Annotated in this window: 51 protein-coding genes, 2 tRNA genes and 1 pseudogene; 36 read left to right on the top strand and 18 right to left on the bottom strand. The window is 63.1% G+C overall.

The window, feature by feature from the left end; all coding sequences use genetic code 11:
* Window positions 1–179: pseudogene (locus RTCK_RS07750) on the top strand (IS630 family transposase); the annotation flags it as partial.
* 531 nt (window positions 180–710) lie between these two features.
* Here the strand turns inward: RTCK_RS07750 and RTCK_RS21165 are convergent.
* Window positions 711–1,058: a nucleotidyltransferase domain-containing protein gene (locus RTCK_RS21165; RefSeq protein WP_142592381.1), complete on the bottom strand. Its 348-nt coding sequence runs from the start codon at window positions 1,056–1,058 to the stop codon at window positions 711–713.
* Window positions 1,059–1,706, bottom strand: a complete 648-nt coding sequence (locus RTCK_RS07740) for a 3'-5' exonuclease (RefSeq protein WP_142592380.1) — start codon at window positions 1,704–1,706, stop codon at window positions 1,059–1,061.
* Between the two features lie 241 nt (window positions 1,707–1,947).
* Here RTCK_RS07740 and RTCK_RS07735 point away from each other — a divergent pair, with 241 nt between their 5' ends.
* From RTCK_RS07735 to RTCK_RS07695, 9 genes are all read left to right on the top strand, one after another.
* Window positions 1,948–2,562: an SOS response-associated peptidase gene (locus RTCK_RS07735; RefSeq protein ID WP_142592429.1), complete on the top strand. Its 615-nt coding sequence runs from the start codon at window positions 1,948–1,950 to the stop codon at window positions 2,560–2,562.
* Window positions 2,563–3,342: 780 nt separating this feature from the next.
* Complete coding sequence (locus RTCK_RS07730) at window positions 3,343–3,759, top strand: hypothetical protein (RefSeq protein WP_142592379.1); 417 nt, start codon at window positions 3,343–3,345, stop codon at window positions 3,757–3,759.
* A 201-nt stretch (window positions 3,760–3,960) separates the two neighbouring features.
* Window positions 3,961–4,704, top strand: coding sequence for a FadR/GntR family transcriptional regulator (locus RTCK_RS07725; RefSeq protein ID WP_142592378.1), 744 nt, complete (start codon window positions 3,961–3,963; stop codon window positions 4,702–4,704).
* 33 nt (window positions 4,705–4,737) lie between these two features.
* Window positions 4,738–5,715, top strand: a complete 978-nt coding sequence (locus RTCK_RS07720; RefSeq protein ID WP_142592377.1) for a sialic acid TRAP transporter substrate-binding protein SiaP — start codon at window positions 4,738–4,740, stop codon at window positions 5,713–5,715.
* Window positions 5,716–5,788: 73 nt separating this feature from the next.
* Complete coding sequence (locus RTCK_RS07715) at window positions 5,789–6,361, top strand: TRAP transporter small permease (RefSeq protein ID WP_142521895.1); 573 nt, start codon at window positions 5,789–5,791, stop codon at window positions 6,359–6,361.
* Between the two features lie 3 nt (window positions 6,362–6,364).
* Window positions 6,365–7,771: a TRAP transporter large permease gene (locus tag RTCK_RS07710; RefSeq protein ID WP_142592376.1), complete on the top strand. Its 1,407-nt coding sequence runs from the start codon at window positions 6,365–6,367 to the stop codon at window positions 7,769–7,771.
* A 9-nt stretch (window positions 7,772–7,780) separates the two neighbouring features.
* Entirely contained in the window at window positions 7,781–8,824 is a 1,044-nt protein-coding gene (locus RTCK_RS07705) for an L-idonate 5-dehydrogenase (protein WP_142592375.1), read from the top strand.
* Window positions 8,825–8,833: 9 nt separating this feature from the next.
* A complete protein-coding gene (gene uxuA, locus RTCK_RS07700) occupies window positions 8,834–10,030 on the top strand; it encodes a mannonate dehydratase (RefSeq protein WP_142592374.1) in 1,197 nt (398 codons plus the stop codon).
* A gap of 2 nt (window positions 10,031–10,032) precedes the next feature.
* A complete protein-coding gene (locus tag RTCK_RS07695; RefSeq protein WP_142592373.1) occupies window positions 10,033–11,448 on the top strand; it encodes a mannitol dehydrogenase family protein in 1,416 nt (471 codons plus the stop codon).
* Window positions 11,449–11,523: 75 nt separating this feature from the next.
* Here the strand turns inward: RTCK_RS07695 and RTCK_RS07690 are convergent, their stop codons facing one another.
* From RTCK_RS07690 to RTCK_RS07650, 9 genes are all read right to left on the bottom strand, one after another.
* Entirely contained in the window at window positions 11,524–12,801 is a 1,278-nt protein-coding gene (locus tag RTCK_RS07690) for an L-fuconate dehydratase (RefSeq protein WP_142592372.1), read from the bottom strand.
* Window positions 12,802–12,827: 26 nt separating this feature from the next.
* Complete coding sequence (locus RTCK_RS07685; RefSeq protein ID WP_142592371.1) at window positions 12,828–13,562, bottom strand: SDR family oxidoreductase; 735 nt, start codon at window positions 13,560–13,562, stop codon at window positions 12,828–12,830.
* Window positions 13,563–13,592: 30 nt separating this feature from the next.
* Window positions 13,593–13,922 (bottom strand): L-rhamnose mutarotase, encoded by a 330-nt coding sequence (locus tag RTCK_RS07680; RefSeq protein WP_142521888.1) that lies wholly within the window; start codon window positions 13,920–13,922, stop codon window positions 13,593–13,595.
* Between the two features lie 10 nt (window positions 13,923–13,932).
* Window positions 13,933–14,940 carry a zinc-binding alcohol dehydrogenase family protein gene (locus tag RTCK_RS07675; RefSeq protein WP_142592370.1) on the bottom strand — a complete coding sequence of 336 codons (1,008 nt, stop codon included), beginning with the start codon at window positions 14,938–14,940 and terminating at the stop codon, window positions 13,933–13,935.
* Window positions 14,941–14,950: 10 nt separating this feature from the next.
* On the bottom strand, window positions 14,951–15,787 hold the full coding sequence (locus tag RTCK_RS07670) for an amidohydrolase family protein (RefSeq protein WP_142592369.1): 837 nt from the start codon (window positions 15,785–15,787) through the stop codon (window positions 14,951–14,953).
* Window positions 15,788–15,792: 5 nt separating this feature from the next.
* Window positions 15,793–16,806 (bottom strand): aldo/keto reductase, encoded by a 1,014-nt coding sequence (locus RTCK_RS07665; protein WP_142592368.1) that lies wholly within the window; start codon window positions 16,804–16,806, stop codon window positions 15,793–15,795.
* A gap of 56 nt (window positions 16,807–16,862) precedes the next feature.
* Window positions 16,863–17,804 (bottom strand): ABC transporter substrate-binding protein, encoded by a 942-nt coding sequence (locus RTCK_RS07660; protein ID WP_142592367.1) that lies wholly within the window; start codon window positions 17,802–17,804, stop codon window positions 16,863–16,865.
* A 91-nt stretch (window positions 17,805–17,895) separates the two neighbouring features.
* Window positions 17,896–18,915, bottom strand: coding sequence for an ABC transporter permease (locus tag RTCK_RS07655; protein ID WP_142592366.1), 1,020 nt, complete (start codon window positions 18,913–18,915; stop codon window positions 17,896–17,898).
* Window positions 18,916–18,923: 8 nt separating this feature from the next.
* The gene (locus RTCK_RS07650; RefSeq protein WP_142592365.1) at window positions 18,924–20,471 is read right to left on the bottom strand and encodes a sugar ABC transporter ATP-binding protein; all 1,548 of its coding nucleotides are present in this window, start codon (window positions 20,469–20,471) and stop codon (window positions 18,924–18,926) included.
* A 232-nt stretch (window positions 20,472–20,703) separates the two neighbouring features.
* Here RTCK_RS07650 and RTCK_RS07645 point away from each other — a divergent pair, with 232 nt between their 5' ends.
* Together RTCK_RS07645 and RTCK_RS07640 are read left to right on the top strand one after the other, a co-directional pair.
* A complete protein-coding gene (locus tag RTCK_RS07645; RefSeq protein WP_142592364.1) occupies window positions 20,704–21,405 on the top strand; it encodes a FadR/GntR family transcriptional regulator in 702 nt (233 codons plus the stop codon).
* 51 nt (window positions 21,406–21,456) lie between these two features.
* Window positions 21,457–22,989, top strand: coding sequence for a UxaA family hydrolase (locus RTCK_RS07640; protein ID WP_142592363.1), 1,533 nt, complete (start codon window positions 21,457–21,459; stop codon window positions 22,987–22,989).
* An 18-nt stretch (window positions 22,990–23,007) separates the two neighbouring features.
* Here the strand turns inward: RTCK_RS07640 and RTCK_RS07635 are convergent, their stop codons facing one another.
* Together RTCK_RS07635 and RTCK_RS07630 are read right to left on the bottom strand one after the other, a co-directional pair.
* The gene (locus RTCK_RS07635; RefSeq protein ID WP_142592362.1) at window positions 23,008–24,216 is read right to left on the bottom strand and encodes an OpgC family protein; all 1,209 of its coding nucleotides are present in this window, start codon (window positions 24,214–24,216) and stop codon (window positions 23,008–23,010) included.
* Between the two features lie 174 nt (window positions 24,217–24,390).
* The gene (locus RTCK_RS07630) at window positions 24,391–27,900 is read right to left on the bottom strand and encodes a PAS domain-containing hybrid sensor histidine kinase/response regulator (protein WP_142592361.1); all 3,510 of its coding nucleotides are present in this window, start codon (window positions 27,898–27,900) and stop codon (window positions 24,391–24,393) included.
* A gap of 168 nt (window positions 27,901–28,068) precedes the next feature.
* Here RTCK_RS07630 and mscL point away from each other — a divergent pair, with 168 nt between their 5' ends.
* The 4 genes from mscL (at window position 28,069) to RTCK_RS07610 (ending at window position 32,230) form a co-directional block, all read left to right on the top strand.
* A complete protein-coding gene (mscL, locus tag RTCK_RS07625; RefSeq protein WP_142592360.1) occupies window positions 28,069–28,497 on the top strand; it encodes a large conductance mechanosensitive channel protein MscL in 429 nt (142 codons plus the stop codon).
* 94 nt (window positions 28,498–28,591) lie between these two features.
* Window positions 28,592–29,761 (top strand): pyridoxal phosphate-dependent aminotransferase, encoded by a 1,170-nt coding sequence (locus tag RTCK_RS07620; RefSeq protein ID WP_142521876.1) that lies wholly within the window; start codon window positions 28,592–28,594, stop codon window positions 29,759–29,761.
* 156 nt (window positions 29,762–29,917) lie between these two features.
* Window positions 29,918–30,952 carry a UDP-glucose 4-epimerase GalE gene (gene galE, locus RTCK_RS07615; protein WP_142592359.1) on the top strand — a complete coding sequence of 345 codons (1,035 nt, stop codon included), beginning with the start codon at window positions 29,918–29,920 and terminating at the stop codon, window positions 30,950–30,952.
* 111 nt (window positions 30,953–31,063) lie between these two features.
* A complete protein-coding gene (locus tag RTCK_RS07610) occupies window positions 31,064–32,230 on the top strand; it encodes a FecR domain-containing protein (RefSeq protein WP_142592358.1) in 1,167 nt (388 codons plus the stop codon).
* On the opposite strand, the gene RTCK_RS20990 is transcribed toward RTCK_RS07610, so the two are convergent.
* Window positions 32,227–32,355: a hypothetical protein gene (locus RTCK_RS20990; protein ID WP_268963123.1), complete on the bottom strand. Its 129-nt coding sequence runs from the start codon at window positions 32,353–32,355 to the stop codon at window positions 32,227–32,229. The two genes, RTCK_RS07610 and RTCK_RS20990, sit on opposite strands and share 4 nt — an antisense overlap.
* Here RTCK_RS20990 and RTCK_RS07605 point away from each other — a divergent pair.
* On the top strand, window positions 32,303–35,131 hold the full coding sequence (locus RTCK_RS07605) for an EAL domain-containing protein (RefSeq protein WP_268963122.1): 2,829 nt from the start codon (window positions 32,303–32,305) through the stop codon (window positions 35,129–35,131). The genes RTCK_RS20990 and RTCK_RS07605 overlap by 53 nt on opposite strands.
* A 6-nt stretch (window positions 35,132–35,137) precedes the next feature.
* On the opposite strand, the gene RTCK_RS07600 is transcribed toward RTCK_RS07605, so the two are convergent.
* On the bottom strand, window positions 35,138–35,362 hold the full coding sequence (locus tag RTCK_RS07600) for a hypothetical protein (protein ID WP_142592356.1): 225 nt from the start codon (window positions 35,360–35,362) through the stop codon (window positions 35,138–35,140).
* Between the two features lie 205 nt (window positions 35,363–35,567).
* Between RTCK_RS07600 and RTCK_RS07595 the strand changes: the two genes are divergently transcribed.
* Window positions 35,568–36,044: a hypothetical protein gene (locus tag RTCK_RS07595; RefSeq protein WP_142592355.1), complete on the top strand. Its 477-nt coding sequence runs from the start codon at window positions 35,568–35,570 to the stop codon at window positions 36,042–36,044.
* Here RTCK_RS07595 and RTCK_RS07590 read toward each other — a convergent pair.
* Window positions 36,017–36,751, bottom strand: coding sequence for a response regulator (locus tag RTCK_RS07590; RefSeq protein WP_142592354.1), 735 nt, complete (start codon window positions 36,749–36,751; stop codon window positions 36,017–36,019). The two genes, RTCK_RS07595 and RTCK_RS07590, sit on opposite strands and share 28 nt — an antisense overlap.
* Before the next feature lie 119 nt (window positions 36,752–36,870).
* Here RTCK_RS07590 and RTCK_RS07585 point away from each other — a divergent pair, with 119 nt between their 5' ends.
* The 3 genes from RTCK_RS07585 to RTCK_RS07575 all read left to right on the top strand — a co-directional run bounded on the left by RTCK_RS07585 (window position 36,871) and on the right by RTCK_RS07575 (window position 40,733).
* Window positions 36,871–37,617, top strand: a complete 747-nt coding sequence (locus RTCK_RS07585; protein WP_235988609.1) for a Crp/Fnr family transcriptional regulator — start codon at window positions 36,871–36,873, stop codon at window positions 37,615–37,617.
* 22 nt (window positions 37,618–37,639) lie between these two features.
* Window positions 37,640–39,556, top strand: a complete 1,917-nt coding sequence (locus RTCK_RS07580) for a hybrid sensor histidine kinase/response regulator (RefSeq protein ID WP_142592353.1) — start codon at window positions 37,640–37,642, stop codon at window positions 39,554–39,556.
* 283 nt (window positions 39,557–39,839) lie between these two features.
* The gene (locus RTCK_RS07575; RefSeq protein WP_142592352.1) at window positions 39,840–40,733 is read left to right on the top strand and encodes a helix-turn-helix domain-containing protein; all 894 of its coding nucleotides are present in this window, start codon (window positions 39,840–39,842) and stop codon (window positions 40,731–40,733) included.
* A gap of 46 nt (window positions 40,734–40,779) precedes the next feature.
* On the opposite strand, the gene RTCK_RS07570 is transcribed toward RTCK_RS07575, so the two are convergent.
* The gene (locus tag RTCK_RS07570; RefSeq protein WP_142592351.1) at window positions 40,780–42,954 is read right to left on the bottom strand and encodes a TonB-dependent siderophore receptor; all 2,175 of its coding nucleotides are present in this window, start codon (window positions 42,952–42,954) and stop codon (window positions 40,780–40,782) included.
* Between the two features lie 295 nt (window positions 42,955–43,249).
* Here RTCK_RS07570 and RTCK_RS07565 point away from each other — a divergent pair, with 295 nt between their 5' ends.
* The 5 genes from RTCK_RS07565 to RTCK_RS07545 are packed head-to-tail and all read left to right on the top strand — an operon-like array spanning window position 43,250 to window position 48,254.
* On the top strand, window positions 43,250–44,242 hold the full coding sequence (locus RTCK_RS07565; protein WP_142592350.1) for an iron-siderophore ABC transporter substrate-binding protein: 993 nt from the start codon (window positions 43,250–43,252) through the stop codon (window positions 44,240–44,242).
* A complete protein-coding gene (locus RTCK_RS07560) occupies window positions 44,239–45,282 on the top strand; it encodes a FecCD family ABC transporter permease (protein WP_142592349.1) in 1,044 nt (347 codons plus the stop codon). The genes RTCK_RS07565 and RTCK_RS07560 overlap by 4 nt, the downstream gene beginning before the upstream one ends.
* Window positions 45,282–46,319, top strand: a complete 1,038-nt coding sequence (locus tag RTCK_RS07555; RefSeq protein WP_142592348.1) for a FecCD family ABC transporter permease — start codon at window positions 45,282–45,284, stop codon at window positions 46,317–46,319. The genes RTCK_RS07560 and RTCK_RS07555 overlap by 1 nt, the downstream gene beginning before the upstream one ends.
* The gene (locus RTCK_RS07550) at window positions 46,316–47,170 is read left to right on the top strand and encodes an ABC transporter ATP-binding protein (protein WP_142592347.1); all 855 of its coding nucleotides are present in this window, start codon (window positions 46,316–46,318) and stop codon (window positions 47,168–47,170) included. Before RTCK_RS07555 ends, RTCK_RS07550 begins: the two co-directional genes overlap by 4 nt.
* Window positions 47,171–47,174: 4 nt before the next feature.
* The gene (locus RTCK_RS07545; protein ID WP_142592346.1) at window positions 47,175–48,254 is read left to right on the top strand and encodes a DUF2218 domain-containing protein; all 1,080 of its coding nucleotides are present in this window, start codon (window positions 47,175–47,177) and stop codon (window positions 48,252–48,254) included.
* Between the two features lie 686 nt (window positions 48,255–48,940).
* Here the strand turns inward: RTCK_RS07545 and RTCK_RS07540 are convergent.
* Window positions 48,941–49,015, bottom strand: a tRNA-Thr gene (locus RTCK_RS07540).
* A gap of 136 nt (window positions 49,016–49,151) precedes the next feature.
* On the opposite strand from RTCK_RS07540, the gene RTCK_RS07535 reads away from it, so the two are divergent.
* The 10 genes from RTCK_RS07535 to RTCK_RS07490 all read left to right on the top strand — a co-directional run bounded on the left by RTCK_RS07535 (window position 49,152) and on the right by RTCK_RS07490 (window position 55,050).
* A complete protein-coding gene (locus RTCK_RS07535) occupies window positions 49,152–49,385 on the top strand; it encodes a hypothetical protein (protein ID WP_408004511.1) in 234 nt (77 codons plus the stop codon).
* 116 nt (window positions 49,386–49,501) lie between these two features.
* Entirely contained in the window at window positions 49,502–50,794 is a 1,293-nt protein-coding gene (murA, locus tag RTCK_RS07530; RefSeq protein WP_142521859.1) for a UDP-N-acetylglucosamine 1-carboxyvinyltransferase, read from the top strand.
* 91 nt (window positions 50,795–50,885) lie between these two features.
* Entirely contained in the window at window positions 50,886–51,323 is a 438-nt protein-coding gene (locus RTCK_RS07525; protein ID WP_142592345.1) for a DUF2948 family protein, read from the top strand.
* A gap of 37 nt (window positions 51,324–51,360) precedes the next feature.
* Window positions 51,361–52,659, top strand: a complete 1,299-nt coding sequence (hisD, locus tag RTCK_RS07520; RefSeq protein WP_142592344.1) for a histidinol dehydrogenase — start codon at window positions 51,361–51,363, stop codon at window positions 52,657–52,659.
* A gap of 2 nt (window positions 52,660–52,661) precedes the next feature.
* A complete protein-coding gene (locus tag RTCK_RS07515) occupies window positions 52,662–53,135 on the top strand; it encodes a UPF0262 family protein (RefSeq protein ID WP_142592343.1) in 474 nt (157 codons plus the stop codon).
* A gap of 5 nt (window positions 53,136–53,140) precedes the next feature.
* Entirely contained in the window at window positions 53,141–53,620 is a 480-nt protein-coding gene (locus tag RTCK_RS07510) for an arsenate-mycothiol transferase ArsC (RefSeq protein ID WP_142592342.1), read from the top strand.
* A gap of 123 nt (window positions 53,621–53,743) precedes the next feature.
* Window positions 53,744–53,962, top strand: coding sequence for a translation initiation factor IF-1 (gene infA / locus RTCK_RS07505; RefSeq protein WP_004435948.1), 219 nt, complete (start codon window positions 53,744–53,746; stop codon window positions 53,960–53,962).
* 25 nt (window positions 53,963–53,987) lie between these two features.
* Window positions 53,988–54,608, top strand: coding sequence for a Maf-like protein (locus tag RTCK_RS07500; protein ID WP_142592341.1), 621 nt, complete (start codon window positions 53,988–53,990; stop codon window positions 54,606–54,608).
* 2 nt (window positions 54,609–54,610) lie between these two features.
* Window positions 54,611–54,817, top strand: a complete 207-nt coding sequence (gene yacG, locus RTCK_RS07495; protein ID WP_142592340.1) for a DNA gyrase inhibitor YacG — start codon at window positions 54,611–54,613, stop codon at window positions 54,815–54,817.
* A 157-nt stretch (window positions 54,818–54,974) separates the two neighbouring features.
* A tRNA-Phe gene (locus tag RTCK_RS07490) sits at window positions 54,975–55,050 on the top strand.
* The last annotated feature ends 8 nt before the right edge of the window (window positions 55,051–55,058 follow it).

Raw genomic sequence — 55,058 nt, 5'->3', positions numbered from 1 at the left:
CATACTCGCCGGACTTCAACCCCATCGAGATGGCTTTCTCCAAGCTCAAGGCTCTGCTCAGAAAGGTCGCTGCCAGAACCGTTGACGACCTCTGGTCAGCCGTCGCCGACTGTCTATCCGCCTTCACCCCCGAGGAATGCCGGAACTACTTCGAGGCCGCCGGATATGACCCGGACTAAGTCGAATCCGCTCTAGCTCTACCTCGCCGATCTTGGTAAGGGTAAGAAACTGATCGTATTGTTCGAGGAGCTTTGTGGCTTCCGAATGGGCGTCACTTGCTTCGGGCTGCTGTAACAGCCATTCCACGCGTTCAATGGGAGTGAGCTGAGTCATGGCGAAGCCGTCTTCTTCAGAAACCGTCCCATTACGTTTATAAATTGTGAGAAGATAAAGCAGTGCTGAGAAGCACGTGAGCATGCGGCTGTGCTTCAGCTTGTAGTTCTTGACTTTCCCTTTTGCTTTGTTGGGATCTGGCTTACGTTCTGTTCTAGCCTCATAATTCACGCAAAATGTGCGCCACAAGCGTAATATGTCATTCGTGAGATACGCAGGCATGAACTCATCTTTATGATCTTCGTAATCCCGCCAGTACGCTTTTATAACGGTACGGATAACATCCGCGTATACGTCATCGCCAAGTAGGGGCTTGCTCTCTAAGAGCATCAGGAGACGGCCGGTTAGTGTATTTGTTGCGTCGTCCTCTGGTGTTCCTAAGGTCTTTGTAAACTGCTCGGCCGAGTAGTGCGCGAGATACCGCCCATCGCCATCGAAGTCTTTAATCCCAAGCGCTTCGTTGCGTGGATAAGGTCCGCCTTTATGCAGATTTCATCTAAGTGGCGGAGACGGCTTCCTTTTGGCGATCCCTTGGAGGCGGGATCGGTCAATCCGACGATAAACAGATCTAGATCGCTATCTGTACGTGCTTCTAGGCGGCCATAAGAGCCCGTAGCGTAAACACACGCTTTTCCTTCCAGGAGTAGATCAGCTTCTCTTAGTTCCTTTCGTAGTGCGGTCAGTTGTTTGGAGGTGTATTCTCGGCGGTGTCCAATCTCATCCACTCAGCGCTCCCACTCAAAGACGTTGGCAAATATTTCCGCCTGTTCAATCGCATCATCGAGTGCGTGATGAGTATGTGGCCGACTGGGGATCAGGTTCGGCGGAAGTTTTGAGCGGCTCGACTGCGAGATCGGCAGAGATCCTTTTACAGCAACTGCCGTTTTTATATCAAAGCACTGCGAATACCCAAAGGGAGACCCCTTAGGGCAAAAGCGGGTGAAGTACCAGTAAAGCCACGTCCAGTCGAAACTCAGTGGATAAGCGACTAGTACGGGTTTATGTTTCCCCGTAATCTGTTGCACCCATTCATAGGCTGCAACCATCGCCTCTTTCGGATCTTTCCCACGAATTTTTAGATCTTCGCGATCTAGTCCGTTTATTGCAAGGGCCTCGTCCTGGTACTCCTCAGATATCGGTTTCACTTCGCGGTAGAATGTCTGGTTGTAGCTGTCAGGACGGCTAAAGGTCTTTCCGTCGAAATGTCCTGCGTAAACAATAGCGAACGACAAGATGGAGAACGGCCCGGGAATAGGGCCATCGGTCTCGACATCTGCTGAGAAATAAACGTCCACTTGATCTTCTATGTCCTGAAGTCCGAGCAAGCCTATGGAGGCGCTGAGCCTCCCAAGATCGGGGGATATATAGTTCATTTCACAAGCCCTCCACCGCTTTGTGCATTTTCTGACGTGCGACCCCATCTTGCAACGAATCAGCTCTCCTATGTTGTTGATTTCCCGCTCTAGGAGCCTCCTCATTTCCCAATCAGGAGAATGCGCCATTTTGGGCAAATAAGCAGCCCCCAATTTTTACGTGATGGAGTGCATTCAGGATGAGCGGGGAGAGCATGACGCACCCTCTCCCCACGCACCCCTCCCGCCCTACCTCACCCCCATGTGCAACGACTACGAACAACACATCCGCTACGCCAAATATCTCCGCGCGCTGGAGGAGCAGGGCCTTGCCGCGCTCGCCCACCAGAGCGAGGCGGACCTGCCGCAGGCGGATGACGTGCGGATCGGCGATCTCGGCCCGGTGATGCGGGCGGAAAGGGAGGGCGTGGTGGCGCTGTCGCCCATGCGCTTCGGCTTCCCGCCGCCGCCCGGCAAAAAAGGCGGGCCGGTGTTCAACTTCCGCTCCGAAGGCCGAAGCTTTGCGCAAAGCCGCCGCTGCCTCATCCCGGCCTCCGCCTTCTTCGAGTTCACCGGCACGAAATACCCCAAGGCCAAGCACCGCTTCACGCTGAAGGACGCCCCGTTCCTCTGCATCGCCGGGCTCTGGCGCGAGGCGGCAGGGGAGGGGGAGAAGAGCAACCAGCCGCCCGCCTTCACCATGCTCACCACCGCCCCCGGCCCCGACGTCGCCCCCATCCACGATCGCCAGGTCGTGGTGCTGCGGCCGGAGGACTGGCGCCACTGGCTCCATCTCACCAAACCCGAAGCCGAACTGCTGCGCCCGCTGCCGGCCGGATCGCTCAGCGTGGAAGAGGTGCGGTCGGGGAGTGACTGAGGCGGAAACGGCAGCCCTCACCCTGAGGTGCGCACCCGCAGGGTGCGCCTCGAAGGGCGAGGGCGGGCGGCAAGGTCCAGCCAGAGGATCCTTCGAGGGCCGCGCTTTGCGCGGCCGCCTCAGGATGAGGGTGTCGGCGCCTGCCGCCTCCCAAAACCGTGAACGCACCGCAGCCAAAAATTGCAGCACCCCCTCCTCGCCCCTTGTGGGAGAGGAAGCAACATCAGCATCTTAGCCAAAGGCTAAGTGCTGGATTTTGCAGGTGAGGGTATTTTTTCGTCCCCCATCATCCCCGCACCCAAAACTCATCCCCATAATACCCCCGCCTCCGTCGCCGGAGTGTTTCGCGAGACGGTCGCGGGCAGGCGGGGGCCGGCGCTTCCATTCAAGCCGTAACGTGCGGGGAGGGTGGAAGAGGTGAAAGCCATGGAGCGGGCTGATGAGGCAGCGCTCCTATCAAGTCTCCCCCGGGCAGCCATGTCCGGTTCGGGAAAGCCGTGCAGGTGGTGGAGTAACGCATGATCCCGAACCAAAGGACCGCGAAGCGAAAAGTGTGAAGCGGTTTTCGGACAAGATCATGCGGAGCAAAAACCACGCAGAGAGACGAGGCGATCACCTGTAGGGGCTGGACACCCCGAAAGAACGCCGAAGGCCACGCGGATGCGGAGCCACAGACTAAAACCATAGGTGAGGTTCCGCATCCGTGTGGGCTCTCCAGTCAATTCAGAAGACATGCAACCCGCGTGAACGCGAACCCGTGCCCGGAAAGGGGGATGAGCGATGGCAGAAAGCAAGGAAGAAAAACTCCGCCTCTGGCGGGAGTACGAGAACGAGCCCTACCTGCCCGGCTACACCCGCGGCGAGTTCAACAGGCTCCCCCCGCGCCAGCAGTCGCGCCAATTGCAGAAGCTCACCCAGCGCGTCACGAGCTATCTCGGCTACTGGAAGACCTGTGACGTCCCCGCCTGCCGCCGCGCCCGCGCCTGCCGCGGCTTCCTGTCGGAAAAGCAGTATAGCGGCGAGCCGCGCTGGCACGATGCCTTCCCGCCCTGCGTCGGCCCCAACGGCGCGCGCCAGCCGGAAGTGCTGGCCGCCTTTCCCGCCGCCCTAGGGTACCCGCCGGACGAGGATGACGGCCCGAAATACAACGGCCGCGCCTCCAATCGGCCGGCGGGGGATGGGGAGGCGACGTCGTGAACGGGCCAACCGGCTTCGGGAGACCTATGAGCTTCGCCGCCCTGCCGGCGCAGCCCGGCCGAACCTGCCCATTCTTCCGCACGCTCGAAATAACGTCTTCTGCATACCATTGACAGGTTGTCAGACATGATTGTATGAATCCTCCGACTGGTAAGGCCAGCTTACCAGTCACGCGTCGTGGAGGGCGCGTCGGGAGGATGGATGTTTTCGGTCATTGAATCGCGCCGCCTGTATCGCCAGGTTGCAGACCAGATGCGAAGCCTGATCGAGCGGGGTGATTTCGCCCCCGGTTCCAGGCTGCCGCCGGAGCGCGAACTGGCCGAACTTCTCGCCGTTTCCCGCCCCACCGTCCGCGAAGCACTGATTGTGCTGGAAGTCGAGGGCTTCGTTCACATCCGCATGGGCTCCGGTGTTTACGTCTCCGCCCGCTCGCCCGCAGAAGACGCCGCAGCCGCCGCCGAGGCGGAAGGTCCGTTCGAGCTCTTGCGGGCCCGCGCCGTGGTCGAATGCGCCATTGCCGAGGAAGCGGCGCGCGTGGTGCGGCCTGACCAGATTGAAGTCCTAGACAAGAACCTCGCCCGCATGGCGGCCTCCCTGGACGACCGGGCGCTGGCGCTCTCGCTCGACCGGCAATTCCACATCGCTGTCGCGGCGATCATCGGCAACGGCACCCTCAACCGCTTCGTCGGCGGCATTCACGACCTGCGCCTCACGCCCTATTTCGAGCGGCTGGCGAGCTATTTCGAGAACCCGCAAACCTGGCGCGCCGCCATGGAGGAGCACCGCGCCGTCCGCGACGCGATCGCCGCGGGCGATCCTCAGGGCGCGCGCGCCGCCATGCGCGCCCATCTCGACCAGTCCCAGATTCGCCTGTCGGAAAGCTTCGGCGAGGAGCCGTCCGACGGCGTGATACCCGCCGCCTGGAGAAGTGTCGGCGGCCAATAGCCAAACCCCATCAGTTCAACCGGGAGGAAAACCATGAAACTGAAACTCACCACTATCCTCGGCGCCACCGTCGCTGTACTGGCCTCGGCCTTCGCGGCCCAGGCGCAGACCGTCCTCAAATGGGCGCATGTCTACGAAACCTCCGAGCCCTTCCACACGGAATCGGTATGGGCCGCGGAAGAGATCGCCAAGCGCACCGACGGCCGCTACAAGATCGACGTCTTCCCGGCCTCGCAGCTCGGCAAGGAAGCCGACATCAACCAGGGCCTCAAGCTCGGCACCGTCGACATCATCATCTCCGGCTCCAGCTTCGCCTCGCGCGAATACCCGCCGATCGGCGTCACCTACTTCCCCTACATCTTCCGCGATCCGAGCCACCTGATCGCCTATACCAAGAGCGACGTCTTCAAGAAGCTCGCGCAGGGCTATGAGGAAGCATCTGGCGGCAACAAGATCACGGCCGTCACCTATTACGGCACCCGCCACACGACGGCCAACAAGCCGATCGAGAAGTGCGCCGACATGGCCGGCCTGAAGATCCGCGTTCCGGACGTTCCGGCCTATCTCGCCATGCCGCGCGCCTGCGGTGCCAACACCACGCCGATTGCGTTTGCGGAAGTCTACCTCGCCCTGCAGAACGGCACCGTCGAAGCCCAGGAGAACCCGCTGACGACGATCGAGGCGAAGAAGTTCTACGAAGTCCAGAAGAACATCGTGCTCACCGGCCACATCGTCGACCACCTGAACACGGTCGTATCACCGACTCTTTGGTCGAACCTTTCTGACGAGGACAAGCAGATCTTCAGTGAAGTCATGGCCGAGGCCGCTGAACGGGCCACGAAGATCGTCGAACAGCGCGAGCAGGAACTGGTCGAGAAGTTCAAGGCCGACGGCCTGACCGTGACGGAAGTCGACAAGGCCGACTTCGAGAAGACCGTCATGGAAAAGGTCACCCTGGAAGAGTTCGGCTACACCAAGGAAGACTGGGAAGCCATCCGCGCCATCCAGTAAGCGCGTCTGCGGCGCCTGGTGCGAGAGCATCGGGCGCCGTCTGCATCCCCATTAGAATCCGCGGAGTTCTCCGATGAACGAACAACAGCACGCTCCGGTTAGCGTTGATGAGATGGCGCATGCCTTCGAGGAAGAGGCCGGACCCGTCGACCTTTCGCCTTATGCGGTGGAAGACTGGGTAAACATGGCCATCTTCTGGACCATGGCTGCTTGCGTCTTCCTGCAGTTCTTCACGCGCTATGCTCTCAACAACAGCCTTGCCTGGACCGAGGAGATCGCGGCCAACTGCCTCGTGGTGCTTGTATTCCTGGGCTCCGTCATGTGTGTCCGGATGGCGCGACATATCTCTGTGGACATGCTCTACCGCTTCCTGCCGCACAGGATCGGACGGGCGCTCGAGCTACTGGTGGATTTCATCGTCATCGGCTTCTTTGCCTACACGACCTGGTTGATGTGGCGTTATATCGGCATCGTCGGCAATGAGCGCATGGTGACCGTCAACCTGCCGCGTGGCTACGTATTCTATACCGTCTTCGGAGCCTTCGCGCTGATGTTGGTGCGCTCCGTCCAGAACTTCATCAAAGACATGATCAACGAAAAAACCGTTCGCGAACAGGCGAGCGAAACCGGCGTGCAGGGGATCTGACGAATGCTGCTTCTGATCGGATCCTTTCTGCTCCTCATGATCATCGGCGCTCCGATCGCGGTGTCGCTTGGTGTCTCTTCTCTGCTTTACCTCGTCATCTACGGCGTGGCCCCCGACATCATCGCTGCCCAACGCATGATCGCCGGTGTCGAAAGCTTCCCGCTGATTGCGGTCCCCTTCTTCATCCTGGTCGGCAACCTGATGAATATCGCCGGCGTCACCGGCCGCATCTACCATTTCGCCCTTTCCCTCGTCGGTTGGATGAAGGGTGGTCTTGCGCAGGTCAACATCATCGGCTCGGTCGTCTTCTCCGGCATGTCAGGAACGGCACTCGCAGATGCCGCCGGCATCGGCACGATCGAGATCAAGGCGATGAAGGACCACGGCTATCCGGTCGAGGCCGCCGTTGGCGTGACCGCCGCCTCTGCCACGCTTGGCCCGATCTTCCCGCCGTCGCTGCCCTTCGTCATCTACGGCATGATGGCCAACGTTTCTATTGGGGCGCTCTTCATGGCCGGCATCCTGCCGGGCGTCGTGATGACGGTGCTGATGATGCTCACCGTCTTCATCTTTGCCTACCGCAAGGGCTGGGGATCCGATACGCCTTTCGAACTGAAAAGGCTCGCCAGCGCCTCGCTGGAGGTCTTCATCGTTCTCTGCTTCCCCGTTGCCGTGTACCTGCTGATCCTGGCCGGGCTCTCGATCAACGTGGCTGTCTTCATCGCATTGGTCGCCCTGATCGCGCTCGATTGGTACTATGACTTCTCGGCGGTGATGGCGCTGATGACGCCGGTTCTGTTGATCGGCGGAATGACCATGGGCTGGTTCACCCCAACGGAAGCCGCCGTCGCTGCCGTCATATGGTCGCTCTTCCTCGGGCTCGTGCGCTACCGCACCATGACGATCAGGACGCTTGCCAAGGCAAGCTTCGACACGATCGAGACGACGGCATCGGTCCTGTTCATCGTCACCACTGCCTCGATCTTTGCATGGCTTCTGACGGTCAGCCAGGCAGCCCAGCTGTTCTCCGACTTCATGTTCTCGCTGACGGACAACTGGTGGACCTTCCTGATCATCGTCAACATTCTGCTTCTGATCGTTGGTGCCTTTCTCGACACCATCGCCGCAATCAGCATCCTGGTCCCGATCCTGATGCCGATCGCAGCCCGCTATGGTGTGGACCCAGTCCATATGGGGATCATCTTCACACTGAACCTGATGATTGGTCTGCTGACCCCGCCTGTCGGCATGGTGTTGTTCGTGCTGTCGCGGATATCGAAGCTTTCAATCGAGCGGACAACGATGGCGATCCTGCCCTGGATGATCCCGCTCTTTGTCGCGCTGCTGCTGATCACCTTCATTCCGGCAATCACGCTGTGGCTGCCGACACAGCTTGGTTTGCTGCGGTAGAGCCCCGACATGCTGACACGGCTTGCGCGGCTCTACGGACAGCGGGACCTGAAGGTCGAGGAGGCGCCGGTGCCGGTGCCTCGGGCGGGTGAGGTGCTGCTCAAGATGGCGGCGGGCGGCATCTGCGGCTCGGATCTCCACTACTACCAGGACGGCGGCTTCGGCCCCGTCCGGGTGCGGGAGCCGATCGTCCTGGGGCATGAGGCATCCGGCTATGTCGAGACGCTCGGAGCCGGCGTCTCAAGCTTGTCGGTCAGGCAACTGGTTGCCGTCAATCCGAGCCAGCCCTGCGGCACGTGCCGGTTCTGCGGGGAAGGGCTGCCGATCCACTGCCTGAACATGCAGTTCATGGGCAGCGCGATGCGCCTTCCGCACGCCCATGGCATGTTCCGCGACCGGCTTGTAGTGCCGGCGATACAGTGCGTGCCGGTCGGCGAGACGGTAACGCCCGGCGAGGCAGCCTGCGCCGAGCCGCTCGCGGTCTGCCTGCACGCAGTCGCGCGTGCCGGAGATCTGACTGGAAAACGCGTGCTGGTGACCGGCGCTGGACCCATCGGCGTGCTGACGGTCGCCGCAGCCCGGCATGCCAGTGCCGGTGAAATCGTCGTGACCGATTTAACGGATGCGGCGCTGGAGCGCGCATCCGCCATGGGCGCGACGCGCACAATCAACGTGGCCACCAATGCCGCTGCACTATCATCCTACGAAGCGGAGAAGGGGCAGTTTGACGTCGCCTTCGAGTGCTCGGCTGCAGCGCCGGCGATCCGCACCGCCGTGGCGACCGTGAAGCCGCGCGGCGCGATCGTCCAGGTCGGCGTCACCGGCGACGTCGCGGTGCCGCTCAATGCGCTGGTCGGCAAGGAGTTGCACTGGATCGGCACGCAGCGCTTCGATAAGGAATTCGCACAGGCGGCGGATCTGATCGGGCGCCGGGAGATCGACGTGCGACCAATCATTTCCCACAGCTTTCCGATTTCAGATGCCGTGGCGGCATTCGAGCAGGCCGGCGACCGTACAGCCGCCTGCAAGGTTCAAATCACGTTTCTCTCCTGAGGAGTTTTCATGCGGCATACGTGGCGTTGGTTCGGCCCGATCGACAAGGTGAGCGTAGAGGATGCGGCCCAGGCCGGTGCCAAAGGCATCGTCAGCGCGCTTCACCATATTCCCACCGGTGAAGCCTGGCCGGTCGAGGAAATCAGGAAGCGGCACGAGGCGATCAAGGCGGGTGGCCTCTTCTGGGACGTGGTGGAAAGCGTACCGGTTTCCGAAAGCATCAAGACGCAGACCGGGGATTGGCGCCAGCATGTGGCGAACTGGCAGGAAACGCTGCGACGCCTTTCGGCAAGCGGCATCCGCACCGTCTGCTACAATTTCATGCCGGTGCTCGACTGGACGCGAACGGACCTGCGCTGGACGGCGCGCCACGGTGCCAAGGCCATGCGCTTCGATCTCATCGATTTCGTCGCCTTCGACATTCATCTGCTGGAGCGGCCGGGTGCGGCGGAGGACTATGACGAGCCTCTGCGCGACAAGGCGGCGAAACGCTTCGTCGAGATGCCTGAAGATCGCCGTCTGGCGCTGTCGAAGAACGTCGGCGCCGGCCTGCCGGGTTCGGCGGACGGATACACGCTGCCGCAACTGCGCGACCATCTCGCCACCTATCACGGCATCAGCCGCGAGAAGCTGCAGCAGCACCTCGTTGACTTCCTCACCGAAGTGACACCGGTTGCCGAACGCGCCGGCATCAATATCTGCGCCCATCCGGACGATCCGCCATGGGCTCTGCTCGGCCTGCCGCGCATCCTCTCGACGGAAGACGACTACGCCCACATGCTGAACGCAGTGGACAGCCGCGCGAACGGCGTCACCTTCTGCACCGGTTCGCTCGGCGCACGTGCCGCCAACGACCTGCCGGCCATGGTCAGGCGCTTTGCCTCCCGCATCCACTTCGTCCACCTGCGCAACGTGCATCGGGAAGAGGCCGGCACGCCCTGCTCCTTCTACGAGGACGAGCATCTGGAAGGTCACACCGACATGGTGGCCGTCGTTGCCGAGCTGCTGAAGGAAGAGAAGCGTCGCCGGGCGGAAGGGCGTGCGGATCACGAGATTCCCATGCGCCCCGACCACGGCCAGGAAATCCTCGACGACCTTACCCGCGGCGCCCAGCCCGGCTATCCCGCCATCGGCCGCCTCAAGGGGCTTGCCGAACTGCGCGGCATCGAACGCGCACTCTCCCACCCCGGATACGGATTGTCGTGACCATGGAAAGACTGTCAGCCTCGACCACGCTCGCCGATGCCGTCGTCAAGCCCGCCTTCGACCCGAAGGCGCTGAAGCCCGGCATCCTGCATATCGGCCTCGGCGCCTTCCACCGTGCCCACCAGGCCGTCTACAACGACCTTGCGCTGGCCGAGGAGCCGGGCGACTGGGGTATCGTCGGCGTCAGCCTCCGCTCGCTCGACATCGTCCGCGACCTGCGCGCGCAGGATCATCTCTATTCCGTCGTCACCCGCAGCGGTGCCGGCGAGAGCGCCCAGGTGGTCGGCTCCATCATCCGGGGTATATCGGCCGTGGAGGACCGTGAAGAACTGCTTGCGCTGCTGGTCGATCCGGCCATCAGGATCGTCACGATCACTGTGACGGAAAAGGCGTACGGTCTTGACCCGAGCACCGGCGGGCTTGACCGCAATCACCCGGCAGTGGCGGCAGACCTTGCCAATCCGACGGCGCCCGTCGGCGTCATCGGCTATATCGTGGAAGGCCTTGCCCGCCGTCATGCCGCGGGGCAGGAGCCTTTCACCGTGCTCTGCTGCGACAACCTGCCGACCAATGGCCGCATCGTCCGTCGCCTGGTGATCGAGATGGCGGGCGCCCGCGATCCGGCGCTGGCCAACTGGATCTCCGGCCATGGCGCCTTTCCCTCCAGCATGGTCGATCGCATCGTGCCTGCCGCGACCGACGAGGGCCGCGCACGGGCGGCGCAGATGCTGGGCGCGGAGGATGCGCTGTCGCTGGAAACCGAGCCTTTCATGCAATGGGTGATCGAGGATCATTTCGTTTCCGGCCATCCGGCTTGGGACAAGGCCGGCGCTCTCTTCGTCGACGATGTCGAGCCCTATGAGAAGATGAAGCTCCGCCTCCTCAACGGCGCCCACTCGATGATCGCCTATCTCGGTCAGATCAAGGGGCTGGAATATGTCCGTGATGTCATGGCCGTCCCGGAATACCGCGACCTTGCCCGCCGGCACATGCAGGCCGCCCGCAAGACCCTGGACCCGGTACCCGGCATCGACCTCGACAAGTACATCGACCAGTTGATCGAGCGCTTCGAGAACCCGACGATCGCCCACCGGACGAAGCAGATTGCCATGGATGGCAGCCAGAAGCTGCCGCAGCGGATTTTCGCCGGAACGGTCGAGGCGCTGGCGAAGGGCGATGAGGCCGACACGGCCGCACTGGCGACAGCCCTCTGGATAGCCTATGCCAAGCAAACGCCGGACATCGATGACCCGCGGCGGGAGGAACTGCGGGCCGCTGCAGCCCAGCCTGCCGGCGATGATGCCTCGGCACCCTTCTTCGCATTGCCGGGCCTCTTCCCGCAGGCGCTGATCGGCAACCGTGCCTGGCGCGACTTGGTCAACGCCAAACTGGCGGAAATCACGGCAGATCGGATCTGAGTCCATCGTCAGACCAACAACAAAAAGCCCCTCGCTCCAGTCGGACCGAGGGGCTTTTTCGTCAGCGGGAGCTTCTCACCCCCTGAACGTATACTCGGCAATCGACTCCGGCTTCATCTCGATGGAAAAGCCCGGCCGCGACGGCGGCATGTAGGCGGCGTCCTTGATGACGCAGGGATCGACGAAGTGCTCGTGCAGGTGGTCGACGTACTCGATCACGCGGCCTTCCTTGGTGCCGGAGACGGCGACATAGTCGATCATCGAGAGGTGCTGCACATACTCGCACAGCCCGACGCCGCCCGCATGCGGCCAGACCGGCAGGTTGTACTTCGCGGCGATCAGGAGCACCGCCAGCACTTCGTTCAGCCCGCCCATGCGGCAGGAATCGATCTGCACGATGTCGATCGCGCCCTCGGCGATGAACTGCTTGAACATGATGCGGTTCTGGCACATCTCGCCGGTCGCAACCTTCACCGGACCGATGGCCTGGCGGATCTTTCTGTGGCCGGCAACGTCGTCCGGGCTTGTCGGTTCTTCGATGAAGAAGGGGTTGGCGAAGGCGAGCTTCTTCACCCAGTCGATGGCCTGGTCCACTTCCCAGACCTGGTTGGCGTCGATCATCAGGTAGCGATCCGGCCCGATCACCTCGCGGGCGATGGTGAGGCGGCGGATGTCGTCCTCGAGATCGCGGCCGACCTTCATCTTGACGTGGTTGAAGCCGGCATCGACCGCCTCCTGGCAGAGGCGGCGCAGCTTGTCCTCGGGATAACCCAGCCAGCCGGCCGAGGTCGTGTAGCAGGCATAACCTTCCTGCTTCAGGGTGGCGATGCGCTCCGCCTTGCCGGCCTCCGCCTTCTTCAGGATCGCGACCGCCTCTTCCCGCGTCAGCACGTCGGTGAGATAGCGGAAGTCCACGATGTCGGCGATCTCTTCCGCGGAGAGTTCGGAGACCAACTGCCAGACCGGCTTGCCCTGCTGCTTGGCGAGAAGATCCCAGAAGGCATTGACGACCGCCCCCGTGGCAAGGTGCATGGCGCCCTTGTCTGGACCGATCCAACGGAGCTGGCTGTCGCTGGTCAGGTGCCGCCAGAACCTGCCGGGATTCTGGCGGAAGGTTTCGAGCTCCTGGCCCACCACGAGATGCCGCATCGCCTCGATCGCCATGCAGCATATGTCGTTGCCGCGGCCGATGGTGAAGGTGAGGCCGTGGCCGGCCAGCCCCTCGCTGTCGGTGTCGAGGATGACATAGGCTGCCGAGTAATCGGGATCCGGGTTCATCGCATCGGAGCCGTCCAGGCTTTGGGAGGTCGGAAAGCGCAGGTCGAAGACGCGAAGATCGGTAATGTGGGTCATGGCAATCTCTGTGGTGGGTGGGAGGATCAGATGGTCCAGCCGCCGTCGATGCAGAAGGCCTGGCCGGAGGTGTAGGTGGCGCCGGCGATATAGACGGCGAGGTCGGCGATCTCCTCCGGCGAGCCCAGGCGTCCCATGGGCTGGCGGGCGATGAAGGCGGCGCGCGCGGTCTCGTAGTCGCCCTGGGCGCGCATGCGATCCTGCAGCGACGGGCTTTCGACCGTGCCGGGGCAGATGCAGTTGCAGCGGATGCCCTGCGTCACGTAGTCGGCGGCAACGTGCTTGGTGAGCCCGATGACGGCTGCCTTGGTGGTGCCGTAGGCGAAGCGGTTCGGTACGCCCTTGATGCTGGAAGCGACGGAAGCCATGTTGATGATCGACCCGTCCTTGCGCTCCAGCATGCCGGGCAGGACGGCGCGGATGGTGCGGATCATCGCCTTGACGTTCAGGTCGAAGGCGAACTCGAGGTCGCTGTCCTTCATCTCCAGGATCGTGCCGCCGTGGACGACGCCGGCGCAGTTGAAGAGGATGTCGACCTGGCCGATCTTCTCGACCGCCGCCTTGACCGCCGCCTCGTCCAGCACGTCGAGCCTGGAGGCTTTCAGGTTCGGGAGCTTCGGCAGTTCGGCAAGCGCCTGATCGTTGATGTCCGTGGCATGGACCGTCGCGCCGGCTTCGGCAAAGGCGATGGCCGAGGCGCGGCCGATGCCCTGGCCGGCTGCGGTGATGAGAACGGTCTTTCCTTCAAGCGTCTTCGTCATGTCATTCCTCGATAAGTGCTGGCGGCGCGGTCAGTCGTGATGGAAGACCTCTTCCATCATCGCCCACCATTCCCCTTCCTTACGGCTTTCGAGCGGGTTTTGGCAGGGGATCGTGAAGGACCACCATTCCCGGTTCTTCGGATCGGCCGCCATCTTCGCCATGTCGGCCTCGAAGTCGGCCCCGTGATATTCCCAGGTGCCGAACAAGAGGTTCTCCGGCTCGCGCAGGAAGATCGTGTAGTTGCGGATGTTGCATCGGGAAATGAGGTCGAGGATTTCCGGCCAGACGGCGGCGTGCAGCCGCTTGTATTCCGCGATCATCTCCGGCTTGACGCCGATCACCATGCCCATGCGTTGCATGCCCGTCTCCTCAGATCTCGATCATGGCCTTGACGACACCGGCGGCGGGGTCTGTCAGCCCCGCAAAACGCTCCGGCACCTCCGCAAGCATCATGCGGTGCGTGATCAGCGCTTCCGGCACTTCGCCTGCGCGCATGGCCTCCATCACGCGTTCGAAATCCTCGACTGTCGCGTTGCGGCTGCCGAGCAGCGAGGTTTCGCGCTTGTGGAATTCCGGGTCAGAAAAGCTGATGTCGCTGGAGACGATCGAGACGAAGACATAGGTGCCGCCATGGCCGACGAAGCCGAAGCCCCGCTCCATGGCCTTCGGATTGCCGGTCGCGTCGAAGACGGCATCGAAGAAATCGCCGTTCGTGATCTCCGACAACGTCTGCTGATCACCGTCGCCGAGCAGCACGGTATGCGCGGCGCCAAGATGCGTTGCGGCAAAGTCCAGGCGGTCGGCGCGCCCGTCCAGGAACGTCACTTCGGCGCCATCGAGGCGTGCGAAGATCGCCACCGCCATGCCGATCGGGCCGGCGCCGACGACGAGGACTTTCTGGTCGGGCTGAACATTGGCGCGCGCAACGGCATGCGCGCCGATCGCCAGGAATTCGACCATGGCCGCCTGATCGACCGTCAATCCCTCCGCCTTCAGCACGAAGCGCTCGGGGAGGCTGAGATATTCTGTCATCCCGCCGTCGCGATGGACACCGAGCACGCCGATATTGCGGCAGCAGTTCGTCTTGCCCTTGCGGCAGGCACTGCAGTGACCGCAGGAGATGTAGGGGATGATCGAAACAGTGTCCCCCGGCGTGAGATGGCTGGCGACCGGCACCTCTTCGACGATGCCGGAAAGCTCATGGCCGATGACCCGCGGATAGGACAGATAAGGCTGATTGCCCGTGAAGATGTGCAGGTCGGTGCCGCAGACGCCGACGCGGCGCAGCCTCACGAGCACCTCCCCTTCGCCCCGTGTCGGCTTCGGCCGGTCGACGGTGGAAAGGGTTCCGGGGGAATCGCAGATGATCGTCAGCATGATAAGCCTGTCATGAGGAGCGGCGGCGCTCGCCGCCGAGATTGTAGAAACGGACCGCATTGTCGCCGAAGACGGGCTCATGGTGTTCGGCCGGCACGATATCGAGGCACTGGGCCAGCCACGCCCGGTAGTCGCCGGCGAGCCGGAGCACCGGCCAGTCGCTGCCCCAGATCACGCGCTCCGGCCCGAAGAGGTCGAGGACGGTTTCGGCATAGGGCCGTACCCCGGCAGGCTTCTGGTCGCCAGCCTCGGTCAGCAGGCCCGACAGCTTGCAATGCACATTGGGCAGTTCGGCGAGTGCCTTCATGCGGGCGTACCAGTCGACGAACCTGCCCTCGGCAATCAGGGGCTTTGCGCAATGATCGATAACGATCGGCAGCCGCGTCGAGCGGCGAGCGAAATCGAGAAGCGCGTCGAGCTGCCTCGGCAGGACGAGCGCGTCAAAGACGAGACCGTGATCGATCATTGCGCAAAGGGCAGGCTTCAGGGCTGGATCGTCGATCCAGCGGTCGTCCGCGATGTCCTGCAGCATCGGCCGGAAGCCCTTGAGCTTCGGGTGCTGCGCCAGCCGCGCGATCGCCGCGGGTGCATCCGGCGACTTCAAGTCCGTCCAGCCGACGACTCCGAGGATGAAGGGGGTGCAATCGGCCAACTCCAGCATGAACCGGGTGTCTGCCTCGTTCTCCATGGTCTGGACCAGCACCGTCCCGTCGACCTTGGCCTCGGCCAGGAGCGGCTGCAGGTCCTCCGGCATGAAATCCCGGTGGATCGCCGCAAGTTCGGCCGGCGGCCACTGTCCTGCCCGGTCGGCCAGGCGCCAGAAGTGCTGATGGGAATCGATCCGCATCGTGATTAGGCTCCATTCCGCGGAAGCGGGACGCCCTCAGCGATCAATCCGCGCTCGCGCAACCGCTGCCAGAAACTGCCGGGGATGGTTTCCGAGAACCAGGCGAGGTTCGATGTGATCTGCTCGGCCGTGCGGGCGCCGGACACGATGGTGACGGCCGCCGGGTGGAGGAGCGGGAATTGCAGAGCCGCCGCCTGCAGGCTGACCCCTTCCTCCTCGCAGGCCCTGCGAAGCGCGTCAACGCGCGCCAGAACCTCTGCCGGTGCATCGGTATAGTTGAACTTCCTGTTGCCGGCGAGGATGCCCGAGTTGAACGGCCCGGCGACGACGATGCCGACGCCGCGGCGCGCGCATTCGTCCATCAGCGGCAGGCTTTCCTGCTCCAGGAGCGTGTAGCGGCCGGCGAGCATGGAAACATCGATGTCGAAGACTTCCATTGCGTCGCGGATCGCCTCCCACTCGTTCACCCCGAGGCCGACGGCCTTCGTCGAACCCTCGTCCCGCAGCTTGCCAAGCGCCCGGAACCCGCCGCCGTCGGTCAACTGGCTCCAGTAGTGTTCGTGCTTGTCCCCGTGGGTCATGCGGCCGATGTCGTGCACGTAAAGGATGTCGGGCTTCAGGACGCCGAGGCGCTGCTGGCTGGCCTCGAAGGATCGCATGATGCCGTCATAGCTGTAGTCGTAGACCGGCCGGAAGGGCAGGGGCCGGACGTAGCCGTCCTCCTCCTCGCCCACGGTCTCATCCGGCGTCATCACCCTGCCGACCTTCGTGCTGAGCACGTAAGCGTCGCGCGGCAGGTCGGTCAGCATCGTGCCGAGCCGGCGTTCCGAGCGGGTATAACCGTAGAAGGGAGCGGTATCGAAATAGCGTATGCCCGCGTCCCAGGCTGCCTTGAACGCGCCGGCGGACTCTTCGTAGCTCGTCACGCGGTAGAGGTTGCCCATCTGGGCGCAGCCGAGGCCCACCAGGGTGACGTCCACATCGGCGCGAGGAAGTTTTCGGGTTTCGGCGGCGTTCATCAAGGCATTCCTTGGAAAAGGGCGCGCATCATTTGCGATGCGCGCCAGGGAGGAACTTAGTAGAGGACGTTCTGCGCTTCCGGCTTTTCGATGTTGTCCTTGGTGACAACGACGACGCCGGTGTCGACGAACTTCTCGACCTTCTCCTTGTTGATGACCTTGGTCACCGTCTGGATGCCGAGTTCGCCCATCTGGAAGGAGCCCTGAACGGCGATCGCAGCAAGCGTACCGTCCTTGACGAATTCCTGGAGGTCCTGGTTTCCGTCGAAGCCGACGGCGACGACCTGGCCGGCCTTGCCGGACTGCTTCAGTGCGCGGCCCATGCCGATGGCGGTCGGCTCATTGGCGCCGAACATGCCCTTGAGGTCGGAGTTTGCGGCGAGAACGTCGGTCGTCTGGTTCAGCGCGGTCGCCATCTGCGACTGCGAATAGAAGGGGCCGACGATCTCGAGCTTGGAGTTGGCCTTGATGTAGTCGGTGAAGCCGCCGACGCGGCCGATCTCGGAACCGGCGCCTGCCACGTAGGACATGACCGCGATCTTGCCTTCCGTGCCGACGCGTTCGATCAGCGCCTTGGCGGCAAGTTCGCCGGCCTTCTTGTTGTCGGTCGCGAGGAAGGACTGGTAGTATTGTTCGGCGCCCTCGGCCAGCATGGAGTCGATGATCACGACCGGGATGCGGGCTTCCCATGCCTTCTTCACCGCGGGAACCAGCGCGTCCGGATCGGACGGGGCAAGGACGATGCCTGCAACGCCGCGGTTGACTGCGTTCTCGACCATGTTGACCTGATCGGCGATCGCTGATTCCGCAGCCGGGCCCTGGAAGGTCATCGTGTGCTCCGACACGTCCTTCATGGCAGCGTCGGCGCCCTTCTGGACGTTCTGCCAGAAGGTAGAATTGACGGTCTTGACGATGACTGCGATCTCGCCGGCCTGGGCGGCCGAGAATGCGCCGAACGCCATGGCGGATGCGAGTAGTGCTGTAGCGAGTTTCTTCATGTCTTCCTCCAACTGATTGGCCGTCCGGCCGTTTGTCCGGGAGCTCCTCACTCCCTCGTGCATGTCGCGGATAAGGGTCCGCACCCGTTCTTCATCGGCGGTTGCGCAACTGGTCGATCCAGACGGTGCCCAGGATGACGAGGCCGATGATGATCTGCTGCGTGAAGGCGGAGACGCCGTTCATGTTGAGGCCGTTGCGCAGGATGCCGATGACGAAAGCGCCGATGCCGGTTCCGGAGATCGTGCCCACGCCGCCCATCAGGGAGGTGCCGCCGATGACCGCGCTTGCGATGGCGTCGAGTTCGTACATTACGCCTTCGTTCGGCTGTGCGGTAACGAGGCGGGACATCAGCACGCAGCCGGTGAGGCCGGCGAGCGTCCCGGACAGGACGTAGGTGAAGCTGACGACGCGAGTGACGTTGACACCGGAGAGGCGCGCCGCATCTGCATTGGAGCCCACCGCATAGATGTGGCGGCCGAGCACGGAGCGGTTCAGCATCAACGAGACGGCAATGGCGATCACCACCATCAGGATGACCGGGTAGGGGATGCCGGGGAAGACGACGGTCGGGAAGCCGTCATCGCCGATATTGACGATGCGGAACAGAGAGCCGTTGCCGAGGACGCCGAAGGACTCTCCGAGGCCGGAGACGGCCCGGGCCCCGGTGATCTGCAGTGCCACGCCACGTGCAATCAGCATCATGCCGAGCGTGGCGATGAAGGGGGGCAGCTTCATCTTGGTGACGAGGATGCCGTTGATCCAGCCGCAGAGCGAGCCGGTCAGGATGCCGATCAACATGGCGAAGGGTACGGGAATGCCCCAGTCCTTGACGGCCAGTGCAGCCACCACGCCGGCCAGCGCCAGCACCGAACCGACGGAAAGGTCGATGCCGCCGGTGATGATGACGCAGGTTGCACCGATCCCGAGAAGGGCGATGGAGGTGACCTGCAACGCGATGGTCATTGCATTGTTGACGGTGAAGAAGGCGCTGCTGGTGGCCGAGAATACGGCGATCAGGACGAAGAGGCTGCCGAGTGCCGCAAACTTCTGGATGATGTCCTTCTGCCGATCGTTGAGCCGCCGGGTCTTCTGTTCGCTTGCGTCCGCCATGGTTGCCCTCAGTGCGCCTTCGGGCCGTAGCCCGAGGCATATCGCATGATTTCTTCCTGATCGGTCTTCCGGGTTTCCAGAACACCGGTGATGCGCCCGCCGTGAAACACGGCCACGCGGTCTGTCATCCCGAGGACTTCCGGCAATTCGGAGCTGATCAGCACGACGCCGATCCCTTCCGCCGCGAGTTCGTCCATGATCTTGTAGATCGCGAATTTCGCGCCCACGTCGATGCCGCGCGTCGGCTCATCGAAGAACATCACCTTCGGCTTGCGGAACAGCCACTTGCCGATGATGATCTTCTGCTGGTTGCCGCCGGACAGGAGGCGGACCGGCTGCTTGATGGAGGGTGTGCGGATGTCGAGGAGGTCGACATATTCCTTCGCCACCCTGTTGTGCCGTGCGAAGTCGATGAGGCCGAACCCATTCGACAATTCCTCCATGTTGGCGAGCGTCATGTTGGCGTCGACGGGCATCTTGATAGCCAGCCCCTGTGCCTTCCGGTCTTCCGAGAGGTAGGCGATGCCTGCGGAAATCGCGTCGCGCGGCGACTGGATCTTCAGGGTGTCGCCGTGGAGGGTGATCGTGCCGGCATCCAGCGGGTCGGCGCCGAAGATGGCGCGCGCGACTTCCGTGCGTCCGGCGCCCATCAGCCCTGCAAAGCCGAGAATTTCTCCGCGCCGCAGCGAGAAGCCGACATCGGAGAACACGCCGGTTCGGGTGAGGCCGGAGACGCTGAAGATGATCTCCTCCGAAGGCACCGAGCTACGCTCCGGAAATTTTTCCTCCAGGGAACGTCCCACCATCTTGGCGACGATGTCGTTGACCGTCGTCTTGTCGAAGTCGTCGGTCGCGATGTAGCGGCCGTCGCGCAGTATGGTGACCCGGTCGACGATCTCCGCCATTTCGTCCAGGCGGTGCGAGATATAGACGATGCCGACGCCCGCAGCCTTCAGGTCACGGATCACCTTGAAGAGCAGCCGGGTCTCCTGTTCGGTAAGGGAGGAGGTCGGCTCGTCCATGATCAGCACTTCGGCGTCGAGGGAAAGCGCCTTTGCGATCTCCACCATCTGACATTGCGCCACCGACAGGTTGCGGACCGGCATGTTGGGGTCGATCGGGACGCCGAGCCGGTCAAGGCAACGCTTCGCGTCGGCGTTGAGCTTCCTGCGGTCGACAAAAGGGCCGCGCCGAGGTTCGCGGGCCAGATAGATGTTCTCCGCCACCGACAGGTGGGGGACGAGATTGAGCTCCTGGTGGATGATGGCGATGCCGGCCGCCTCGGATTGGAGAGGCGACGCGAACCGGCATGCATCTCCCTTGTAGACGATGGTGCCACGGGTCGGCTGGTAGACGCCGCTGATGATCTTCATCAGGGTCGATTTGCCCGCGCCGTTCTCGCCGCAAACGGCATGAACCTCTCCCCGTCGAAGGTCGAAGCTGACATCCGACAGGGCGAGGACGCCGGGGAATTCCTTGGTGATGCCTTCGAGGCGAAGCAAGGGTGCGCCGGAAAGGGCGGCTTCGCGATGTCCGTCCTGCGTCGATGTTTGCATTACGGCCTCCTCCTTGCCCGTTCCACCTGCTGGCCAAGCTCCACCCTGCCAAGGCCTATTGGTTAAACCCGGTTGACGAAACTGGTCAAGCCAATTTTTGAAGCTCTGTCAGGAGATTTGGGAGAATGCGCGGGAATTGCAGGGAAAGTTAGAGGTGGCGCTGCCCTGAACTTCCTTGCTCCCTGGCGCCGAAGTCGCTATGGTAAGGCCAGATAACATCATCGGCCGAGACATGAACGGACCCATCAAGGCAGCCGAGCCGCGCCGGCTATACCAGCAGATCGCAGACCAGATCCGGGCACTGATCCAGGGCGGCCACTTCGCCCCCGGGGCACGCCTGCCGGCGGAGCGCGATCTTGCCCAGCAGTTGGGGGTGTCGCGGCCGTCGCTCCGTGAGGCGTTGATCGCACTCGAGATCGAAGGCAGCGTCGAGATCCGTATGGGGTCCGGCATCTATATCGCGGCGGAGCCCGAGCGGCGTCCCTGGCAGACGGGTTCGATGGGGGAAAGTCCTGTCGAACTGATGGAGGCGAGGGCAGCGGTCGAAGGTACTGTCGCCCTCTCTGCCGCAGCCAGGATCACCGCCGAAGGCTTGACGGCTCTGCGCGAGGTGCTCGACGCGATGCGAGAGGAGATCGAGGCAGGAAGAAAGCCTCTCGACCAGGATCGCATGTTTCATCTGACGATCGCCGGCCAGAGCGGCAACTCGGTGCTGGCTCACATCGTCGGTGATCTGTTCGATGAGCGGCATAGCCCCCTTTCGGCGCAGATACGCACCCGCTTCGAGACGCCGGAGACCTGGCACCACGCTCTCCGGGAGCATGAGGCCATCTACGCCGCTCTCGAGGCACGGGACCCTCTCCTCGCACAGGCGATGATGCATGCGCATCTGGAAGAGTCGAAGCGCCGATGGATGGAAAACGAGCCTCGGTGAACACACCTATTTTACGGACAAGCAGGAGCCTCCCGGGAGGAGGAAACAGTTATGGATGCCATTGTAACACCCATCATCATTCTGAACGCCGATGACGACGTCGGGGTCGTGCGCCGCTCCGTGCAGCCGGGCGGGCTTGTCGGCCACGGCGATCTGGTGGCGCGTGAACTGATCGGCCGCGGCCACAAGGTAGCGCTCAAGCACATACCGTCCGGGGCGGAAGTGAAGAAATACGGCCAGGTGATTGGCGTTGCGACGCAGGATATCGAGCCCGGAAGCCATGTTCACCTGCACAACCTCGCCATGCTGCCGTCGGAGCACGAGCACCAGTTCAGCGTCGATGTGGAAGAGAAGGGCATGCTGCCGGAGAATGAGCGGCGCACCTTCATGGGCTATGACCGCGGCTTCGGCGGCGCCGGCACCCGCAACTATATCGGTATCATCTCGTCGGTAAACTGTTCCGCCACCGTCTCCCGTTACATCGCGGACTACTTCAACCGCATGGGCGGGCTCGACGGCTTCGACAACATCGACGGCGTGGTGGCGCTGACCCATGGCGGCGGCTGCGCGCTCAACAACAAGTCGGAAGGCTACCGTGTCCTGATCCGCACGATCCAGGGCTATGCCAAGCATCCGAATTTCGGCGGGATCCTGATGATCGGCCTCGGCTGCGAGACGAACCAGATCGGCCCGATCCTGGAACACTACAAGATGGAGGAGGGTACCCGGCTGCGGACGATGACGATCCAGCAGCACGGCGGTACCCGGAAAACCATCGATGCGGCTATCGAAATCATCAAGGAAATGCTGCCGGGCGTGAACGCCGCGGTGCGCACGCCGCAGCCGCTCTCCAGGCTCAAGGTCGCGCTCGAATGCGGCGGATCCGACGGCTATTCCGGCATTTCGGCCAATCCGGCTCTGGGCTATGCTTCGGACCTGATCGTCCGCAACGGCGGTACGACAGTTCTCTCGGAAACTCCGGAAATCTATGGCGCGGAGCATTTGCTGACGCGCCGGGCGGTGACGCCGGCGGTTGCGGAAAAGCTCTTGCAGCGGATTGATTGGTGGCGGGACTATACCGCCCGCAATGGCGACGAACTCAACAACAACCCCTCCCATGGCAACAAGCTCGGTGGCCTGACCACGATCCTCGAAAAGTCCCTGGGTGCCGTAGCGAAGGGCGGATCCATGCCGCTGAAGGCGGTCTATGAATTTGCCGAGACGGTGACGGAGCAGGGTTTCGTCTTCATGGATACGCCGGGTTACGATCCGGTGGCGGTCACGGGCCAGGTGGCCGGCGGCTGCAACGTCATCTGCTTCACGACCGGCCGCGGCTCCGTGTCCGGCTTCAAGCCGTCGCCCTGCATCAAGATCGCCACGAACTCCGAAATGTACGAGCACATGAAGGAGGACATGGACATCAACTGCGGCGGCATCGTCACCGGCGAGGAGACGATCGAGCAGTCCGGTCAGCGGATTTTTGAGGAGATCCTGGCCGTGGCATCGGGCAAGAAGACGCTGAGCGAAGTCTACGACTATGGCGATAACGAATTCGTGCCGTGGCAGATCGGGGCGGTGACCTGACGGCCACCACCCCCGTTCTCAACGGATCGACTTGGTTTGCGGCTTCATCACGGGAGCCGCTGTATTGCCGAAGAACTTCTCGCGTTCGCGCCACACGGCCGGCAGTGCCAGAAGCGCGATACCAACCAAGGCAATCGCAGTCTTGGTCAACTGGCTGAGTTCCGGAGAACGGCCGTCGAAATAGTAGACGGCATAGACGATCGCGACGTGCCATACGTAGACGTAGAGCGAATGGCGACCGATCAGTTGCAGGAACTTCAGCGAGAAGAGCCAGGTCAGCAATCCGGCGGCCTTCTGGACGAAGGTGGAGGGATGCTTCGGGCCCGCGACGAGCAGCCACGTGACCAGCGTAGCGACCGCCAGGAAGTTCAGGAGATAGACCGGACCGAAGTCTGCCCGGATCTCCATCGAGGCGAACTTGCCGAGCATGAAGTCCGGCATCAGCCCGTTTGCCGTCATGATCCTGAGCGGCAGGAAGAACAGCACCACGATGAGCGCCATCTTGGGGATGAACGTGTTCTCCGGCGTGAGGACCCGGCTCCAGTCGATCTTGTTCGTGGAGGTCATCGCGCCGAGCACGAGACCGGAATAGAAGACGATCTGCCAGCCGAGCAGGTTGAAGCTGACCCGGATGCCCTGGTCGTCAGGCCCCATCACCAACTGGTTCAGCGGCTCGGTGACGATGCGCTGCAGGCCGAGCTGGCCGGCCATCCAGAGGGTGAGCGAGCCCGCCAGGACGTAGTGCCACTTGTCCTCCAGCACGAGCTTCACGAGCAGGGGCGCAAACAGCATGTAGACGATGTACTGCGGCAGGATGTCCATGAAGGTGGGCTGGAACAGGAACGTCGCGATGGCCGCGAGGCGCAGCGGGTCGTCGAAGGTCGTGTAGCCGAGCCAGTTGTACCAGACGGTATAGGCTTCCGGCAGGATCATCTGCGCCGCCAGCACGGCGATGACGATGCCCATGGCATAGCGGTAGAGCTCGAAGGCGCGGGAATAGATGGCCTGCCGCCCTGCAGCATAACCGTTCTTCATCATCTTGCGGGCATAGACCATGCCGATGAGAAGGCCCGACAGGAACACGAAGCCCTGTGCGTCCTCCACGAAAGCAAGCTGGTTATGATTGATTTTGACGAGCCAGTAGCCGCCCGCAAAGATCAGGTGGTTGATCAGCATGAAGACGAGAAAATAGCCTCGCATACCGTCAATAAGGTCGAACCGTTTCATCGGTTGCGGTCTCCGTTCTACCGTCCCGATGCGCTTGGGTCGCCCGGTCCGTAAGGCCTCTGCGGGCCAGGATGTCACGCGCCTTAACGCGACCAAAAGGCGGAGGGTTCCGTCGGAGGCGTTCAGCCTGTGCATGGTAGGGGGCGCCGCATGACTGCGACATGAACGACAGGATTATTCGGCGGCAATCCGCTTGATGCCGGCTACCTGCGTCAGGTAGGCCCGCAGGGCTGCCGGCCGCACCGGCTTGTGCTGCAGGGCGATGTCGTGCCGTTCCGCCTCCGCCCGAACCTCGGCCGACCGATCTGCCGTAATGAGCAGCGCTGGGATATCGGAGCCGTAGGCTTCCCGCAGCCGGAGAACGGCCTCTGCGCCATTGCCGCTGTTCAGGTGGAAGTCCGCGACAATGACTTCCGGTGCAGGCTCCTTGGCCTTGATGATAGTCTCCACATCCTCGAGCGAGGCCGCCTGGCCGACGGCACATCCCCAGCCGGATATGAGCAGGGCCATGCCCTCCAGGATCTTCGGCTCGTTGTCGATGCACAGAACCCGCAGACCGTTGAGGGGCTGGGAACGCCGGCGCCGCTCCGGCCGCTCCGCGACGCGCGCCGATTGGGACGAACCCAGGTCGCGCGGCACGCGCACCCGGAAGATGGTGCCTCTGCCGGGGGTAGAGGAAAGTTCGACCGGATGGTTCAGGACGCGCGAGATGCGATCCACGATCGACAGTCCGAGGCCGAGGCCCGAGGCGGTGCGAGCCCCTTCGTCCAGGCGCGCGAATTCCTTGAAGACGGTGCGGAACTTGGTCGCCGGAATGCCGATCCCCGAATCCAGCACCTCGATGACGACATCGCTGCCGCGGCGCCGGGCGCCGATGAGGATCTTGCCGTCGATCGTGTACTTGATGGCGTTGGAGACGAGGTTCTGCACCAGCCTGCGCAGGAGGTTTACGTCCGACCGCACGCGCACCGAACTCGGCACGACGACGAACTTCAAGTTCCTTTCCCGTGCCATCGGAGCGAAATCCGTCTCGATGCGGCGCAGAAGCTCGTCCATCGGCACGGATGTGATGCGCGGCTTCATGGCGCCGGTGTCGAGCCGCGAGATGTCGAGAACGGCGCCGAGGATCGTTTCCACGGACTCCAGGGCCGAATCGATGTTGCGGACCAGGGCGCTGTTTTCGGAGGCCCCCAAGCGCTCCACCAGTGCGGAGGAATAGAGGCGGGCGGCGTTCAGCGGTTGCAGGATGTCGTGCCCCGCGGCTGCGAGGAACCGCGTCTTGCCGATATTCGCTTCTTCCGCGGCGGCGCGCGCTTCGGCCAGTTCGCGGTTGACGCGGGTCAGTTCCGCTGTCCGCTCCTCGACCCGTTGTTCCAGGTTCTCGTTCGCCTGCTTCAGGGCGCGATCGGCGGCGACGCGTTCGGTGATGTCGGTGAGCGTCGCGACAATCCCCTTGTCGGGCATGGCGTTCGACCTTACCTCGATGATCCGCCTGTCACCTGCCAAGACGAGGGAGAAGGGTGCATCGAGGGTCTGGAACTGACGGATGACGTCGCCCCGGTCCTCCGGCCGGATGTCGCCCCGCTCCGACAGCATCGCCACGATATCGGCAAGCGGGAAGCCGACCTGGCCTGCCTGCTCCGGCAGATCGAGCAGATTGCGGAAGCGCCTGTTCCAGATGGTCAGGCAGTAGGAGTTGTCGAAGACCGCGATTCCCTGGTCCATCTGCGACAGAGCGGTCTGCAGCATGTCCTGGTTGTACTGCAGCGCTTCGCTCGCCTGGTCCAGAAGCCAGGCCGTGTCGGCATTGGTATCCTCGGCCTTTTGGAGGATGAGCGACAGGACGAGCCGCGCGGAGGAAGAGCCGATGGCACTGCCCAGAAGCTGTTCGGAAAAGTGAACCAACGCCATGTCGGCCGGCTGGTCGTCTTCCAGCCGCCGCCCGCCCACCTGCGCATAGTTGGCAAAGGAGCGTTCCATGCGCTCCTCGCCGAGATAGCGGGCGATGGCGGTCTTCAGATCGCCCACGCTGACGCGTGTCTTCCATCCCCGCGTCGCAAACTGTGACCGGCGCCGGCGCTTCACGAAGATACCCGCCTGGATGCGCTCCACCGGGCTCGGGTTGCGAGACAGGGAGCCAAGGATAAAGGCGATGCAGTTGACGCCCAGGCTGAAAACGGTCGCCGTGACAAGAGGATCGATCTCGTCGCCGGAGAACAGCCCCGTGCCCGGGAGGAGGAAATCGAGGACGGCCGCGGCTATGTGGGAGTTGTTGGGGCCGCCGAGACTGGGAACGAACAGAAGATAGGCCCAGGCCAGGAAGCCGAGGGTCATTCCGAGGATTGCCCCTCGAGCGTTCGCACGGTGCCAGACGAGGCCGCCCAGGAGGCTGGGAGCCATCTGGGCAATGGCCGCGAAGGCCAGAAGTCCTATCGAGGCAAGCCCGGATTCGGTGTCCGCCGCCCCGTAATAGGCATAGCCCAGCATCAGGACCCCGATGATGGCCATGCGCCGGACCCGCAGCAGGGTCTGGGTGAAATCGGCCCGGTGGACGGACCGTCGCATCAGCTTGCGGCGCAGCAGGACAGGCATCACGATGTCGTTCGAAACCATGATCGACAGCGCCACCGAGGCGACGATCACCATGGCCGTGGCCGCCGAGAAGCCGCCGATGAAAGCGATCAGCGACACCACCGGCATCTCGTGCGCAAGCGGAAGGAGCAGGACGTAGAGATCGGCGTTCCCGGTCCCGCCGAACTGGATGATCCCGGCGATCGCGATCGGCAGGACGAAGATGTTGATGGCCACCAGATAGAGCGGGAGGAGGAAGCCCGCCGTCTTCAGTTCCCGCGCGGTCCTGTTTTCCACAACGGTGACGTGGAACTGCCGGGGCAGCATGATGATCGCGAAGGCGGATAGCAGGATCAACAGGATCCAGCGGCTCGCCGGCGTCTCGTAGGACAGTGCGGAGGCGACCAGCAGGTTGCTGGACGCCCGTTCCCACAGTTCGGCCGGACCGTCGAAGAGGAAGTAGACGACGGCGATCCCAACCGTGGCGAAGGCTACCAGTTTGACGACCGATTCCATCGCCACTGCGAGGATCAGCCCGTCCTGGTGTTCGGTCGCGTCGGTGTGGCGAGTTCCGAACACCACGGCGAAGCAGGCCATCAGCACCGTCACGATCAGCGCGAGGTCTATGAAGTAGAGGTTGCCGCTGCCGATCCCGTAGGCGGAAGCATCGACCATGGCCGCGACGGAGCTCGATACCGCCTTCAACTGGAGGGCGATGTAGGGAATGGCGCCGATCAGGGAGATAACGGCGACTATCATCGCCACGGCAGGATTCTTGCCGTAGCGCGCCGCCACGAAATCGGCGACCGAGGTCAGCTTCTCGGCCTTGGCCAGTTCGACGATCCGCCGGATGACCGGCATGCCGAGGGTGAACGCGAGGATCGGGCCGATATAGATTCCGGTGAATTCCAGGCCGCGTTGCGAGGCCAAGCCGACGCCGCCGAAATAGGTCCACGAGGTGCAATAGATGGCGAGGCTCAGGGCATAGACCGCCGGACGGCCCCCTTCCGGAACGCCCACCAGCCTGCTCCGGCGGTCACCGTAGCTTGCCACTGCGAACAGCAGCAGGATGTAGCCGAATGCCGACAGGAATATCAGCCAGGCTGGAAGCATGTCTTCTCCGCTCGGTGGCGTCTCACCAGGACCATAGGTCAAAACTGGAGGCTTGGAAATCAGGGCGATCTTGACATAAAGTCCAAGAGGCGGTCGGGCTCGTGGTCCTCCGGAAGGACAGCGGGGGCTGCATCATCGCGTGGTGCCGTCGGTCAGGAAAGGAAGGTCATGTCAGTAGTCTCCGAGTTTCGCTCTTTCATTGCCAAAGGCAACGTGATCGACTTGGCCGTGGGTATCATCATCGGCGGAGCGTTCACGGGTATTGTCAATTCACTGGTCAACGACATCATCATGCCGGTGGTGGGCGCCATCATCGGCGGCATTGATTTCTCCGACTACTTCATCCCCCTTTCATCCGGCGTAACGGCGCCCACCCTGGCGGCCGCGCGGGAACAGGGAGCGGTCTTCGCCTACGGCAGCTTCGTCACCGTTATCCTGAATTTCCTGATTCTCGCCTGGATCATCTTCCTGATGGTCAAGGCCGTGAACCGGATCCGGGTGGCGGAAGAGAAGAAGCCGGTCGAAGAAGCGCCTGCTCCACCGCCCGCCGACGTGCAACTGCTGACGGAGATCCGCGACCTCCTGAAGACCCGTTGATTCCATCACCCGAATCGATGCCAGCCTCACCGTTTGTCATGGGATTCGTGATCGCCTCTGGGCTATGAAGGGCGATCGAACGGAGAGTGATTTGATGTCGGTATTGGAGAGGCTCAGCCCGCGAGCGCTTGCCGCGCCCGAAAGCGGTATCGTGGAAGTGATCACCTATGCGCGCGGCCGGGAAGGGCTTATCCCGCTTTGGGCCGGCGAAGGGGACCTGCCTTCGCCGGACTTCGTCAATCAAGCCGCCAGCGAGGCGCTCCTGGCGGGCGAGACCTTCTATACCTGGCAGCGCGGTATTCCCGAACTGCGGGAGGCGTTGTCGCGCTATTACCGCCGGCACTTCTCGGTCTCGCTCCCCAGCGAACATTTCTATGTCACCGGCTCCGGCATGCACGCCATCATGCTCGCAGTCCAGGCGCTCACCTCGCCCGGAGACGAGCTCATCTACCTCTCGCCGGCCTGGCCGAACATCGTCGCGGCGGTCGAACTGGGCGGCGCCAAGGCGGTGGCGCTTCCGCTGGATTTCGCCAATGGCGGCTGGTCCCTCGATGTGGCAAAGCTGGAAGCGCTGGTGACGCCGAAGACGAGGGCGCTGTTCATCAATACCCCGTCAAATCCGACGGGCTGGACGGCAACGAGGGACGAACTCGCCGCTATTCTCGCTCTCGCCCGCAGGCACGGCATCTGGATCGTCGCCGACGAGATCTATGCGCTCTACTATTACGGCGACGGCGCGCGTGCGCCATCCTTCCTCGACATCATGGAGGAGGGAGACCGGATCATCTTCGCGAACTCGTTTTCCAAGAACTGGTCGATGACCGGCTGGCGGGTCGGCTGGCTGGTGGCGCCGCCGGAGATGGGGCAGGTCATCGAGAACCTGATCCAGTATTCCAATTCGGGCGTGGCGCAATTCCTGCAGCGGGGCTGCGTCCTGGCACTGGATCAGGGGGACGACTTCGTCCGGCAGAATGTCGAGCGCGCCCGCACGTCGCGCGACGTCCTGTGCGATAGGCTGATCGCCACCAACAGGGTCGAGACGCTCAAGCCCGAAGGCGCGCTCTACGCTTTCCTGAAGGTGGACGGCATCGCCGACAGTCGCCAGGCCGCTCTCGACATCGTCGACAAGGTCCAGGTGGCGCTGGCACCCGGCTCGGCCTTCGGCCCGGGCGGCGAACTCTTCCTGCGGGCCTGTTTTCTAAGGGACCGGCTGACAGTGGAGCGCGCCGCGGATCGCCTGGCGGGTTACATCCTCGGCCTTTGAACGTGCATCTGCCGGACCGTTAAAATTTTACGGAAGCCGCCAATTCGGCCTTATCCACGTCCGGAGATAAAGACCGGCTGATGCTGCTGCGGTAAGCAATGATGAAGGGCTGCAGTGTTTCGCTTCCTGCCAACGAACAAGGGCAGGGAGCTCGCGATGGCCGTTCTCGTCACCGGCGGTGCCGGCTATATCGGCAGTCATATGGCATGGGCGTTGCTGGATGCCGGCGAAGAGGTCGTGGTGGTCGACCGGCTTTCGACCGGCTTCCGCTGGGCGGTTCCCGCGCCGGCGCGTTTCTATCTCGGCGACATCGGCAACCAGAACCTCCTGGCGCAGATCTTCGCTGAAAACAGCATCGATGCGGTGATGCACTTCGCCGGCTCGATCGTGGTGCCGCAATCGGTGGCGCATCCGCTCGAATACTACGACAACAACACGAGCAAGACACGGCTGCTGGCCGCCGCCGCGATCGCGGCCGGGATTCGCCACTTCGTCTTTTCCTCGACAGCTGCGGTGTACGGTGAGCAGCAGGATGATACGCCGGTTCTGGAATCGGCGAACCTCCAGCCGAAGAACCCCTACGGCCAGTCGAAGCTCATGTCCGAGATGATGCTGCGCGATGCGGCGGCGGCCCATGACTTCCGCTACGTGGCGCTCCGCTACTTCAACGTCGCTGGTGCGGATCCCGAAGGCCGGACGGGACTGTCGACCCAGGGCGCTACCCACCTGATCAAGATCGCCGTCGAGGCGGCACTCGGACAGCGGCACGGCGTCGATGTCTTCGGCACCGACTACCCGACGCCGGACGGAACCGGTGTCCGCGACTACATCCATGTCAGCGACCTCGTCAGCGCGCATCTCCAGGCGCTCAGCTACCTTCGCCGGGGCGGCGAGGCTCTTGTCGCCAACTGCGGCTACGGCCGGGGCTACTCGGTTCTCGACGTATTGCAGGCCGTGGCGCGGATCAGCGGCCGGGAATTCGAGGTGCGCTACGGCCCCCGCCGGGCCGGAGACGCGGCAAACGTGGTCGCCAACGCGACACGGGCGCGTCGTCTCCTCGACTGGACGCCCCGCTACGACGACCTCGACGCGATCATCCGGACTGCCCTCGCCTGGGAGGAGCAGTTGATGGAGAGAAGGGTAGGCGACCTCAAGGAACTGCAGCAGCGATTGGCTTCGGCGATTTTCTGAACTCTGTGCGATCCTCGGCGAGAAAACCGCCGATCCGTCGAAACATCGCAGGTTCTTGAAGGAAATCTTAATTAGCTGGTGCTGTGCTGTGGCCAACGGGGGATTCCAGTCATGCTCACATTGCCACGCCACCTGATCGTTCTTGCGATGCTCTGTCTTTCGGCCGCTTCGGCCCTTGCAGAGGAATGGTTCGTCGAGAGATCGAGCCAGCAGGTTCAGTACACGATCGACAAGCACACATGGCAGCCTGTCAGCAAGGGAATGACCATTCCCAACAAGGCATGGATTGCCACAGGTCCGCGGGGGCGGGCCGTGCTGACTCGTGGCGTGGAGACGATTGCCATACAGCCGCAGACACTGGCGGCCATCATCACCACCGACGGGCTGTTCAGCCGCAAGACGGAAGTCGTCCAGCAGAAGGGCAAGCTGGCACTTGATATCGAGAAGCGCAGCAGGCCTCACACCTATGTCCACACGCCGTTCCTTGCTGCCGTGGTGAAGGGCACCAGCTTCAGCGTAACCGTGACCGACAAGGATGCTTCGGTTTCGGTCGAGCGGGGCCTGGTGCAGGTATCCTCCTTTACGGGAGGACAGAGTACGAATCTCGGCCCAGGGCAGAGCGCCCGCGTCGACCGGGCGCAGAACATGGACGTCGCCGGCATCACCGACGCACCGGGTGTGGTGTCCGTGGAACCGACGGCGGCCTCCGTGCCTGCAGTGGGCGCGTCCGCTCCGCTCGGTAGTACCCCTGCCTCCGGTAACTCCGACCGCGGCGACAACGGCAGCGGCGCTTCCGGCAACGGCTCCGGCAAATCCGACGGCAACAACGGAAACGGAGGCGGAAACGGCGGCGGCAATAACGGGAACGGGAACGGCGGCGGCAATAGCGGCAACGGAAACGGCGGCGGCAATAACGGCAACGGCAACGGAAACGGCGGCGGCAATAACGGCAACGGCAACGGGAACGGCGGCGGCAATAACGGCAACGGGAACGGTGGCGGCAATAACGGCAACGGCAACGGAAACGGCGGCGGCAATAACGGCAACGGTGGCGGCAATAGCGGCAACGGCAACGGCAACGGTAGCGGCAACAACGGCAACGGGAACGGGAATGGCGGCGGCAACGGCAACGGGAACGGTGGCGGCAACAACGGCAACGGCAACGGGAACGGCGGCGGCAATAACGGCAACGGGAACGGTGGCGGCAATAACGGAAACGGCAACGGGAACGGTGGCGGCAACAACGGCAATGGCAACGGCAACAATGGCAATCGCTAGAAGCGCGTCACCGCATCCCGTCTGATCACGATGAACCAGCAAAGCCTGGATCCGCGCCGGATGTTCAAGGTCTTGCCGACGCCAAGTCTCCAGAAGGGGTGGGTCACCCGGTTTCTGTGCGGCATACTGCTTTTATCCTTGCCGTTCTGGCTGCCGGAAACGCGCACGGTTGTGCGCATGGATCATCAACTGGTCGATTTCAGAGCCGCTTACGCTCCCCGAGCCGCGTCCGGCCGCTTCGTTTTTTTGGCCATCGACAAGCAAAGCCTCGACCAAGTTGGAACATGGCCCTGGCCGCGATCGGTTCATGCTGAAATCATCGACCGGCTCGTCGCGGCGGGCGCTGCCGACATCTTCCTCGATGTAGATTTCAGTACCCCGTCCACGCCCGCAGCCGACAAGCTGCTCTCCGAGGCGCTGATGCATGCCGGTGGAGGCGTAATCCTTCCGGTTTTTCAGCAGCATAGTCAGGTCGACGATCCCCACGGCGCGGTTCTGACGAAGCCGATCGGAAGCCTCTCCGACAACGCCTGGCTGGCGGCGGCAAATGTCGCGCTGACGGCTGAGGGACAGGTCCGCTCCTTCAATGCCTTCGAACTCATCGGCGGCGAGCGCTATGATTCTGTCGCTCTGACCCTGGCCGGGGTTTCGGACACGCGTCTGCCCGAAATCCTCTCCGTCGACTTCTCCATCAGGCCCGACACGGTCAGAACCCTATCGCTCGCCAGCCTTCTGAAAGGCGACATTGCGACCGAGGTCTTGGCGGGTCGATCGGTCGTGGTCGGCGCTTATGCGACGGAACTCAACGACCTGTTCCCGGTGCCGGTCTACGGCGTGCTGAGTGGCGCCATGCTTCACATAATGGCCGCAGAAACGCTGGTGCAGGAGAGAGTGCCGCGGCAGATAACCGCGTGGCCCGCCTACTTCTTCATGACACTGCTGGTGCTGGGAGCCGTCGCGTATCGCCGGCTTCCGTCCGTGAAGATCCTCGCCGCGGCTGGTTTAACGTTGGCAGCTTTGGCCGAACTGGCAGCTTACGCGCTGCAAAGGGAATGGTCGCTGGTGTTGCCGACGGTGACCCTCCACATCCTGCTCGTCGGCCTTGTCACGTTCATTCTGTGGGAGAAGCTCGGTCTCAGCACCCTTCTCGCGGAACTTGCGAGTGCGGAAAGAAGGAACCTCAGGCGGATCCTGAGACGTGTCATCAATGACAGTGTCGATGCCGTCTTCATCGTCGATGATCAGGGCAGGATCGTCGATCTCAGCCGGACCGCCGCTGCCTTCTCCTGCCCGAACTGGGAGCCGAAGCGCGGAAGCGACTTCTTCAAAGGGGCGCCGCCTGTACTGGCGGCGGCCGTCGGGCGAGGCGTGTCGGCCTTCATCGCCTCGGGTGGGTCCGCAGCGCCCGTGGTGAAGGATTTCGATCTGGTGTGCGGCGGCCGCAAGAAGCGGTTTGAGGCCGTGGTGACGCTGTCGGCGTTGGAGCATCCCAAGCTGAAGGACGGCGAACCCGACGGCAGGTCCCATGTCGCCTGCATAACCGTAAAGGATGTGACCGCCAGAAACGCCTATGAGGAAAAGCTGCGAAGGCTGTCGCAATTCGATGACCTGACGGGGGCGTTCAGCCGACGGGAACTGGTCCACCGCATCAAGGAATGCGCGAAGGGCGGCAGCCCGATGGCCGTCTTCGTCATCGACCTGCATCGCTTTTCCATGGTGAATGCCACCTTGGGGAGAAATACGGGCGATCTGGTCCTGAAGGCAGTATCCCGCCGGCTGATGGCTGAAACGCGGAGGATCGCGGATCATCCGGAGGGCGCGGTTGTCGGCAGGCTGGGGGGCGACGTCTTCTGTGTCGGGCTTGCCGTCTCCCCGACCCGGTCGTTGGCAGACTATGCCGAAGCCGTTCTGCGTATCTTTTCGAAAAGCGTGAGCTTCGGAAGATCGAGGATCGAGATCGGCGTGCGCGTGGGCGCGTGCCTGGGCAGCGACGTCGGCGGTGAACCGCTGTCATGGATCGAAGCAGCCGAGGCCGCGCTGGATCAGGCGAAGAAGGTCGGCGGAACCGGCTGGGCGCGCCACACACCTGTGGAGGCGGAGACGCTACAGCGGACGAGGCGACTGGAAAACGACATGCGCGGGGCGCTTGAAAGGGGTGAGTTCTTCCTTGTTTACCAGCCGCAGGTCGACCTCAAGACGGGCACCATCGTTGGAGCGGAGGCACTGCTTCGCTGGCAGCATCCGGAACTGGGGCTAGTCTCGCCGTTGGAGTTCATCGGCATCGCCGAAGCGAACGGCTTCATATGTGATCTCGGACGGTGGGTGTTGGAGGAAGCCTGCCGGGAGGCGGCGGACTGGCCGAGCCGCTATTCGATTGCAGTCAACGTGTCGGTCGCGCAGGTGGCGCGATCCACGATCACGCAAGACGTGCAATACGCTCTGCAGACTTCCGGACTGGCGCCGTCGAGGCTTCATGTAGAGATTACCGAATCGACCTTCGCGCTGGATACGGCAAGGCTGCTCCAGGACATGACGCAGTTGAAGACGCTCGGCGTGGTGATCGCTCTCGACGATTTCGGAACGGGCTATTCGTCCCTGAGCTATCTTGCCGACTTTCCGTTCGATGTCGTGAAGGTCGATCAGTCATTTGTGCGCAAGCTGAAGGACGACGCCGCTTCCAGGGCGATCGTGCATGCGGTTACCGGGCTGGCGACCCAACTGGGGATGACGGTCCTTTGCGAGGGGATCGAGGGCGAGATTGAATGGCGACTGTTGTCGGCGATCGGGTGCCAGCAGGGGCAAGGCTATTGTTTCGGACGTCCGCAGCCGGCCACGGCGTTCCGGGAAGCGATCGGTGTAACGCCTTCAGGAAAGGCGATTCCGGCACTCCGCAAGGGTTGATTCCCGCTACAGGCTCCTGGCCTGTCCTTGAATGGTTTCGTGGGCCGCAAGCCGGACATAGAAGGCTTCAGCGCGCCGCTCCTGCAGGTCGGTCAGCTTCTGCTCCAGCTGCAGGCGTGCGGCCTTGCCCAGAAAGTCGGCAAAGCTAGCCTTGTCCAGCCCGTCCGCTTGAAGCATCAGGCCGATCAACGGGTCCGAGAGGGCTTCCGCCAAGGTCAGGTCGGTGGGCATGATCGTTTCCTCCAGATGCTTCCTATAGCTGCCAAATGCGACAAAATTATCCCTGCCGGCCTGCCGTGTTCCTTTTGCTGTAAGAAATAATCATTAGCGAATACTGATATTGACTCGCGTCAATGCGTGTGGGACCCAAGCCGACCAAAATCGGCGGGTGTTTCGGCGCTCTTGGCGGCGAGATCCCTGGATTGGAGCCGAGGCGATGCTGACGAAATGGGAGATCGGGTTCCTTGGGGCCGGTGACGTGGCGAGAGCCTTCCCTATGCTCCAGATCGTTGCACCTGAACTCGATTTCGCCACATGGAAGCGTCTGACCGCAACCGAGGTGCTGAGACGAAAATGGGCGGTCGCGCGGGATGAAAGGGGCTACATCCGGGGGCTGGTCCGCATGCACACCGTGGAGCGGGCGAATGCCGGCAGGTTTCTGGACGTTCCGATCTTCGCCACCATCACGCTCCTGGATCAGGATGGAGTCAGCAGGGACTTGCTGAACTTTGCCAAGGCCTTTGCCTGGGAAGAGGGGTGCGATGCCATCCGGTTCCGGAATTCCGTGCCGGCCACGCCGGAGCAGCTCGAAACCGACAGCGGGCCCCCGGAAGGCTTTGGCGGAGTTCTTTACGACCTTCGGACGGACCGGCAGTGGCCGCAACCTTACGGTACGCGCCCGGTAAAAACGTAACCAATGCCCCGGACTGACTTCACCAGTTGCGGCCGTGCAGGATCGGCTTCGATCTTGCGTCGCAAGCGTACGATCTGGGCGTCGACAGCGCGGTCGAAGGCCTCGAGCGCACGGCCGCGCGTCATGTCCATCAACTGTTCGCGGGTGAGGACCCGTCCGGCATGGCGGACGAGCGCGACCAGCATGTCGAACTCTCCGGTGGTCAGGTCGACCTCCTGCCCGCCGGGGTCGCGCAACGATCGCCGGCTGACGTTGAGGGACCAGCCCTCGAAGGACAGGATCTGCTCTTCCTCAACCCGGAGTGCTTCCTTCGCAGCCGGTGCCGCGCCGCGCCTGCGCAGGATGGATTTCAGCCGGGCGTGAACCTCCCTGAGGTGGAAGGGCTTGGCGATGTAGTCGTCCGCGCCGATCTCAAGTCCGACGATGCGGTCGACGACATCGTCACGCCCGGTGAGCATCATGATGGGAACGTCCGACCGGCTGCGGATCTCCCGCGCGAGGTCGAGGCCATCCTGCCCCCCGGGAAGGGACAGGTCGAGCAGGACGGCGTCGAATCGGTTCTGCCGCATCTGCATGTGCATGTCGGCACCATCCGCAGCGCAGGTGACGGCATAGTCCTCCGCCTCGAAGTAGCGGGTCAGGAGGCTGCGGATTCTGGGGTCGTCGTCGACCACGAGCAGATGGGGAGGATTAGTTACGTCGGACATGATGCGCATCGATTAGCTTGTTACATACTGTTACACGATCCCACGCTTTGTCACACCCCCGGCATTCGGCAGTTACGTTGATCGTTTTTATTGTCACCATCACAAATGGAGACATGGCAATGTTTGTCGAGAGTGCGATCAACCCGGGAAGAGCAGTCCCCAGCCCCTTCGCGGTACAACCCGACAGCCTGCATGCCCTGTTTTCGAAATTGCCGGCCGAAAATCTCAGTGCGGGCAAGATCCTGTTTCTCGAAGGCGACGCGGCCACGTCCGTCTTCGAGGTGCTGGAGGGAAGCCTCAGGATCTTCCGCATTCTCGGCGACGGCCGCCGTGTCATCACCGGCTTCCTGAACGCTGGCGACATCCTCGGCCTCTCCTTCCGCAGCCACTATATCTACACGGCGGAAGCCATCACTCCGGTGACCGTTCGCCGGCTGTCCCGCAAGGTCTTCGAGGCCGAAGTCGCCAACTCCGCGGAGCTGCGCCCAGTCGTCTTCAACCAGATGTCCGATGAGATGGCGGCAGCCCAGGACCAGATGGTGCTGCTCTCCACGAAGAACGCGGAAGAACGGCTGTGCAGCTTCCTGTTGAAGGAACTGCAGCGCGCCCTCAAGGCCGGTGCCGTTCAGCCGCTGGTTCATCTGGCGATGACGAGGCTGGATATCGCGGACTATCTCGGCCTGACGATCGAAACCGTCTCCCGCACCATGACCAAGCTGAGCAGCAAGGGTGTCATCTCGACGTCCGGCCGCCATTCGGTGAAGGTTTTGAAGCGCGGCCTTCTTGCGCAACTGGCCGGAGACGGCGATGAATGCGAAGACGGGTGGCGTCCTGCGGTTGCTCATGGAGAGCGGCTCCGCCACTAGCATTGGGACGGGTGGCACAGGAATGGGTGAAGCAACTGCACTTGGCGAAGCAAGTCGGGAGGATCTCGATGCAGCGCTCCGGCTGTTGAACCACGCCAACGCGGTGGTGCACCGCCTCGATGGCACCGTGCTCCGCTGGACCACCGGCTGCGAGACCCTTTACGGCTGGACGCGGCAAGAAGCCCTCGGGCAGCCGCTGCATCGGTTGCTCGGGACGCGGTTTCCGTTGGCGCGCGAGGAGATTTGCCGGCAGGTCCTCGCCTCCGGCTTCTGGGAGGGAGAGGTCGTTCATCATCGCCGCAGCGGCGAGACGGTCTTCGTCGCGACGCGCTGGGTTGCCCTGCGGGTTGCCGACGAACCGGAGCCGGTCATCATTCAAACCAACAACGATGTGACGAGCATGAAGGTCGCAGAGAACAATCTGGCCGAGCGAGAGGCGCATCTGCGCTCGATCCTCGATACCGTGCCTGATTCGATGATCGTCATCGACGAAGCCGGCATCATAAGCTCCTTCAGCGCAGCGGCCGAACGGCTGTTCGGATATTCGGCCGACGAGGTCCGCGGGCGCAACGTCAAGATCCTGATGCCGTCCCCGGACCGGGAGCGGCACGACGGCTATCTCGACCGCTATGTCACGACCGGCGAACGCAGGATCATCGGCTACGGCCGCGTGGTGACCGGCCAGCGCAAGGACGGCACCCAGTTTCCGATGGAGCTGGCGGTCGGGGAGACCAGGGTGAACGGCAAGCGCATCTTCACCGGCTTCGTGCGCGACCTCACCAGCCGCCACAAGATCGAGGAGGAACTGCGGCAGGCGCAGAAGATGGAGGCGATCGGCCAACTGACCGGCGGCCTCGCCCACGACTTCAACAATCTTCTGACGGTCATCAGCGGCAATCTCGAGATGATCGAGAGCCGGCTGGAGGACGAGAAGCTGCTGACGATGCTGCACGAAGCACAGGGAGCCGCCGAAGACGGCGCCAAGCTTACCGGCCAGTTGCTGGCCTTCGGGCGCAAGCAGCCGCTGAACCCGAAGATCGTCGATGTCGGGCAGCTGATTTCCGGCTTTTCGGAGCTCCTGCGGCGTACGGTCGGCGAGACCATCGAACTGCGCACGGTCATCACCGGGGCCAGCAACGAGGCGCTGGTCGATGGCTCGCAGCTTCAGAACGCGATCCTCAACCTCACCCTCAATGCACGGGATGCCATGCCGCGCGGAGGCCGGCTCTCCATCGAGATCTCGCGCGTAAAGCTCGATGTCGACTACGCCCAGATGTACCCGCAGGTGCGCACGGGAGACTATGTGCTCGTCAGCGTCACGGACAACGGCTCGGGCATGTCGGCGGAGGTGAAGCAGCGTGCCTTCGAACCCTTCTTCACCACAAAGGGTGTGGGGTCCGGAACCGGGCTGGGACTGAGCATGGTCTATGGTTTTGCCAAGCAATCCGGTGGCCATATCCAGATCTACAGCGAGGAAGGGCAGGGGACGAGCGTCAGGATCTTCCTTCCTGCGGTGCAATATGCTGCGGACATGCCCGCCGCGGCGCCCGCCGTCGTCAAGAAGGCCCTTCCCGGCGGTTCGGAGAAGATACTGGCGGTCGAGGACGACGCGCGCGTTCGCCGCGTCACCATCTCGCGTCTCACCGATCTCGGCTATCAGGTCATCGAGGCGGAAAACGGCACCGTTGCCCTGGAGCGGTTGAAGGAGCATCCGGATATCGCACTTCTGTTTACCGACGTGGTGATGCCGGGCGGCATGACGGGCGACGAACTGGCGGACATCGTTCGTGCCGAGCGGCCGGAGATCAAGGTCCTCTTCACCTCGGGCTATGCCGAGCCGGAAATTGCCGGGCGCGAACTGGCCGCCTCGGGAAGCTGGCTGAAGAAGCCTTATACCGCCAAGGAACTCGCCATCCGGCTTCGCGAACTTCTGGATTGATGGCGATCGAAACGGATTGAACCGCCTCTGCAAGGGAGGCAAACTCTTCCCTCGCAAGGCGGCGTGTCCCGCCGTGACTTCGGCCCGCTGGGGGCTCGTGGCATGGCACGTTGCACCATTTCTTTTCTCCGCATAGATTTAACTCGATCAAACCGGTCATGTTCAGGCGGATGGTGCCGCGCCTGGCAGGTCGGCACCCCGAGCGTCACCTGTGCGATGAGATCCAGTCCATGATTTCGATACGCGAGCGCCCCGCCTATTCTCCAGTAGCAGGCGGTCGGCCTTGACCTACCTTCACTCCATGACCTGCTACACGGAGGGTATCCGCCCGCTGGTGCCGGCGAAGTGGCGCGGCCTCGACGGTTCGATGAGCGTGTATTGGGATGCGGAGGGGCAATCGGGCGCGCGGGGATACTACCTGTCGCCGGACCCTCGCTTCGTGATCTTCTTCAACGACGTCTCGCTCCATATCCGCATGGCCAACCGTGAGGAAGGCCTCGGCCGGCACGACCGGCCGATGACGCGGGCCGTCTATGTGCCGGCGGGCGTGCCGCTGTGGACGAGGTTCAACACCCCGCACCGCTTCTCGCATCTGGACCTGCATCTGCACCAGGACCGGCTGCTGCGGCTTCTCTCTCCTTCGGTCGGCGGTTCGGCGGCCCGCTCGATCCTGCGTAGGCCGGTCGAGATCCAGGAGGTCGGCCCGATCGAGAGTCTCGCCGTGCTGCTGGCCGACGAGGTGGCCACCCCTTCGAAACATGCGGTCTATGCCGAAAGCCTCGTCGGCAGCATCGCCACCGCCCTTCTCGACATTCCTCATGAAACCGGTGACGCGGCCAATGGCCGGCTCACGCAGGCCCAGATGAACAAGCTTATTTCCCGCCTCGATGCCCGCCGCGACGGCCGGCTGAGCGTGGCCGAGATGGCCGAGACGGTCGGGCTCTCGGAAAGCTGGTTCGCTAACGTCTTCAAGCAGACGACGGGCAAGACGCCGCTGCAGTGGCAGCTTTCCCGCCGGATCGAGCTTGCGCAGAAAATGCTGTCGGAGACCGACCTGACGGTTGCCGATATCGCGGCGCAGTTGGGTTTTTCGGATCAGGCGCACCTGACCAAGGCGTTCCGCCAGACGGCCGGCGCAACGCCGGCTGCCTGGCGGAGGATGCAGCAGTCCTGTTGAAATTGGCAGAACTCACCCGGAGCGCTCCGGGTGAGTTCGGGACGGTTTACCAGGTCTGGCGCAGCGTCGCGTAGATGGCGCGGCCGGGGTTGTAGTACCAAGCGCCTCCGTCGTCGTTGGCGATGTGCTTCTCATCGAACAGGTTGCTGACGTTCAGCTGGAACGTCGTGTTTTCTCGAAGCTGATAAGTGTAGGCAGCATCGAAGACGATGGCGCTGTCCGCCTTCAGCGTGTTAAGGTTGTTGGTATAATAAGATCCCGTGTACCGGGCGCCAAGACCAAAGGTCATATCACCGCGGCTCCTGTTTCCTTCCCATGTATAAGTACCCCAGACAGAGGCCATATGTTCCGGAACTTGGGCAAATCTATTCCCGTCCAGCCCCTTCGCGTTGCCGGGTTCATCAATCTCTGAGTCGATGTAGGAGTAACCGGCAATCAAGTTGATGTTGTTCGTGACCTCCATCTTTGCCTCCACGTCAAAGCCGCGGTGCCGAACTTTATCGACGGTCGACTCGAGATACGCCGGTGCTTCACGAGTGGAGATATTCTCCATCGTCAAGTCATAGACGGAAGCAGTGATCAAAGCTGGGAACGCATCCGGTCGGTATTTGATACCGACTTCGTACTGTGTGCCCGTCGTAGGCTCGATACCTGTGCTCGGGGGAGCAACGGACTCGGCATAACTTGTATATACCGCGAACTCGTCGGTGATCTTGTAGCTTAGCCCAAGACGCTTGCTCAGTTCGCTATATTCGCCTGCCTTTGTCGTGCCTGCGCGGAGGTCGGTTTCGTCGAGGTCGAGCCAGTCGTTGCGAAGTCCCACGCTTGCAGTCAACCTGTCAGAGAAAACAAGATCTTGCTGGAAATAAATTGCCTTTGCCGTCTGGTCGTTAGTTCTGCTCGCCGTAGTAGGAATTGTGACGGGCAACCCCGAAAATACCGGGTTCAGCCAATCGATGGGGGGTGCCGTTATCGGCGGGACGGGCGAATACCAGCTTGCGGGATACAAGCCATAGCTGTTGGTCTCTGAATCAACCTTTTTATAGTCGGTTCCAAAAAGCGTTCGGCTTTCCACCTGGTCGAAATTTGCTTCATAAAGCAGATGCGCGTCGACGACAAAATGCTCGTCCTTGCCGTCGCCGCCGAAGAAGACGCGGTCAACCATCGTATCCGCCGGATCATTGATTCCCAATGCATCATAGACATAGGCGTAGCCGAACCGGTTCCTCGACTTGCTATAGCGCGCGTTTGAATTGAAGGTGAGGCCGTTTCCGAAATCATGGTCGAACAAGACACTGTAAGTGTTCCTGTTCGTCTCATCATAGTTGTAGCCCGGTTCTCCGAAAAACTCACCTCTATCAAAATCACTGAACCGGGGATGTCCCCCGCCGCTGGGTGTGCCGTCGCGGTCCAGATGATCGAACACGAAGGAAAGGCTTGTCAAATCGGTAGGGCGCCACGTAATGCTCGCCATGATGAAGTTCTCGTCATCCTGCGAATAATCATATTCGGCATCCGAGCGCTGGAACTTCCCGGTGAGGCGATAGGACAGCGTATCATCTGCGGTGATGTTGTCGCCGAAGTCGAAGCCTGTTTCCTTGTGCGCAGATGAGCCAATCGTACCGTAGACCTCGCCGAAGCGCTCGGTCTTCGGTAGCTTTGTTACATAGTTTACCGAGCCTCCGGGGTCGGATACGCCGAAGCCCGTGGAGTTGGCACCTTTCAGCACCTCAACACGCTCGTAGCCGTAGGGCTCTTCGAGAATTCCACCCCAGCTCCGGCCGATGGCTAGGCCGTCGCGGTAGGTAAAGGGAGCAAAGCCGCGGATTTTGAAGTAGTCATAACGGTCGTCGGAGCCATAGTAGTCGGTATTGACCCCTGCGGTATATTGCACGACCTGCTCGATACTTTGTGCACCACGTTCCTTGATTTCCTTGGAGGTGATAACAGACACAGAGGCGGGCGCGACAAGGATGTCGGTCGGCATCCTGCCGACGGCCGTCGTTTCAGTCGCTACAATCGTTCGCGCATCGCCGGCACCGTTTCCGCCACCCTCGATGACGATCGTTTCGAGTTGCGTATCGGAGGCGGATGTCTGCGCATCCTGCGCCACGGCTGATGTGGCGGAAATGGCGGCCAATGCCGTGCAGCTCAGCAGGAGCGCCTGCCATCCCCTGGTGCCGATCCCCCTAGGATTGCCGCCGCGTCTATCGATCTTCATGGTGATAAAATCCGGAACTGACTGTTGCTGGAGGTCGGCATGCCGACCGGAGGGCGGACGCAGCTTCCGCCGTGCCTGAATGCGGGTTCCCCTCGAACACGCGCAGCAGGACATGAGCCCGCGCCCGGCATGTCATTAACTTGAGCATATTCATCCAGTATTGTAAATTCCTCCGGATTTGTAGGATTCTCCGGAAACTTCATCATCCTGCGCCAAGAAGTGGGTATCTCGCTTGACGTCGCCGGATGAACCTGAAACGGAAACTCCACTTAAAACGTGACGGAGGATCGTCCCAATGTTCCGGTACATTCGCTTTTGCGCGCTGTTTGTCGCCGTATGGTCGGCGCTCATCGCGAACGGATGGGCCGCCGGGGAGACAGCCTATCCGATCACCATCACGCATGCATTCGGAACGACGACCATCGAGAGGAAGCCGGAACGTGTCGCAACCGTTGCCTGGGCCAATCACGAGGTGCCCCTGGCGCTTGGCATCGTGCCCGTCGGCTTTGCCGCCGCCAATTTCGGCGATGACGACAATGACGGAATTCTCCCCTGGGTCGAGGAGAAGCTGGCGGAGCTCGGTGCAGAGCCTCCTTCGCTCTTCGACGAGGGGGATGGCATCGATTTCGAGGCGGTCGCCGCGGCGCAGCCCGATGTCATTCTCGCTGCCTATTCCGGTCTAAGCCGGGCCGACTATGACACCCTGAGCCAGATCGCGCCGGTCGTTGCCTATCCGCAAGCGCCCTGGTCGACCGACTGGCGGGACATGATCCGCCTCAACAGCGCCGGGCTCGGAATGGCTGCAGAGGGCGAGGCGCTGATTGCGCGAATCGATAAGGAGATCGCCGAGGTGGTCGGCGGTTATCCGGAACTCCAGGGTAAATCCGCGATGTTCGTGACCCATCTGGATGCGACGGATCTCAGCATCGTCAACTTCTACACGACGCAGGACACGCGGGTGAGGTTCTTCCAGGATCTCGGGCTGAAGTCACCGGAAAGCGTCGTGGAGGCCTCTGTTGCCGGGCGCTTCGCAGGCTCCATCAGCGCCGAGCGGGTCGATGCCTTCGATGACGTCGACATCCTCGTCACCTATGGCGGCCGCGAATTGCGCGACGCGCTGACTGCGAACCCGCTGCTAGCCCGCATACCTGCGGTGGCCCACGATTCCATGGTGCTGCTGGGCCGCGATCCGCTCGGAACCGCCGCAAACCCGACGCCGCTGTCGATCTCCTGGGTCCTGAAGGATTACGTGGCGTTGCTGGCGGAAGCTGCCAGAAGGACGGAATGATCCGGATCGGCCGACAGTCGCCGGCCCTGAGCACGTGGGCCGTCAGATCGAACCGCAGCCGCCGCCTGTGGCTGCTGGCGACGATCGTCCTGCTTGCGGGCTTGTGTGCGACGTCGGTGGCGGTCGGCACGCGGCAGGTGGTCTGGAGCGATGTCCTTTCGGCACTCGGCGGCCGGGTCGAGAGCATCGAGGAGGCGGCCGTCGCGGTGCGCATTCCCCGGACGCTCCTGGCTCTGCTGGCCGGTGCGGCTCTCGGTCTGGCCGGAGCGGTGATGCAGGGCGTGACCCGCAACCCGCTGGCTGATCCCGGCATCCTTGGTGTCAACATGGGCGCCTCGCTGGCCGTGGTGATCGGCGTCGCCTGGTTCGATATCGCATCCGCCTATGCCTATATTGGGGTTGCGATCTTCGGCGCGGGGAGCGCGGCAGTCTTCGTCTATGTGATCGGCTCGCTCGGCCGCGGCGGTCCCACCCCGCTGAAGCTGGCGCTTGCGGGCGCCGCCACCTCCGTCGCCTTCTCCTCCCTTGTCATTGCCGTGGTCCTGCCGCGCGGGGATATCGCCGGCGGCATCCGCTCCTGGCAGGTCGGCGGGGTCGGTGGAGCAACCTTCGACCGGCTCTGGCCGGTCTTGCCCTTTCTCCTGATGGGCTTTGCCGTCAGCCTGTTCTCCGCCCGCAAGCTGAACTCCCTGGCGCTCGGTGACGAGCTTGCCGCCGGGTTGGGAGAGCGCGTCGCTCTCGCCCGAGGAACCGCCGCCTTCGGCGCGGTCCTTCTCTGCGGGGCGACCACCGCGGTTTGCGGGCCGATCGCCTTTGTCGGGCTCGTGGTCCCCCATCTCTGCCGCCTGCTGGCCGGAGTCGACCACCGCTGGCTTCTGCCGTTCTCCGCCCTCGGCGGCGCCTGTCTTCTCATGGCCGCGGATGTGGTGGGTCGCATCGTCGTCAGGCCGTCGGAACTGGATGTCGGGATCGTCACCGCGCTGGTGGGGGCACCCTTCTTCATCTGGATCGTCAGGCGGCAAAGGGTTCGGGAGCTGTGATGGTCTCGTCCACCGCCATGGCCATCGTCGCCGGGAGCCGCCGCCGCCGCATGCGTCGGCACCGGCTGGTGGTCGGCCTGCTCTTGGCCCTTCTGGTGTTCCTGTTCCTGCTGACGCTCTCCCTCGGCCAGTCCTTCACGCCGCCGGGCGACCTCCTGCGGGTCCTGGGGGGTGAGGACGTTCCCGGCGTGAGCTTCACCCTCTGGCAGTTGCGCCTGCCGCGGGCACTCCTCGGCCTCCTTGCCGGGCTGAGTTTCGGCCTGGGCGGGGTGGCCTTCCAGGTGATGCTGCGCAACCCGCTCGCCAGCCCCGACATCATCGGCATCAGCTGGGGCGCGAGCGCGGCCGCCGTCTTCTGCATCGTCGTCCTCTCGCTCAGCGGTCCGGTCGTTTCGGTGGTCTCGGTCCTTGCCGGCCTCGGCGCCGCGGTTGCGGTCTATGCATTGTCCTTCCGGCACGGGGTCGTGGGGACGCGCTTCATCCTGATCGGCATCGGCGTCTCGGCAATGCTCGAAAGCTGCATCGCCTATATTCTGTCCGTCGCCCCGGCCTGGACGCTCCAGGAAGCCATGCGCTGGCTGACCGGCAGCCTCAACAGCGCCCAGCTTTCCCAGTCGCTCCCGCTGGCGGTCGTCCTGGCCTGTTTCGGCGGCCTTCTGCTGACGCGGACGCGGGACCTCGAGGCGTTGCGCATGGGCGACGACATGGCGGCGGCGCTTGGCGTACCGGTCGGCCGGGCACGGGCGATCATCATCATCGCGGCCGTCGGGATCATTGCCACGGCAACGGCGGTCACCGGGCCGATCGCCTTCGTCGCATTCCTGTCGGGGCCCATCGCGGCGAGGATCGCCGGGAACAGCGGCTCCTTGCTTCTTCCCTCCGCGCTCGTCGGGGCAATACTGGTGCTCATGGGAGATTACGTCGGCCAGTTCCTCCTGCCCGCCCGCTATCCCGTGGGCGTCGTCACCGGCGCGCTCGGTGCGCCGTACCTCATCTTCCTGATCGTCCGTCTCAACCGCTCCGGAGGTTCGCTTTGAGCGCCCACTCTCTCACGGTCGATGCTCTTTCGGCGGGATACGGCGATTCCGTCGTGCTGAGCGGTCTCGACCTGACCGTACCCGCGGGAAAGATCACGGTCATCGTCGGGGCCAATGCCTGCGGCAAGTCCACGCTGTTGCGCGCCATGTCGCGGCTGATCGCGCCTCGCCAGGGTCATGTTCTCCTCGACGGCAAGTCGATCCACCGGATGCGCTCGCGCGAACTGGCCCGGATCATGGGGCTCCTGCCCCAGTCGCCCGTCGCGCCCGAGGGCATCACCGTGGCCGATCTGGTTGGACGGGGCCGGCATCCGCACCAGGGTGCGTTTTCCGGCTGGACCCGCAAGGACGAGGAGGCCGTGGCCGACGCGCTGGCGGCGACCCGGACGGTGGAGCTTGCCGACCGGCCGGTGGACGAGCTTTCGGGAGGGCAGCGCCAGCGCGTCTGGATCGCCATGGCGCTGGCGCAGCAGACGCAGATCCTGCTGCTGGACGAGCCGACGACCTTCCTCGACATCAGCCATCAGGTGGAGGTGCTCGATCTCCTCATGGACCTCAACCAGCGGCAGGCCACGACCATCGTCATGGTCCTCCACGATCTGAACCTTGCCGCGCGCTATGCCGACAATCTCATCGCCATGGTGGGGGGCCGCCTGCATGTGGCGGGACGGCCTGAGGAGATCCTCACGGAGGAAACCGTAAGGCAGGTCTTCGGCCTCGAAAGCCGCATCATCGCCGATCCCACCTCGGGCAGACCGATCATGCTGCCGATCGGCCGACACCGGATGGACGGTCCGGCAGTCCACGATCAAGCCAATGCCGCCTCTTCAGTCAGCCGTTTTCAGGAGTGACATCATGAACGCAATGCAGAATTTCAAGCTCTCCGGCGTCGCGCTTCCGGCCAACGCTCCTGCCATGCTCGACGAGGTCTGCGAGCATTTCGTCGAGCATTCCGAGGTGGAACGAAGCGCCGACGCGGTGGTGCTCAGGAGCGAGATCGGCATTGCCGACATCCGCCTGACCGACAACCGGCTGACGATCGAACTCGCTTGCCCGTCGCAAGACGCGCTTCAACTGACGCGCAACATGATTGCCGAGCACCTTTTCTACTTCGCCGGCGAAGAGCCGTTCGAGCTGTCGTGGTCCGATCCGGCACCGGTGGCGCGCCTGCCCAACATGCACGAAGTCACCGTCGTTTCGGCGGAGGACGTCACGCCCCGTATGCGGCGGGTCAAATTCGCCTGCGCTGACGTGAAGCCGTTCATCGGCGGCAACATGCATGTCCGGCTGCTCGTTCCGCCGCGGGGCAGGCCGCCGGTCTGGCCGGGTCTCGGTGAGGATGGCCGCATCGCATGGCCCAAGGGGGAGGACGAGATCATGGTGCGCGTCTATACGATCCGCGCCGTGGATGAGGAGCGGGGCGAGCTCTGGATCGACTTCCTGCAGCATCCGGCTCCGGGCGTCCTGACGCCGGGCGCAGACTTCGCCCGCGATGCGCAGCCGGGAGACAGGGTTGCGCTGATCGGTCCGGGTGGAGGCGACCTGCCGGAGGCCGGCAGCATCCTGCTGGCCGGTGACGAATCGGCACTGCCTGCGATTGCCCGGATCGCCGCCGAGGTACCCGCAGGCACGCGGCTGAAGGCCATCATTGAAGTCGAGGATGAGGCGGAAGAACAGCCCCTGCCGACCGAAGGATCGATCGAGGTGCAGTGGCTGCACCGCATCAGCTACCCGGCCGGCGCAAGCGGCATCCTTGCGGGGGCGGTCAAGGACGCGATCGGCGCAGCCGATGACGGAGCCTTCCTGTGGGTCGCGTGCGAGAAGGAAGACATCCGGTCGATCCGCGCCTTCCTCAAGACGCAGGGTTACGGCCACCGGCGGAAATATGTCGCCTGGTACTGGGAACGGGATGCCGCAGCCCCCGGCGAACACTGACGGCCATCGTCGCGTCAACGCGCCGGCCGCCGCAGGAAGCAGCCGAGCGAATCGAGAGGCGACGGCAACGCCGGTAGGCGCGCCAGCGGCGGCGGGATGCGGGGGGTATCGGGGCAGGCCGCTGCGCTGCGACCTTGATCGTGGTGCCATTGGCCGGGTTTTGCGGCAAGATGTCGTCGCTACTGCCCAATTCAGGACTGCCGAAGGCGGTTCCTCCTCTAACGGCTTGGCGTTCGTCAGAAGAGGATGTTTAGGTCCACGGAGTAGTCGCCTTCGTCTCGTTCAACGAGGCGAGCCAGAGCTTCCAGTTCGGACACGCACATCGCCCGAGCAACAACCCGCCATACCTCGGTTCCGTAGGCGGCGGTGGTATTCCCCAAGGATCGGTATCTCTCGATCTGGGCCCCGTGAGCTCTTCCAGGGCAGCGTCGTGAGCTTTCCCGCGATGCCGGCTCTCAAGATAGAGCGACTCGTCGATCGGGCCCAATCGCCTCGCGCAGCTCTGTCTTGTTGTCCAGGAATGGGCGAAGCGAGCTTGGGACGACCAGGCATGCGAAGTATCGTCCGTTTCGGTTGAGCAGATAGCCTGGCTGACGAGCCAATCCTCCCGTTTGCAGCTAAGTTTGCAACGGAAGAATGTACGAAAGCCCCGGAGCAAGGACTTCAATGGAATAAGTGGGGAAAGATGGTGCTGCTAGAGAGATTTGAACTCTCGGCCTCTCCCTTACCAAGGGAGTGCTCTACCCCTGAGCTATAGCAGCTTAGGCCCGGTCTGGGGCCGTCCCTTTGGACGTCGTCGGGCGAGGGCCTATTGCCATAGCTTCGGAGGGAGCGCAAGACGCAAATTGCGGTTGCCCCGCGAGATGGGATAAAAGGCCTCTCGAAGTCGGAGCGATTTTGATCGGGACCCGGATGGCGGAAGACGAGAGCGAATACGGATCCGGCGAGGCGAGGGCCTCGGGCGGACGGAAGCGGGAGGCCGAAATCCGGGAGGAGCAGCGGCAGGCCCGCGCGGCGGCCAAGCTTCGGGAGAACCTGCTGCGCCGCAAGGCGCAGACGCGGGCGCGGCGTTCCGGGGCCGCAGACGAGGCAGACGGGCTGCCCGCCGCAAAAAAAGACGAATCACCCTGACACATGCCGCGCAACGGCACGCCCAAACCATTTGAAGCCCTCCGGCTTTTCCGGTAAGGACGCCATCTTTCGCGCTTGCACAAGAAAAAGGGCGGGACCCGCTCCCGTTGGACCTCATGGATCGCATCAGAATTCGCGGCGGCAACAAGCTCAACGGCGTCATTCCGATCTCGGGGGCGAAGAATGCGGCGCTTCCGCTGATGATCGCGTCGCTGCTCACCAGCGATACGCTCACGCTGGAAAACGTCCCGCATCTCGCCGACGTGGAGCAGCTCCTGCGCATCCTCGGCAATCACGGTGTCGATGTGATGGTGAACGGCCGGCGCGAAAGCCAGACGGAGAGCTATTCCCGCACCATCCAGTTCACCTGCAGGACGATCGTCGACACGACCGCTCCCTATGAGCTCGTTTCCAAGATGCGGGCCAGCTTCTGGGTCATCGGTCCGCTTCTCGCGCGGGCGGGCACGGCACGCGTCTCGCTGCCGGGCGGCTGCGCCATCGGCACGCGGCCGGTCGACCTCTTCCTGGAGGGCCTGCAGGCCTTGGGTGCCGAGATCGAGATCGACGGTGGCTATGTGAATGCAACGGCTCCCGCCGGCGGGCTCGTGGGCGGGCATTACACCTTCCCCAAGGTCTCGGTCGGCGCCACCCACGTCCTGATGATGGCGGCGACGCTTGCAAACGGCACGACCGTCATCGAGAATGCGGCCCGCGAACCCGAAGTCGCAGATCTCGCCGCCTGCCTGACCGCCATGGGTGCCAGGATCTCCGGCGCGGGAACGAGCACGATCACGGTGGAGGGCGTATCCTCGCTGCATGGGGCCCGTCACCGCGTCCTGCCGGACCGGATCGAAACGGGTACCTATGCCATGGCCGTGGCCATGACCGGTGGCGACGTCACGCTCGAGGGCACTCGCGCCGAACTGCTCGACAACGCGCTCGACTCGCTGCGGATGGCCGGCGCCGAGATCACCGAGACCGGGAGCGGGCTGAGGGTCGTGCGCAACGGCAACGGCATCCAGCCGGTCGATGTGGTCACCGAACCCTTTCCGGGCTTCCCGACCGACCTGCAGGCGCAGTTCATGGCCCTGATGACGCGCTCCTCCGGCGTGTCGCATATCACCGAGACGATCTTCGAGAACCGCTTCATGCATGTCCAGGAACTGGCCCGTCTCGGAGCGCGCATATCGCTCTCCGGGCAGATGGCCCGGATCGAGGGGGTCGATCGGCTGCGGGGCGCCCCGGTCATGGCAACGGATCTCCGGGCCTCCGTCTCGCTGGTCATCGCCGGCCTGGCGGCGGAAGGCGAGACCATGGTCAACCGCGTCTACCATCTCGACCGCGGTTTCGAGCGGCTCGAGGAAAAGCTCACGCGCTGCGGAGCGGAGGTCGAGCGCGTCAGCGACTAAGGTTACGCTGGCGTTGCATGGCGTGGCGCGTCATCCTATCTCCAGCTGAGGATGAATATCGCGCCGACGGCGCCGTGGATGGAATGGAATCATGGCCGATCTCAAGCTTCTCGCTCTCGATCAGGATGATCTGGGGATCATCTCCGCCCATATGCAGGACAGCGTCTTCAGGGTGGGGGAACTGAGCTACGACGCGCGTCACCGCCAGTTCACCGCAGTGGTCAACCGGTTCGTCTGGGAAGAAGCCGATCGCGGCAAGAAGGGGTACGAGCGGCGTCGCTCGGTGATCTCGTTCAAGCGCGTGGAGGCCGTGCGGTCCCTGGGGGTAAATCGCCAGGATCCGGAAGGGGTTTACTGCATGCTGGCAATCCGTTTCGAGCAGCAGGGCGACGGGCCGGACGGCACGGTCGAACTGACGCTCTCCGGTGGCGGCGCGATCAGCCTGGACGTGGAATGCATCGAGGTGCAGATGCTGGATACGGGCGGCGCCTGGGCAACCGAGCGCCTGCCAGCGCATCCGGCGGATTGAGGAACCTGCGCAGGAATTTTTGAGGGGACTGGAGAAAGTGGCAACCTGGCTGGATCAGGCATCCGAAGATTTCGAACAGCGGTTTACCGCCTTCCTGTCGACGAAGCGCGAAGTATCCGACGACGTCAACACGGTCGTCCGCGCCATCATCGATGACGTGCGGCGACGCGGGGACGCAGCGTTGTTCGACTACTCGGCCCGCTACGATGGCATTGACCTGGCGAGTGTGGGCCTGCGGGTCGGCGATGCGGATATGGACGCCGCGATGGCCGCGACGGATCCCGCAGTTGTCGATGCCTTGAAGTTCGCGGCGGAGCGCATCGAAAAGCACCATGCCCGGCAGATGCCGAAGGACGACCTCTACGAGGATGCGCTCGGCGTCGGCCTCGGCTCCCGCTGGACCGCCATCGAGGCAGTCGGCCTCTACGTTCCCGGCGGCACAGCCAGCTATCCGAGCTCCGTTCTCATGAACGCGCTGCCGGCGAAGGTGGCCGGTGTGCCGCGGGTGGTGATGGTCGTGCCGGCCAGCGGCGGCGCGATCAACCCTGCGGTCCTGGCTGCTGCCCGCATCGCCGGCGTTTCCGAAATCTACCGGGTCGGGGGTGCTCAGGCCGTTGCCGCTCTCGCCTACGGCACCGAAACGATCGCGCCGGTCGCCAAGATCGTCGGGCCCGGTAACGCCTATGTCGCTGCTGCGAAGCGCCACGTCTTCGGCCAGGTCGGGATCGACATGATCGCCGGCCCCTCGGAAGTTCTCGTCATCGCCGACAGCCAGAACGATCCGGACTGGATCGCGGCCGATCTGCTGGCCCAGGCGGAACACGACGTTGGCGCGCAGTCCATCCTGATCACCGATGACCGGGCGTTCGGCGAGGCCGTCGAACAGGCGGTCGAGCGCCAGTTGAAGCGGTTGTCCCGCTCCGAAACGGCGGCGCGAAGCTGGGCGGATTTTGGTGCGGTCATTCTGGTGGACGACCTTGTCTCGGCGGTTCCGCTGGCCGACCGGATCGCCGCGGAGCATCTGGAACTGGCGGTTGCCGATCCCGATGCCTTGATGAACCGGATCCGCAATGCCGGCGCGATCTTCGTGGGGCGTCACACGCCGGAGGTGATCGGCGATTATGTGGGCGGCTCGAACCACGTGCTGCCGACGGCACGCTCGGCCCGCTTCTCCTCCGGCCTCTCGGTGCTCGACTACGTGAAACGCACCTCCATCCTGCGGCTGGGTCCGGATCAGCTCGCTGCGCTCGCGCCCGCGGCGATCGCGCTTGCCAATTCCGAAGGGCTCGATGCCCATGCGCGCTCGATCTCGATCCGGCTCAATCGCGGGAGTTGAGCATGGCGAAGGGCGATTTCCGGCTTTCCGATATCGTCCTGGACGAATCCATCGGGCGCTCCACGCCGGATGTCGAGCATGAGCGGGCCGTTGCCATCTTCGACCTCGTGGAGGAAAACGCCTTCGAACCGGTGGGGCATACGGGCGGCCCCTATCACCTGAAGCTTTCGCTCGTGGATTCAAAGCTGGTCTTCACCATCACCACCGAAATCGGCGAGGATGTCGCGAGACACATCCTCTCGCTGACGCCGTTCCGGCGGATCATCAAGGACTACTTCATGATCTGCGAGAGCTACTACGAAGCGATCCGCTCGGCGACCCCCAGCCGCATCGAATCCATCGACATGGGCCGGCGCGGCATCCACAACGAGGGATCGCAGACCCTGATGGACCGGCTGAACGGGAAGGTCAGGGTCGATTTCGATACGGCGAGGCGCCTGTTCACGCTCGTCTGCGTGCTCTATTGGCGTGGATGACAACGATGGGCGGCGTCTCGGATGCGATCGGCAGGATGGAAAGGCCGGGCGCGATCCTCTTCATGTGCGGCTGGAATGCAATCCGCTCCCCCATGGCCGAGGCCATTGCAAGACGGCTGCTGCCTTCCGATATCTATGTCCGATCGGCCGGCGTGCGGTCCGGCGAACGCGATCCCTTCATCGATGTCGTCCTGGACGAGATCGGCCTTTCCATTCCGCGGCATCAGCCGCGCACGCTCGACGATCTGGAAGACGATTATTTCGATGTCATCATCACGCTGACACCCGAGGCCCATCATGCGGCGCTGGAACTGACGCGGTCGAATGCGGTGGAGGTCATCTACTGGCCGACGATGGACCCGACTGCGGCGACCGGCTCGCGCGAGCAGCGCCTCGATGCCTACCGGGCGGTGAGGGATCATCTCTGGAAGAGGATCGAGGAGCGGTTCTCCAGCCTTTCCAGGCGCCCGCAGGCGGGCGGATGAGCGGGAAGGAGAAACGGAATTATGCGAGTTCACAAAGCGGGCATGATTGTGTAGTTTCCGCGCAAAATTTACGGGCAGGCGGAGCTTGCCCACGAAATCAACAGACAGGAAGAAAATCCGTAGATGGCTAAAGAAGAAGTCCTTGAGTTTCCGGGCGTCGTGACCGAATTGCTGCCGAACGCGACGTTCCGCGTGAAGCTGGAAAACGAACACGAGATCATTGCCCATACCGCTGGCCGCATGCGCAAGAACCGCATCCGTGTCCTCGCCGGCGATAAGGTCCTGGTGGAAATGACCCCCTACGACCTGACCAAGGGCCGCATCACCTACCGCTTCAAGTAATCCCAAGCGGCAGAACGGCAGGCCCATGGCGTCAGAACAGAACCTCATCCTGGCCTCCGGCTCGCCGCGTCGCCTGGACCTGCTCAACCAGGCAGGCATCCGGCCCGCGCGCCTGATGCCGATGGACATCGACGAGACGCCGAAGAAGTCCGAACACCCGCGCTCGCTGGCGCGCCGGCTTTCCGGTGAGAAGGCGGAAGCCGCCTGGGCTGCCTTGAAGGGCGATCTGGCCTGGCGCCACAGCTACATCCTCTCGGCCGATACTGTGGTGGCAGTGGGCCGGCGGATCCTTGAGAAGACGGAATATACCGACGAAGCCTCCTCTGCGCTCCACCTGCTCTCCGGGCGGGGCCATTGGGTCTATACGGGCATCTGCCTCGTAACGCCCGGCGGACAGTTCCGGCAGAAGGTCGTGCAGACGAAGGTGCGTTTCAAGCGCCTGTCCCCGCGTGAGATCGACAACTACATCGCCTCCGGCCAGTGGCGCGGCAAGGCCGGCGCCTACGCAATCCAGGGAATAGCCGGCAGCTTCGTGCAGAAGATCGTCGGCTCCTACACCAATGTGGTCGGACTGCCGCTCTACGAAACGCTCTCGCTTCTGTCCGGGGAGGGTTTCGACGTGCAGGCGGCCTGGCCGGAGGGTTGAGCATGGCGCAACCGATCAAGGCCGGGGGCAAGGTCGAGCCGCTTCGCAAGGCAAGGCCCTGTCCCGAATGCGGCAAGCCGTCCGCTCGTGAGAACTATCCCTTCTGCTCTGAACGGTGCCGTACGCTTGACCTGTCGCGCTGGCTGAACGGCTCCTATGCCATTCCCGTGGCGGAAGACCAGAGCAAGGCGGACCCCGTCGACGTTTAGAAAGGGCCGCCTTTTCTGTCCGATTCCCATATCGGCGAAGCAGGCGAAAAAAGTCTCCGCCGCCGCTGGACATGGCCGAACAAGATGCTATAACCCCGCTCGCTCCGGGGCGCTGGCCCCGCCGGTCAGGGACCGGAAGGCTTCAGAAAGCCTCGATGCCCGGATAGCTCAGTTGGTAGAGCAGCGGATTGAAAATCCGCGTGTCGGTGGTTCGAATCCGCCTCCGGGCACCACTCCATCC

The sequence above is a fragment of the Pseudorhizobium endolithicum genome, assembly GCF_902153245.2.
GTDB classification, from domain to species: domain Bacteria; phylum Pseudomonadota; class Alphaproteobacteria; order Rhizobiales; family Rhizobiaceae; genus Neorhizobium; species Neorhizobium endolithicum.
Note: the sequence above shows the minus strand (reverse complement) of the source record. Positions and strands in the feature narration are given on the sequence as shown.

Bases quoted from the DNA above. Each gene is read 5' to 3' on its own strand.
- RTCK_RS07740 (WP_142592380.1), bottom strand. From the start codon at position 1,706: ATGAACTATATATCCCCCGATCTTGGGAGGCTCAGCGCCTCCATAGGC.
- RTCK_RS07735 (WP_142592429.1), top strand. From the start codon at position 1,948: ATGTGCAACGACTACGAACAACACATCCGCTACGCCAAATATCTCCGC.
- RTCK_RS07730 (WP_142592379.1), top strand. From the start codon at position 3,343: ATGGCAGAAAGCAAGGAAGAAAAACTCCGCCTCTGGCGGGAGTACGAG.
- RTCK_RS07725 (WP_142592378.1), top strand. From the start codon at position 3,961: ATGTTTTCGGTCATTGAATCGCGCCGCCTGTATCGCCAGGTTGCAGAC.
- RTCK_RS07720 (WP_142592377.1), top strand. From the start codon at position 4,738: ATGAAACTGAAACTCACCACTATCCTCGGCGCCACCGTCGCTGTACTG.
- RTCK_RS07715 (WP_142521895.1), top strand. From the start codon at position 5,789: ATGAACGAACAACAGCACGCTCCGGTTAGCGTTGATGAGATGGCGCAT.
- RTCK_RS07710 (WP_142592376.1), top strand. From the start codon at position 6,365: ATGCTGCTTCTGATCGGATCCTTTCTGCTCCTCATGATCATCGGCGCT.
- RTCK_RS07705 (WP_142592375.1), top strand. From the start codon at position 7,781: ATGCTGACACGGCTTGCGCGGCTCTACGGACAGCGGGACCTGAAGGTC.
- uxuA (WP_142592374.1), top strand. From the start codon at position 8,834: ATGCGGCATACGTGGCGTTGGTTCGGCCCGATCGACAAGGTGAGCGTA.
- RTCK_RS07695 (WP_142592373.1), top strand. From the start codon at position 10,033: ATGGAAAGACTGTCAGCCTCGACCACGCTCGCCGATGCCGTCGTCAAG.
- RTCK_RS07690 (WP_142592372.1), bottom strand. From the start codon at position 12,801: ATGACCCACATTACCGATCTTCGCGTCTTCGACCTGCGCTTTCCGACC.
- RTCK_RS07685 (WP_142592371.1), bottom strand. From the start codon at position 13,562: ATGACGAAGACGCTTGAAGGAAAGACCGTTCTCATCACCGCAGCCGGC.
- RTCK_RS07680 (WP_142521888.1), bottom strand. From the start codon at position 13,922: ATGCAACGCATGGGCATGGTGATCGGCGTCAAGCCGGAGATGATCGCG.
- RTCK_RS07675 (WP_142592370.1), bottom strand. From the start codon at position 14,940: ATGCTGACGATCATCTGCGATTCCCCCGGAACCCTTTCCACCGTCGAC.
- RTCK_RS07670 (WP_142592369.1), bottom strand. From the start codon at position 15,787: ATGCGGATCGATTCCCATCAGCACTTCTGGCGCCTGGCCGACCGGGCA.
- RTCK_RS07665 (WP_142592368.1), bottom strand. From the start codon at position 16,806: ATGAACGCCGCCGAAACCCGAAAACTTCCTCGCGCCGATGTGGACGTC.
- RTCK_RS07660 (WP_142592367.1), bottom strand. From the start codon at position 17,804: ATGAAGAAACTCGCTACAGCACTACTCGCATCCGCCATGGCGTTCGGC.
- RTCK_RS07655 (WP_142592366.1), bottom strand. From the start codon at position 18,915: ATGGCGGACGCAAGCGAACAGAAGACCCGGCGGCTCAACGATCGGCAG.
- RTCK_RS07650 (WP_142592365.1), bottom strand. From the start codon at position 20,471: ATGCAAACATCGACGCAGGACGGACATCGCGAAGCCGCCCTTTCCGGC.
- RTCK_RS07645 (WP_142592364.1), top strand. From the start codon at position 20,704: ATGAACGGACCCATCAAGGCAGCCGAGCCGCGCCGGCTATACCAGCAG.
- RTCK_RS07640 (WP_142592363.1), top strand. From the start codon at position 21,457: ATGGATGCCATTGTAACACCCATCATCATTCTGAACGCCGATGACGAC.
- RTCK_RS07635 (WP_142592362.1), bottom strand. From the start codon at position 24,216: ATGAAACGGTTCGACCTTATTGACGGTATGCGAGGCTATTTTCTCGTC.
- RTCK_RS07630 (WP_142592361.1), bottom strand. From the start codon at position 27,900: ATGCTTCCAGCCTGGCTGATATTCCTGTCGGCATTCGGCTACATCCTG.
- mscL (WP_142592360.1), top strand. From the start codon at position 28,069: ATGTCAGTAGTCTCCGAGTTTCGCTCTTTCATTGCCAAAGGCAACGTG.
- RTCK_RS07620 (WP_142521876.1), top strand. From the start codon at position 28,592: ATGTCGGTATTGGAGAGGCTCAGCCCGCGAGCGCTTGCCGCGCCCGAA.
- galE (WP_142592359.1), top strand. From the start codon at position 29,918: ATGGCCGTTCTCGTCACCGGCGGTGCCGGCTATATCGGCAGTCATATG.
- RTCK_RS07610 (WP_142592358.1), top strand. From the start codon at position 31,064: ATGCTCACATTGCCACGCCACCTGATCGTTCTTGCGATGCTCTGTCTT.
- RTCK_RS20990 (WP_268963123.1), bottom strand. From the start codon at position 32,355: ATGCCGCACAGAAACCGGGTGACCCACCCCTTCTGGAGACTTGGCGTC.
- RTCK_RS07600 (WP_142592356.1), bottom strand. From the start codon at position 35,362: ATGCCCACCGACCTGACCTTGGCGGAAGCCCTCTCGGACCCGTTGATC.
- RTCK_RS07595 (WP_142592355.1), top strand. From the start codon at position 35,568: ATGCTGACGAAATGGGAGATCGGGTTCCTTGGGGCCGGTGACGTGGCG.
- RTCK_RS07590 (WP_142592354.1), bottom strand. From the start codon at position 36,751: ATGTCCGACGTAACTAATCCTCCCCATCTGCTCGTGGTCGACGACGAC.
- RTCK_RS07585 (WP_235988609.1), top strand. From the start codon at position 36,871: ATGTTTGTCGAGAGTGCGATCAACCCGGGAAGAGCAGTCCCCAGCCCC.
- RTCK_RS07580 (WP_142592353.1), top strand. From the start codon at position 37,640: ATGGGTGAAGCAACTGCACTTGGCGAAGCAAGTCGGGAGGATCTCGAT.
- RTCK_RS07570 (WP_142592351.1), bottom strand. From the start codon at position 42,954: ATGAAGATCGATAGACGCGGCGGCAATCCTAGGGGGATCGGCACCAGG.
- RTCK_RS07565 (WP_142592350.1), top strand. From the start codon at position 43,250: ATGTTCCGGTACATTCGCTTTTGCGCGCTGTTTGTCGCCGTATGGTCG.
- RTCK_RS07560 (WP_142592349.1), top strand. From the start codon at position 44,239: ATGATCCGGATCGGCCGACAGTCGCCGGCCCTGAGCACGTGGGCCGTC.
- RTCK_RS07555 (WP_142592348.1), top strand. From the start codon at position 45,282: ATGGTCTCGTCCACCGCCATGGCCATCGTCGCCGGGAGCCGCCGCCGC.
- RTCK_RS07545 (WP_142592346.1), top strand. From the start codon at position 47,175: ATGAACGCAATGCAGAATTTCAAGCTCTCCGGCGTCGCGCTTCCGGCC.
- murA (WP_142521859.1), top strand. From the start codon at position 49,502: ATGGATCGCATCAGAATTCGCGGCGGCAACAAGCTCAACGGCGTCATT.
- RTCK_RS07525 (WP_142592345.1), top strand. From the start codon at position 50,886: ATGGCCGATCTCAAGCTTCTCGCTCTCGATCAGGATGATCTGGGGATC.
- RTCK_RS07515 (WP_142592343.1), top strand. From the start codon at position 52,662: ATGGCGAAGGGCGATTTCCGGCTTTCCGATATCGTCCTGGACGAATCC.
- RTCK_RS07510 (WP_142592342.1), top strand. From the start codon at position 53,141: ATGGGCGGCGTCTCGGATGCGATCGGCAGGATGGAAAGGCCGGGCGCG.
- infA (WP_004435948.1), top strand. From the start codon at position 53,744: ATGGCTAAAGAAGAAGTCCTTGAGTTTCCGGGCGTCGTGACCGAATTG.
- RTCK_RS07500 (WP_142592341.1), top strand. From the start codon at position 53,988: ATGGCGTCAGAACAGAACCTCATCCTGGCCTCCGGCTCGCCGCGTCGC.
- yacG (WP_142592340.1), top strand. From the start codon at position 54,611: ATGGCGCAACCGATCAAGGCCGGGGGCAAGGTCGAGCCGCTTCGCAAG.